Source organism: Paratissierella segnis (genome assembly GCF_014385195.1).
In the GTDB taxonomy this organism is placed as follows: Bacteria; Bacillota; Clostridia; order Tissierellales; family Tissierellaceae; genus Paratissierella; species Paratissierella segnis.
The window spans coordinates 1-57671 of record NZ_JACRTG010000018.1 but is presented as its reverse complement, the minus strand read 5'-3'; the positions used below and the strand labels follow the sequence as shown (position 1 = coordinate 57671).

Genomic DNA, 57671 nt, shown 5'->3' with positions numbered 1-57671 from the left:
TTGTTCTATTGGTCAAACCCTTATTGAAATGAGCTCCTTCGTCTTTGGCATTTATATAGGCTTCCGTCTCTACAATTATACCTCTATAAATTTTGTCATTTTCTTTATAGACTAGAACCTTGCCAAGTAAATCCCTAGTCACTAATATAGTGTTCCTTTCATAAAAATTTTCCTTTAGTCTCATCAAATCTCCCTATCAAATCCATGATATCTAGTACCTTGGAATATTAAATTTCCCCTATCTCCTTCTACAAGCATGCCATATTCTTTTGATGGTACTTTAAATTCCAATCTGTCTCCGCTTTGCACCTCAAATGTTACATAATAAGTGGTATCAGTAGAGCTGCTAACATGCCCATTATGATTGTGAGTATCTACAGAATTATGAGCTCTTTTGGATACTATTTTTGCATCAACATTTAAAATAGGTTGCTTATTATTAGAATTCCATTCCCTTGCGCCTTGTATAATCCTATATATTATTATTCCAAAGAATAATAGGAAAAACAAAGGAAATATAAAATCTACAAAATTTGTAACCGAAAACATGTCCATAATATCCCCCCTATTTAATCAATCCAACTCTACTAAATGGAAAAAATCTAAAAAAAGCTTTGCCTTTTATTTGATTATAATCTATAAATCCAATGGATCTGCTATCCAGACTATATTCCCTATTGTCGCCTAAAACAAAGACTTTGTTTTCCGGTACCTCCAAAGGAAACTTCAAGTTTGACTCTTCAAATGTTTCTCCTTTGAAAGTATAACCTTCTTCTAATTTTCCATTTATATATACTGCTCCATCCCTAATATCAAGCTCATCACCGGGGATTCCTATGACTCTTTTTATCAAATTATTTTTCTTAATGACACCTGTAAATCTGTAGCTTATATTATCCTTGATATCATTAAATTCATTTCTCATATTGACAAATAATCCTTTTTCAGTGTTTACTTTGCTTAGTATTACTACGTCACCCCTTTTTGGTTTGCCTAAGATATATCCTATCTTATTTATAATCACCCTATCATTTTCTAAAAAGGTCGGCTCCATTGATTGTTCTTTGACCTGAGTTAATGAACCAATATTGGAAACAATAAATAAAGCTATTATAAATGCAAATACCACAGCAAATAACCACTCAAAGATTTCTTTTAGAAAAGAGAATCTTTTTCTTCTTTTTGTTACTTTAAATAGCATATAAAAATGCCCTCCTCTTATGTAATAAACTTTAAGTAAATATTAATGAACTAATTATACCATAATTTTTCGTCTTATAATCTATAATTTATATTACATTTAATAGATATATCCTTACAATATTTAGGGTATATAGTATATAGTATATAATAAATAATATGATATACAAATATATTGGAGGTGCAATATGGAAAGCTTATTAGAGAAAAAATGTATCCCTTGCAGTATAGGAGACATACCTTTGAGCCCTGATGAAATAGATGAATATCTTGAGAATTTACAAAACGGCTGGAAAGTAATTGAAGACAAAAAAATTGAAAAAACCTATAAATTTAAGAATTTCAAGGAAGCACTGGACTTTACAAATAAGGTAGGAGAACTGGCAGAAGCCGAGGGCCATCACCCTGATATATATCTTGCTTGGGGTAAGGTAATTATCTATCTATGGACTCATAAGATTAATGGACTCCACGAAAATGACTTTATAATGGCTGCAAAAATAGATAAAATAATAAAATAAAGTATTTTAAGGAGGCCTGAGGCCTCCTTATCTTTAAATCCGATTGTTATCAATCCAATTCATGAATAAACAATCCACTTCTTAGTTTTGGTTCAAACCAAGTTGATTTGGGAGGCATTACCTCTCCTTTATCTGCTATATCAATTAAATCATTGATACTAGTTGGATACATAGAAAACGCCGCCCTCATTCCTTCATCCACTCTATTCTCGAGTTCACCTAAACCCCTGATTCCCCCTATAAAATCAATCCTATCACAAGTTCTTGGATCAGTTATACCCAGTATAGGATCTAATAAATAATCTTGCAGTATAGAAACATCTAATCCTTTCAGAGGGTTTTTTTCATCAATTAAGTTTTCCTTTGCAGTAAGTATATACCATTTAGTGTCAAGATACATACCAAATTCATGTTTCTCTCTTGGCTTAAAAGACCCATCTCCCATATATTCTTCAACAATAAAGTTTTCGCTTATCTTTTTCAAAAACTCCTCACTTTTATAGCCATTTAAATCTTTAACAACTCTATTATAATCCATTATTTCAAGTTGATTGCTTGGAAATAGCACTGCTAAGAAATAATTAAACTCCTCGTTGCCAGTATAATGCGGATTTGCATTCCTCCTATTTAATCCCACCTTTACAGCTGATGCTGCCCTATGGTGCCCATCTGCAATATAAAGAGAATCCACATTCTTGAAAAGATTTATTAATTTCTCAATAATTTCATCCTCTTCAATTTTCCATCCTATATGCGCAACCCCATCATCAGATATGAAATCAAATATAGTTGTATTGTTCTTTTTATAGTCCTCAATAACCTTGATGATTTCCATTTTATAAGGGTAAGTCAAAAAAATTGGTCCTGTATTGGCATTTGTAGTATCAACATGTTTTATCCGGTCTATTTCCTTATCCTCTCTTGTAAATTCATGTTTCTTAATTTTATTTTCAATATAATCATCTATTGAAGCACAAGCAACTAATCCGGTTTGCTTGTTTTCATTCATTTTTTGTTCATAAATATAAAGGGATTCTTTTTTGTCTTTATCCAGAATACTTTTTTCTATGAAAGTATCCAAATTTTCTTTTGCTTTTTTATATACCCTTTCATCATATATATCAATGTCCTCTTCTAGGTCTATTTCTGCTTTATCAATGTGTAAAAATGAATAGGGATTATCCTTTACAAGCTCCTTGGCTTCTTCTGAACTCAACACATCATATGGAAGGGCAGCTACTTTCTCTGTTAAATCATGTCTTGGTCTTACCGCCTTGAAAGTTCTAATATTTACCATCTATCCCACCTCTTTTAGAAAAATTTACATGGCAATGCTTTTATCATAACGTTTTCTTAATAATTTCTACAATTTCTTCACCTATTTTCTCTTGAGCTTCTTTTGTAGATCCTGCTATATGAGGAGTCAAAGATATTCTCTCATGTGTATAGAGTTTTTCATTTTTTACTGGCTCGGTTTCAAATACATCTAATCCTGCTGCAGCAACCTTCCCCGAATCCAAGGCTTCAAGCAAAGCCGCTTCATCTATAAGCTTTCCTCTGGCAGTATTGATTATATATACTCCGTCTTTCATCTTTGAAAATTCATCCTTACTTAACAGATATTTTCCATCGGATGTTGACGGTATATGAAGTGAAATAAAATCGGAATTTCCCAACAACTCATCGAAGCTAACATATTTATATGGAATTTGCATTTTAGGTCCACTCCTATTTGTATATATTACATTCATTCCAAAAGCACCGGCTCTTGCAGCAACTTCTTTGGCTATTCTCCCCATGCCAATTAATCCCAATGTCTTGCCGCTCAATTCTACTCCCTTATATTGTTTTTTATTCCACTCACCCAATCTCATTGTGTAATTGGAAATAAAAGAAAATCTCGCAATATTTATCATATGTCCCATGGTAAGCTCAGCAACAGATACACTGGAAGCATTTGGGGTATTTCTAACTTTTATTCCATTGGCTTCTGCATAATCTTTATCTATATTATCGATTCCAACTCCACCCCTAATTATAAGTTTGAGTCGGTTTGTTTTTAGGGCTTCATCAATTATATCCTTTCTAACTTTTGTAGCAGATCTAACAACTAAGCAATCAAATTCTTTTACTTTTTCCTTTAACTCATCTAATTCATAAAATTTTTCTACAACTTCATAGTCCAAATCCCTTAATTTTTGAACCGCACCCTTTTCCATACCATCAGTTACCAATATTCTAAACAATTCAATTCCCCCTTATATCAACTTGGATTATCTGTTTTTCATTTCAAATTCTTTCATAAATTCAACCAATGCTTCAACGCCCTCTGTAGGCATAGCATTATATATTGAAGCCCTCATTCCTCCAACAGCTCTGTGTCCCTTTACGTTTGCAAAACCTTTTGACTCCGCTTCTTTAGCGAATTTACTATCCAAATCTGCATCCCCTGTTATAAAGGTTACATTCATCATTGATCTGTCATCTTTAGATACTGTGGATTTAAACAATTTACTTTCTTCCAAGTAAGAATATAACAAATTTGCCTTGTTTTTATTTATTTCTTTCATTCCTTCTAATCCGCCCAAATCCTCAAGCCATTCCAATACCAATTTTAATATATAAATCCCATATGTCGGAGGAGTATTGTACATGGATTCATTTTTAATCTGAATGGAATAGTCAAGCATAACAGGGGTTCCCGGTAATGTCTTACCTGCTAAGTCCTCCCTGATTATAACAACTGTGAGTCCTGCCGGTCCCATGTTCTTCTGTGCGCCGGCATAAATCAGCCCATATTTAGAAACATCAACGGGCTCTGACAATATACAAGATGACATATCAGCAACTATAGGCACACTTCCTGTCTTCGGTATGTATTTCCACGTTGTCCCATAGATTGTGTTGTTTGTACATAAATGCAAATAGTCTGCATTTATATCTAAATTTAGTTCTTTTTGAGTTGGAATTCTGCTGAAGTTTTCATTCTTTGTTGAGCCGGCAATGTTTATTTTCCCATATTTAGTAGCTTCTTCATATGCCTTTTTTGAAAAATTCCCGGTAATTACATAATCAGCCATTCCGCTTTTCGTTAGAAGGTTCATTGGAACCATAGAAAATTGCAGAGTTGCTCCGCCTTGAAGAAATAAAATTTTATAATTATCCGGAATACCCATCATCTTTCTGAATCTACTTTCCGTCTCTTTTATAATTTCGCCATATACCTTGCTTCTGTGACTCATTTCCATAACTGACATTCCCGTATTGTTGTAATTTAACATCTCTTTACTTGCTTTTTTGAGCACTTCCACCGGAAGCATTGATGGTCCTGCTGAAAAGTTATAAATTCTATCCATTCATATCTCCCCCTATATAAGATTTTTTCACACTATATTATATATACCCAACATGAGTCGGAAATTAATAAATATTTTGATTTTTCATTGCTTTTGATATTCAAATGATTTTTGCATTATCTTCTAATTTTCACATATAAATTTAATAAAGTTCTTAATGGGGTGATTCCTTGACTAAAAACGGATTTGTATATGGGTCAACAGTTATGTTGATTTTAAATATAGTAAATAGAATAATTGATTTTGTATATGATGTATCATTATCAAATATTCTTGGAGCAGAGGCAATAGGATGGTTTCAAATAGGGCTTTCAACTTTAATGATTTTTAATACTATCACCACATCAGGCATACCAACATCTATAACTAAACTCGTTGCTGAAGAAAATTCTAAAGGCAATAAGCAAAATGTCGAAAATATATACAGATCAACCATTGTATTCAATTTTTTCGTATCCCTTATTCTCGCTACAATACTTTTAATTTTTTCCGACTCCATTGCAATTAAGGTATTTAAAAACGAATACTTGCTTTATGGAGTATATTCCTTAGCTCCTGCTATTATAATTCTTTCCTTAAGCAATGTCTTTAGAGCTTATTTCTACGGTATGAGAAATGTAATATTTCCTAGCATAGCACAGATAATTGAACATTTTGCAAGATTTATAATTATAATCGGAATTCTCATGTTGATTAAACCGGTAGAGCCTATACATGGTACAATGATAGCATTATTCGGAATAAGTATTGGAGAATTTTTTGACCTTCTATTTTCATACGTCTCTAAAAAGAAACATTATACATACAAAATAAATAGCCCCAATAAAGATAACAATAGTTTCATGCTATTATCAAAGATTTTGCTAGTATCATTTCCATTGACAGTTTCAGGTTTATTGGAAGTATTATTAAACTTTTCTAATACTCTTCTTATACCTTCCAGACTTAATGCGGCCGGATATACAATAAGTGAATCTATTGCTACCTTGGGAAGAATAAATGGCATGGCAATGCCCTTAATAGGTTTATCTTTTATGTTTACATCATCTTTGGTTACTAATCTCATACCCAGTCTATCGGAGCAAATGGTGCTAAAAAAATACAACGATATGAGAAATGATATTAGACTGGCTATCAAAGCTACTTTCCTTATGTCAGTTCCTTTGATGTTTGTTTACGTTTTCCTTTCAAAGCCTTTAGCTATATTCTTATACAACGATCCTATTGTGGCAGACTATATTCATATAATGGGATATGGTACTATCCTTCTAGCATTACAGCATATCTTATCGGGAATCTTATATGGGCTAAATAAACATGTTGCTGCGACCTTTAATAGGTTGTTTATGATGATACTGAATGTAATACTTATATATTTCTTGGTTGGAAATCCCAATTTGGGCATAAATGGGTACTTTATATCCTTTTTCATATCACATATTGTTGTAATATTATTGAATATAGCTACTTTAAAAAAGGTAATAAGATTAAAATTGGATTATTTCGATATAATCGGAAAGCCATTCATTGCATCTGTATTTATGATTGGATATATTAAAATGACTACCTATGATTTGAGCCATCTTCAAAATGGAAATTTATTTGCTTTTATTTTTTGTTTAATGATTGCCGGCTTATCCTATATATTTGTTTTAATCTTAACTAAAGCTATACCAAAAGATTTTTTAAAGAGGATTTTAAAATCAAGGTGAAAATACACCTTGTTATTTCATCACGCAAATGTATTATATCACTTGTAGATATTGTATCGTCAACAAATATTAAATATTTTCAGATAATCATTAAAATCAATTTACAATATCCTGTATTTTGTAGTATAATGAATTATGAGGATTAACACAGGATAGTATAAAATAGAAAGGATGAAAAATTTGTATAAAATTAATGATTATCATCTTCACCTAGGTACAAGCAGCTCAGGAGCAACTCATACAGTTGAGGACTTAATTGCCTATATGGATAAATTTAATATTGAACGCTGTGGTCTGTCTACTATTAACAATGTTCTGACAAAGCCATTAAATGATATAATTGCAAAATGTGTTGCTAAATATCCTGATAGAATTATTGGTTATGGTGTTATTAATCCACGTGAGGAAAATGCTATTTATGAGGTACATCGTTGCCTATCAGAATTAGGTTTGAAAGGCATAAAAATGCACTCTTGGAAACATGGCTATTATCCGGATAATTTAAAAAGTTTAGATGCTGTAATTGATGCGATCAAACCTTATAATGTACCAATCCTCACTCATACCGGTGGCACTCCGTTATCTATGCCTAGTCAGTGGGCTTTAGTTGCTGAAAAGCATCCCAAACAGATATTTGTGTTTGCACACATAGGAATGTTCAATGGAGGATACAGTTGTGTTGAATATGCAAAAAAACTCGATAATATATATGTTGATACTTCAGGACAATATGAATTACCGATTCTTAATAAGGCAATTAAAGAATTAGGTTCGGAAAGAATTTTATTTGGTACAGATTGGCCTTATAAATCAGCTGAAGCTGAAATGGTAAAATTTAATGACTTGAATTTATCTGAGAAAGACAAAGAGAAAATATTTAGAACAAATGCTTTAAAGGTATGGAATTTAAATAAATAGATAAAATTTATATAATCACAATAATTTATTAAATAAAATACTATCTGTGTTATTTTAATCCTCATGAATATAAATTATTCAATGGAATGTATGTTTTATACCCTTCTGCTTTATTTAATAATAATCACAAAATTAAACATAAATTTCATAAAATAGAATAAATTAAATTTGTTAAGATAATAAGTATTTTGTCTGCCATCAAACAATTATAAATTTAACTATGCAATTAGTCCCTAATAATAAATGTTCTTGATTGTAATGTTAATTTAAAATAGAAAAAGATGGCCTCACGACTTATGATATGATACCTCCAAAATAGACAGTCTAATTAATTAAAGATTAGATTATCTACTTGGAGGTATTTTTATAGGAAGAAAATCAAAGTTTAGTGGGAAAGCAAATATTAAAGCTTGTGAGGATTATGAAAAAGAAAATGGAAGTTTTGCCAGTATTGCTGAAGAGATTGGAACAACAAAAGGAACAATACGAATATGGTATCTTAAATACAAAGAATATGGCCCCGATGTATTCGAAACATCAAATAGAAATAGATCATATGCAAAAGAGTTTAAATTATCAGTAGTTGAAGAATATATCTCTGGTAAAGGTTCTACAACAGATTTAGCTGTCAAATATAATATAGCTGTAGGGATGCTCAGTGATTGGGTTAATAAATGGTATAATGGTATAGAGATGTAGCTGAGTTTTCACTTCCTGGAGATAATAGAAAACTCTATTTAAATCCAATTATGGATTTATACGACAATAGTATTATTGAATATAAAATATCCTTTAAAAATAATAACCAATTAGTATTTAAAATGTTTGATAGAACATTTAAAAAACATCCTGAAGCTAAATCAATATTTCATAATTACAGGGGTTTTCAGTATACTAGTAATATCTTTAAAAGTAGGATAGAAAAAGCAGGCATGACTCAAAGTATGTCTAGAGTAGGTAAATGTATTGATAATGGGCCTATGGGGGAGTTCTCTGGTGCTTTAAAAACTAAGATGTATTATGGTAAATCTTTCAAAACACTGGAAGCTTTAAGGGAACGGATAATTGAATATATTAAATTTTATAATGAAGAAAGATTTCAAAAAAGATTAGGGTGCATGGCTTCGTTAGAATATAGAAACCATGTACCCTAATGTACATAAATTTTTTAATTGAATTGATTGTCTACTTGACAAGGGTCAGTTCAACTTATGAAAACCATCTTTATAAATAATTTACGAAAATCTTATTAAATTCTTTCCCAATTCTATATTTCCGATTTCTTTTATATCCTTTTATAAAAAATTTACTTTATTAAAGATAATAAAAATTCTATTCAATACCTAATATTTTATTAATATGCACAATGCCATTTTTACCATATTCAACTAATTTCTCTACTTCCACCAAATCATTTAAACGCATGGAAAGTAATTCCAGAAAAATTGTTAAATTCATACCTGATATAACTTGGACATTATTACATGCAATATAAGCTGCCTGATTACTTGGAGTCCCACCATATAAATCTGCTAAAACAACAGCCCCATCCCCTATATCAACTTTTTTTATCGCATTGCTTAATTTTATTCGGAAATCTTCTGGACTATCATCTACATTTAATTCTACAGACACTACTTGAGCTAATTCCCCAAATAAAACTTTTGCTGAATCTAACATGCCTTGAGCCATTTTTCCATGACTAATTAACACAATTCCAACCATATTTTTACCTAAACAGTATTTATATCCTGCTATTTCCTTTCTATTAAATATATATGTCCTAATAATGATTCTATAATTTCCTATATTTGGCTAAAACTGTTTCATAATCTTTATCTTCCCTAAAGAGTGCAGAAGTTCCTAGCACAAAACCATCCACACCTTTTTGTGTCAAAGTTTGAATTATTTTATCTGAAATTGCACCATCCAACATTATTTTAAATCCATAATCCTTGCGTATTTTAATAATTCTATCAATCTTGTCATTTACATATTGTAAATAAACTTGTCCTGAAAATCCTGGGTTCACAGTCATTATCATAATATAATCGACCAAAGGTAATAACTCCTTAACAGTTTCAATTGAAACATCAGGACTGATTGCAATGCCAGGTGCTATTCCTGCTTCTTTAATCCGTAAAAGCGTTTTTGATATATGAAAACTACTTTCTGGATGAATGTAAATAATATCTATATTTAAATCAATATAAATATCACAAACAATCTCAACATTACTTACCATTAAATGTACATCTACGGGTTTTTTTGTATTTCTTTTAATACACTCAACATCGTAAGGGCTTAATGCCATGTTAGGTACAAAAACACCATCCATGATATCACAATGAAACATATCTGCTCCAGCTTCATCAAGAAGTTCAACTTCTTTTTTAAGATTGTCAAAATCAGCACACATCATAGAAGGGCAAAGTATCTTTTTCATAGTAATCTCCTCTATACTGTAAATTTAAAAATTATTTTCATTTGTTTATTTAATTATTAATCAAAATGTCTAAGGTTTTATTATCATGTTAATTTCAACCTAAATTAGTTTAGGAGAAAAGAGTATATTATTTCTAACGTTAGAAATAATATAAATCCCTTCTCCTTTAACTTAATTTCTTTTATAAGTAGTATATATTAAAATACTACCACCTAGAGGATACCAACATAATGGCCGACAACACCAATTGCCAATACCGTAAACATTAGTATTAATGGATTAATCTTTTTCTTTTTAATAAAGAAAAACATTAGCAATGTCAAGCATAATGGCAATAATCCAGGGATAAGAGCATTTAAATTGTCTTGTACAGATATAACCTCCCCACCTACTTCATATGTAAATGGTAATGAAAATGACACAACACCAGGAATAAATCCACCAATAATTGTATAGGCTGCAACTGAAGCTAAATCAGTTAAACGATAAATAATCCCTGATTCGTGGATATCACTAATAAATTCGGAACCTTTCTTGTAACCTATAAAAACACCTGTATAACGATTAATAACAGATATACTACCCATGATAATAACAAATAACCAAATACCAATTGTGCTTCCTTGAATTGCTAAAGAGCAGGCTATACCTGCTAATAATGGTCTTGCTGTTCCATTAATTAAGCTATCACCGAGTGCAGCAATCGGACCCATTAATGCAGTTTTAACACTTTGAATACTATCTTGATCAATATCACCATCAATTGCCAAACGTTCCTCCATTGAAGCAGCAATTCCTACTGTCCAAGCTTCTAATTGCGGATGTGTCAAGAATAATTCTGAATGTCGCATCATAGCTTTTGCTTTATCCTCTGTGTTTGGATAATACTTATCAAACACAGGAACTAAGGCATTTATAAATCCTCCAGCATGAAACTTTTCGAAATCATTATGGGCTCTTACTAAAAAGCAACGACGAAAAATAGCCCAAAGTTCCTTTTTTGTTAATCTTTCTTTTGTTGTTTTTTTAACTTTTGTTTCCATTTAACTTGCCCTCCTAAACTACATTTTTAGCGTTTGTAAAATAAGCATGCAAACCACAACATACTGCCGATATTAAACCAATCGCTAGCATATTTAATCCAAGAAAAGATGAAGAAATAAACCCTATAATAAAATATGGCCATAATCCTTTACCTTTAAGGGTTGTCAATAATAATGCAAACCCAACAGCACCAATCATGCCCCCACCAATTGCAAGTCCATCAATAAATGTTTCAGGTAACAAATTTATAAGTGATGTTATGTAATCAGAACCAAAATAAACAGCTAAAAATACAGGTATACCATATAAAACAATATTAGCTAATGGTGGTAATAACAAAGAAAATAATACTCCTCTACTATTACCTTTTGAAGCCTCACGATCTGTCCATTTATGGAAGGCTACATTTACAACTGTATATTTAATCGTGCTTATTACTTGACCTATCATTGCTATTGGAAGTGCAAGAGCAACTGCAGTTTCCACTCCAGTTTTTGTATAAACTGCAAATGCTGTTGCAACTGAAGCTGCAATGCACGCATCCGGCGGAACAGCAGTTCCAACAAATACAACTCCTATAAACATTAATTCTATAGCTGCACCAACTGCTAGTCCAGTTCCTAAATCTCCTAAAATCAATCCTACAATAGGTCCAGTCACTATTGGTCTCATTAATTGAAATTGTAATGTTTCTTCATCAATAAACGCTATTACAACCCATGTAGCTATAAGCAAAGCTTGTATTAACATCATATTCATCCCCCTTATATTTGTTGTAATTCTTATTTGCTCTAATAGAATATACTAAAATTTAAATATAATTAAAAATCCCCTATCTTAAATAATAAATCTAGTTACATAGTAAATGTTTTCATAATAAATTTTCTAATATGATTAATCATTAATTATATTGATAATATTAGTATTATTAAATCGAGATTAATACATATAAAAGCAAATTATTTAATTATCGAATTAATATTCTTTTTTCTTTCAGTCGATACATTCTGAACAAAAATTTCAATTCCCTTATTTAATAATCTTTTAATTATTACCAAATCTTCTTGACTTAAAAATAATGATTTATCATATTTCATTCTTCCTGGATGACTTCCTAGATATCCAAGATTCACAGAAGATAAATTCAAAGCATTAATTAGTAGTTCAGCAGCATGAATATTACCAGCAATTAAAAATACATCTTCAGATCCATTATCCTTTAAATATGTAATAGCATCATCAACAGTAGATAAAATAAACTTATAATCACGAGGAACAGCCATGCTATATACTGTCTTAGAAAACAGATCTTTAGTTGCCTTATCATCTGCCACAACAATTGTGTCACATTTTACAGAATTTAACCATGAAGTTACAATTTGACCATGAATTAGCCTTTCATCAATTCTAAAAAAAACAATTTTCTTCAAAATTCCTCCCCTCCTCTCTATATTGGTATTGTCAAAATAATTAATGAGTTTTGTTATAAACCCTCATTTTAAAATTTATATAGATTAGATTAATCTTCAAAATTAAAAATCACATTGTTTAAAATAAAACGTATTCTTATCTTACCATAATTATAATATAAATTAATATTCATTAGTCCTTTTTTATATTTATTACTAATTCTTTTTTCTATATTTCACTTGCAGCATCTTCATCTAATAGAAATATACAGTTAGGATGCATACGTAAAAATGTAACAGGATATTCTGAATAAATATGATCATTTTTAAACATTTTCCCAAGTATTGGAGCCTTTTTCTTCCCGCTTGCAATAACTAAAAATGTTTTACATTTCATAACTTCTTCTAAACCTAGTGTAAATGCTTGAATTGGTACTTCTGAAATATCATTAAAGAATCTTGAATTTGCCTTAATGGTCTCCTCATGTAAATTAGCAATATGATATTTAGCTAATAGATAAGAGCCCGGTTCATTAAAACAAATGTGTCCATTATCACCAACCCCTGTAACAGAAATATCAAGTCCACCAAATTCTTCAATTTTCTCACTATATCTTATTGCTTCTTCTTCTAAATTTTCTGCAAATACATTTGGCATAAAACGATTACTTTCCTTCACATTAACATGATTCAAAAAATGAATATTATTAAAATATGCATAGCTATTTTTATGATTAGGTCCTAAGGAAATATAAGCATCCATATCAAATGCAATCATATCTTTAAAATCAACCTCTCCTTTTTTATACATAGTTACAAGTTCTTTATACATGCCTATGGGAGAGCTTCCTCCTGGAAGACAAAAAACTGTATTAGGTTTCGCATGTACCTGTTCAGCAATAATCTTTGCTGCAAATCTACTTAAATTATCATAATCCTTAAATACTTTTATTACCATGTCTTGTTATCCCCCCAAAACTATAATTTTATTAGATTTCACAAAACCCTTTGTAAATACATTATACGGTATATTGTATATAAAGTCAACATTTTTATTTAAATAAAACTACATTTAAAATTGATTAAACTGTCATATTCATATTTTAAAAATATCTGGCAATTTAATAAATCCATAGTTATATCTATATACAAAAAACAACTCTTTTTCCAATTTAAAAAAATTATTTAATCTTATCAAGAATTAATTCTATTGAAAATTTAGTCCTTAACTTAAAAACCCCTGAATTACATTAATGTTGTATAATCAAAGTTCTTGATTACGTGACATTTGAGTCTACTTTTTGCAAGTTTCTTGAAAAGTTAACTAATTTGTTGTATTTGTCAAGTGAAAATTAGGCCATATTATAATCGAAAACTAGGCCACTTAAGGGAAAAAAACTAATTGGTTTCTTCCAACCATTCCTTAGTTTCTTTTATCCTATAAGAATCACCATTCATATTTATAACATAAGATTTATGGGTTAATCTATCTATTAATGCAGCTGTTAATGTCGCATCGTTAAATATCTCATTCCATCTATCAAATGATAGGTTTGTAGTAATTATTGTGGATTTTCTCTCTGCCCGGAGGGAGAGAAATGTGAACAATAATTCGCTCCCTTCCTTATCAAAAGAAATATATCCTAATTCATCCGCTACTATCAAATCATACTTCTCAAATCTTTTTTCAAATGTATATAATTTTTTCTCACTCCTAGATTCCTTTAACTCATTTATTAAGGATGCAACTGTTGTAAAATATACTTTATATCCTTTATTGCATGCTTCTATTCCAAGACCTATTGATAAATGAGTCTTACCTGTACCAGGATTTCCTGCTAGAATTATGTTTCTGCCTTCATCAATAAAGTTTAAGGTTTTAAGTTCTTTAAGCCTCTTTCTACAGTCTTCTGGAAGGTAATCAACCTTTAACTCATCAATATACTTTTTATATGGAAATTTGGCGTTTCTGATTCTGCTTATTCTACCATTTTCCTTTCTTGTATCGTAGGCTTCTATTAATATATCCCTTAAAAATTCTTCATAGGACTTATCAAATTTATATGCTTCTTCAATATTCATCTTTAAACCTTGATTTATTCCAGGTATCTTTAGTTCTGATACATGTTTTTTAATCTCCAATGTCATCTCATTCAATTTTCATACCCCCCTGCGGATTTTAAGTTAAACAGCTCATTTAGTGTTGCAATTTGCTTCAATGATGCATTTTGTATTGATATATCTTTAGTTCCTGGAGATTCATCATCTCTTGGGAGTTTGAAAATTATGTTTTTAATGTTATCAGTTGTTACTAGCTCTTTCTTTATTTTCTTTAATTCATCAATAGCTTTGAGTACACTTTCTAAATCTTTTTCTTTGATTAATTCTAAAAGCTCTATGAATTCCTTTGGATTATTGGTATAATATTCTTGATATGTTTCTTGAAGCTCTGGGCTAAGCTGGTGTCTACCAACACTAGAATGTAATGCTCCAGGCTTCTTTTTTAATGTGTTAACAAAATGATTTATATCTATGCTCCAGTTATGAACTAAGTAGGATCTGTCATGTTCAGCTATTTTACTGTCCTTGTAATATATTTCTATTGTGTCTGGATATATTTTCACATTTACAAATTTGCCTACTAGATAGTCTGGCACTGAGTATTTATTTTGATCTATGTTTATTACACTATATTTATTAACTCTGGCTTCGATTCTTCTAGAAGTATCATATGATGGTTTTAATGGTATTAGATAAGGCATTTCTTGCTTTAGTATATCTAGAGGACTTTGATTTTGTAGCCAATTTCTTTTCTTTGAATTAAGTTCTAATAATTTATCCTGCAGATGAGCATTTGCTTCTTCTACTGTATCAAAGTCAGTTTTACTAGAAAATGCCTTTCTTCTGACAAATTCAATCCCTCTTTCTACATGTCCTTTTTCATTGCCACTAGCTATGTTGCAAAACCTATATCTAAAGCCATAATACAATGACATTTTGATTAAATCTTCCGTTGCCTCCTTTTCATTTCTGCCTACAAATTTCCTTACTGCTTGTTTTAAGTTATCATAAACTAGTTCCCTGTGGATTCCACCAATGCTTTTGAAGGCTTGCACATGAATATCTAAAAAGTTTTCCATCTTTTGATTTTGATAGAGCCTTGCATAATGATGTGAACCTTGGGCTGTTGTTAAAAGACCCATTTGCAGTGTTGTAGGTTTTCCACCTATTGTTAATTTAGCTTCACCCCAATCAAACTCTAATGTTTCTCCTAGATTGTATTCCTGCCTGATAAAAGCCTCTTTCTTCTCATGATTTTCCCTAATGTAATTACAAACTGTAGGGTAGCTAATATCAAATCCTAGTTCTACTAATTTCTCATGTATATCAATTTTTTTCATTAATTGCTTGGATCTGCCTAGTAACCGATTCTTTTCATTTAAATCCAACAATTCATTTATTTTACTGATTACATCATCTGTTAATTTAGTCTTATTCCTACTACTGGTATCATATCTGGGTTTTGAAGACATTTCTTCGATAAGAAGCAATATCTCATTTCTATTCCTTTCTTCATCTTTTTCCAAATCTGTTAAACGTTCATTTTTAGATTCAAATTCTTTAATATATTTAGATATTGTATCTCTTGAAATTTTTAGCTCTCTACTAATTTCCCTTTGTGATTTGTTTTCTCTGAAATATCTCATTAATATTTCAGCTTTTTGATCCAAATGTATCACCCTCCAATTCCCCCTTTTGAAAACATCTTTAAGGGGTATTATATTTTAAGGTGGCCTAGTTTTCAATTATTATGGTGGCCTACTTTTAGATTAACATAAACATTTGTACTACCACAAGTTTATTTAAAGAATTATAATAAGATTTAATATACAGGTTTTCTATTTCCTAAGATTACTTCTTTTTGAATAGTTTGTATTTTATCTATATTTAAATACTTCTGTAAAATTGTTTTCATAACTTCATTATCCTTTTTTATAACTATAGTTGCTCTTGTATTATCTGATGTTTCTGATGGATTTGTTAAATTAATAGTTTTTAAATTAGGAAAATCAACATTAATGTTTCCTGAGCTACCAATAGCACCATCAATTTCTCCTTTGAGAATCGCTTCAACAACATTACTGCTTTTACAAGGTATTATTTGGACATTTTGATTTTCAAAATAATTCATGGTCATAAAAACTTGATCATCTGAAGATAAATCAACCCCGAGCTTCATCTCGTTTGTATTTCCATCAAACTTATCATTTACAATTAGAATATGGTTACTTATATAGGATTCTTCACCTAGAGTTGCAGCAATAGATATTGGATAATTCTCATTGATATATTTTATAGCTGTCTGTTTTGATGCCACCATAAGATCATAACGCCCATCAAGTAAAGCATTTAATCGATTAAAAGAACCTTGCATAAATGCTAAATTTATGCGAACATTCTCTAATTTCATTAATGTATAATAAATACCACTTGCCAAACCTTCGTAACGTTTCGAATATGGTAAAGGCATAACTCCTACTATACTATGTACCCCAGCCAAGGATAACAATTTATTAAAATTAATATAAGTAATAAAAGTACCTTGATATCCACGACTTACTGTCTTTATAACGTTATTATTCTTTAATCTCGTCATTGCCGTTTGTATGGTGCCTCTACCAACATTTAGTTTTTTTGAAATTTCCTCAACAGTTTCTAATTTATCACCAACTTCTAGCGAAAGCAATAATTTGGCGAGATAAGAAATTACCACCGCATTCTTTGATCCAAATATTTCATTATTATCTAAATTCATTTATAATAACCTCCAGTATTAAATTTTACGCTTTATAGTTTGTCTACCCGCATCACCTTATGGTGCTTGTAGCTACAAAAAATGACAGATTTATTATTTCTCAATCAGCCTAACAAAATTTTTAAAGTCTTTTGCTATAATTAAGCGCATTCTCTTTGAACTTCAGAAGATATATTAAAAGTGCTAGCCCTTTAATCCTATCGATTATTTTTTTACACCGCAATATAACTCCAAATATTGTAAAGTCTGCCTCACCGCTGTTAACTTTTCATAGTATATAAAAATTAAAATATCTTCAATTGCTTCATTGATTTTATTATAGTTATCACATTTCGCACCTGTTTACAAATTAAGCGGAATTCTCTTATTTTAATAACATATTTTCCTTATTTTTTAGCATAGCTACAAATTTATTTAAATATGGGTAAAGGATATTTTCACATTCAGAAATTGTTTTAAGTTCCTGTGAATTGGCATATGCATCTTTTGTCCCTTTATTATAAGGATACTTTATCCTATTCTCGTGTGTCCACTTTTATAGTTCTAATCCCATACAAATGAAGCTATAATACTCATCGTTAACAAAAAAACCTCTAGATATAACTCCTTCTTTTTTAAAGCCCAACTTTTCATATAATCCTATTGCTCTTTTATTATCTTCTCTAACTCTTAAATTTATTTTCTTTATTACGTCTCCCTCTTCTGCCCAGTCAATTAAGTAATTGATAAGTTCTCTCCCAATTCCTAATCCCCAATATTTCTTTTCAACACTTACTCCAAATTCTCCTGTATGTTTTGTTCTCTGTCTGGAACCTCCACTAAAGTTTAAACTTCCAACTATCTTCCCATCAATTTCTGCTATAATATATAATTTATTATCAGAAATTAAAAAGCTTTCAAGCAACTCTTCTTCTTTTTCTACCGTAATTTCAAATTCATTTTCTCCAAATGTAAGATAATCTGATTCCCCACCTATTTTCTTTACATAGTTTATTAGATTTGAGGCATCTTCATGTTTTGCTGTTCTTATAGTTAATCTCTGTCCATCTTTTAAACTAAACTGTTTCATTTTATCTCACCCCTGATATTTCATTAAACCCATTCTCTTTTCAACATGCCATAAATCACGCAATCCACATAATTACCATTTAATAATTCTCCATCCCTGATTACCCCTTCTTGAACAAATCCAAGTCTTTCAGGAATAGCTCTGCTCTTTAAATTATCAATAGCACATTGAATCTCTACTCGATTAAAATTCAATATATTAAAGGCATAATCTGTTAGTACACTGCATGCTCTTGTCATAATACCTTTGCCTACAAATCCTTCATTAAGCCAATATCCAATGCTTATAGATTTAATATTGCGATTTATACTGTGAAAACCTATAATACCTGCAAATTCTCCTTTATACCATATACCTGTATCAAACCCATTATTTGCAGCATATTGTTTTTTACTACCCTGTATAAACTCTCTAGTATCACTGATAGAAATTGTACTATCAACCCATGGTAAATATTCTCTTAAATGATCTCTGCTTGAATCTATGGACTTAAATATTTCATCTGCATGATACAAATCAAGTAATTGTAATTCTACATCATTATCTATTATATATTTAAACATTGGACATACCCCCTCTTTAATCAAGCTGTATCTTCCAATACTTCAGATTAATTTTTTCTTATTCAACCAGATTATTAGTAAAATTACAATGCCTAACTATATTTTTCGATACAACTCTTACATATACAAGCTTTACCTTTTTTATCTTCCGGAATTAAGTCTAATACATGTTTAGGTATCTTAATTGTAGTGCACCAGCATTCCTTTCCATGTTGACAGTTGTTATTTTCCCCGCATAAAGGGCATATTTTTTCTTGCTCTTTGTTGTTCATCTTTTCACCTTTATTTCCTCCATCAAATTCTACATCACATTTTCCTAATGCGTCATAGATATATTCCTTTCCTACATACTTAGATTATCTTACAACCTAATGTTCTTTCCAATTCCTTTAGTGCGAATATATGAGCACCTTCATCAAATGATGCTACCCCATCTTTGTAAATATTGACTCTATATGAAATATTCCTTGCGTCAGCAGCAGTATATAGAACGCAAATATTTGTACAAACGCCTACCAGATATAGTTCGTCTACATTGTTTTCTCTTAGAGTTAAGTCTAAATCCGTTCCATAAAACGCGCTATATCGCCTTTTAGTGATTATTTTATCTGTATCCTTTACCTCTAGATCATCTATTATCTTTGATCCTTCTGTATTTTTTATGCAGTGAGGAGGAAACATTTCAAACTCTTTATCATTTATTTCATGATTATCACAAATGAATATAATTGGATAATTTTGTTTTCTAAATTCATCAATCCGTTTTTTTATAAAATCTATAATCTCTCTTCCGGGTTCTCCTGTTGTCAACGCTCCATTTTCATCAATAAAATCCTTTAGCATATCTATTACCAATAAAGCCTTCATTTTACCCTCCCCTTTGTATTTATATTTATAATTATAATACATAATAACGATATGGGATATATCGCATTTTATAGAGTCAGAAGACCCTGTCTTCCTCAATATCTAATTAGTATCATATCATATATTCTTATACCTATAAATGGATATTTTATATTATATATAAAACCCCAAAGCTAAAAAGCATTTGGGGTAATTTATTATATTAACCTTTAATTAACAATTATGCTGCTACGACCAATGTTGCCTATTAAACCAATCTTATAATGCTCAAAGATGCCCCAACTCCGCCTTCAAGTATTACTAATCCTAATATCCCTGCTAATTGTAATGAAATAGTGTCTCCTGCTGTTAGATTCACAATAATTTCAGCACTATAGCTGGATAGAGATAATAGAGGACTTCTTGTAGACGCAGCATTAGCAGCTCCATTGATTAATATCATTGATTGTAATAGTGCACCGGCTGTTAGATTTATAGCGTAGCTAATATAATAAGTTCCTGTCTCCGGTACAGTAAACACCGTATCATCAGCATTTGCTGTAAATCCATCCAGTATCTGACTATCTGCTAGTGGTACCAAAGTTCCACCTAAAACTACTGATATAGTTCCTCCGGTTGTATTTGCCGCAAACATTGAATTATCAGTAACTGTGGTTCCTGGAGGCCCTTGTGGACCTTCTGGACCTTGGGGACCTATTGCTCCTGCCGGTCCTTGTAGACCTGCCGGACCTGCTGGACCTTGTGCGCCTGCTGGACCTGCTGCACCTTCTGGTCCTTGAGGACCTATTGCTCCTGCCGGGCCTTCCGGACCCGCCGGACCTGCTGGTCCCTGTGCTCCTGCCGGACCCGCTGCACCTTCCGGACCTTGTGGACCTATTGCTCCTGCCGGGCCTTCCGGACCCGCCGGACCTGCTGGACCTTGTGCTCCTGCCGGACCTGCTGGTCCCTGTGCGCCAGTCTCCCCTGGAATTCCTTGAGGACCTTGCGGACCTATCGGTCCTGTAAATCCTCGCGGACCTCGTGGGCCTTCCGGTCCTAGAAATCCTTGTGGTCCTTGCGGACCTATCGGTCCCTGAGGTCCTCTTGGTCCTTGGGGGCCAGGACATGCCCATGGGCAACACCATTGAGGATTACATTGGCTAGGTGGTCTCCATGGAGAGCAGCCACATGACCAAGGATAATAATTATTAGAAGCACAAGTTGGTGGTACTACTACTGAATTTGAATGTTTTTCACAATAACTCACAGTTCTTTTACTCCTTTCTCTTAATTAAGATATGGTTTCAAAATTTTACGTCGAATATAGGAATACTGAATAAAATTTAATTTATTCAAATCCCACTAATAGTCTATGTACAAGCAAGTAAAAGTGTTACATATCAAAAAAGAGCCTTTACTGCAAGTTTGATTTAGGGACAATGAAGTCCTTTACCTAGATACAAAAAAGGCAAGCAGCTTATGCCACCTACCTTTCTTTATATTAGAAGTATGAAAATATATTGTCTCAAATTATATTTTCTCTAGTTTTATTCCCGTCATTTGACCATTTAAATCTTGCCTTTCAAATGCCTCATCTCTTACCATTTCAATTTTCTTTGCCAATGTTTCAACTTTGATAAAATCCTCAAAACTATCTACAGCAGACTTTATTTCATCACTGCCATCATAGTAAATATTGATGTTGTCCAGTATCTCGTAGCCATTATTTTTTCTCATCTGCTGTATTTTTGATACAAATTCTCTGGCATATCCCTCGTTTATTAATTCTTTTGTTAAGGTTGTATCTAATATTACAAACAAATTGTTTTCCATAGTTACATTAAATCCTTCTTTAGAAGAAATAGTAACTAATACATAGTCTTTTTCAATTTCTGTATCTTCTCCATTTAAATTTAGTACTAGTTTTTCTCCTCTTTCCAATTTTTCGACAATTTCATGAGCATTAAGGTCATTTAAAGCTTTACCGAAGGATTTTATCTTTGCCCCCAAAATTGATCCTGCCACTTTAAAATTGGGTTTTAAAGAATACTCCATAAATTGGGATAAATCTTTCTCAAATACTACATTCTTTACATTCAGCTCTTCAATTATCAGCGGCACTAAATCCCTTATTTGTTCCTCATATTTTCCGTCTATTAGTACTTCATTTAATGGTTGTCGAACCTTTATCTTAGCATTTTCCCTAGAAGCCCTTCCAAGCCCAACTAAATTCCTTACTAAATCCATCTTTTTTTCAATCTCAGTATTGATTAATTCACCATCAACTTCCGGATAGAATTCAAGATGGACTGATTCGTTATCTGTCAGGTTTTGGAATATTTCCTCGGAAATAAAAGGAACAAATGGTGCGATCAGTTTACAAATTCCAACTAAGATTTCATAAGTTGTATTATATACTGCCTTTTTATCATCATCCAATTCAGTAGACCAAAATCTTCTTCTATTTCTACGAATATACCAATTGGACAAATCTTCGATTACAAACTCCTGAATCTCTCTGACTACTTTAGTTAATTCAAAGATTTCAAAATCCTCAGTACAATTTTTAACTAAAGTATTATATTTTGAAAGAATCCACTTATCTATTTCAGGTCTATCTTTATATGCTATAAAGAATTCTCTGGGGTCAACTCCATCAGTATTCGCATAAAGGGAGAAGAAATTATATACATTTCTTAAACTTCTAAAGAATTTGGATTCTACCTCTCTTAATCCATCTTCATCAAATTTTGTCGGAGTCCATGGGGGCGAAACATATATCAAATACCATCTTAAAACATCTGCACCATATCTATCGAATAAATCAAATGGATCAACTGTATTTCCTTTGGTTTTAGACATTTTCTTTCCTTCTTTGTCTAAAATCAAGTCATTTACAAGCACATTTTTATATGGTGATTTCCCTGTAACAAATGTTGAAATTGCTATCAATGAATAGAACCATCCTCTTGTTTGATCTATGCCCTCGTTGATAAAATCAGCCGGGAAAAGTTCATCAAAAAATCTTTCTTCATTATCAAATGGATAATGATACTGTGCAAATGGCATCGCTCCACTATCAAACCAAACATCTATTACATCCTTTTCTCTGGTCATATTTCCGCCGCATTTGTCACATTTTAGATGAACCCCATCTACATATGGCCTGTGCAGTTCAATTGACTCATCTATATCCTCAATAGCTCTTTCAACTAATTCTTTTCTTGACCCAACACTATCTGTATGTCCGCAAGATTCACATCTCCAAATTGGAAGTGGTGTTCCCCAATATCTACTTCTGGAAATCGCCCAATCATTAATGTTTTCCAGCCAATTCCCAAATCTCTTTTCACCAACAAATGCAGGATACCAGTTTACACCATTGTTGTTTTCTACGAGCTTATCTTTTAACTTACTTATTTCAATATACCATGATGGCTTAGCATAATATAATAATGGTGTATGACATCTCCAGCAATGTGGATAGTTGTGTGCAATCCTTTCCTTTTTGTACAGCTTACCATTTTCTCTTAACCATTGAATAATGTCTGGATCAGCATCCATTACAAATTTGCCTTCCCAAATTGTATCTAAGAACTTGCCTTCCTCAGAAACGGGATTGACAACCGGTAGCTTATACCTCATCCCTGTATTGTAGTCATCTTCACCAAAAGCTGGTGCTGTATGAACAATCCCAGTGCCGTCTTCAGTGGTTACATAATCTGCACAAGTTACAAAAAACGCCTTCTCATCCACACTTACAAATGGTATAAGCTGTTCGTATTCCACATATTCTAAATCTTTACCCAGCATTTCATCTAATACTTCATAATCTTCTCCTAATACTTTAGAAGCTAATATCTTGGATACATAATATATTTCATCATTTTGTTTTACTCTTAAATATGTTTCCTTCGGATTAACCGTTAATGCTACATTCGAAGGCAGCGTCCAAGGAGTTGTAGTCCATGCTAGGAAATACTCGTCTTTATCCTTTAATTTAAATTTTGCTACCACTGTGTCCGTTTTTATCTCTTCATATCCCAAAGCTACTTCATGGGATGCAAGCCCTGTTCCGCAACGAGAGCAATACGGCAATATCTTATGCCCTTCATAAATATATCCTTCTTTATAGAATTTGTTCAATATCCACCATACGGATTCTATATAGTTGTTGTCGAGCGTAATATATGGATTGTCAAGGTCAATCAAATAGGCCATTCTTTCTGTCATTTCACGCCAAAGCTTCTCGTATTTGAATACTGACTCTCTGCACTGTCTATTGAATTCTTCTACTCCATAGGCTTCAATATCCTTTTTATCTTTTAGATTTAGTTGCTTTTCTACTTCAATCTCAACCGGAAGTCCATGAGTATCCCAACCTGCCTTCCTTTTAACTTGATACCCTTTCATTGTCTTATAACGGCATGTTAAATCCTTCAATGTCCTTGCCATTACATGATGAATTCCTGGCCTCCCATTTGCTGTCGGAGGTCCTTCATAAAAAATATATGGATTGTTTGAATCTCTAGTTTCAACTGATCTGTGCAATAAATCAATCTCTTTCCAATACTCGGAAATTTTATGTTCTCTTGTCTTTACAGGTTCGTTTGATAATTCATTAAACCTTTTCAAATTAATCTCTCCTTCTATACAAAATAAAAAATCCCTAAGTCAAAAGACTCAGGGACGAAATTCCGCGGTACCACCCAATTTACAAGAATAAATCTTGTCACTTAATAAGTATAACGTCTCCACGTAATACCCTAATAAATGGCACATAGGTCATCTCCTGCATTTCAGGTATTATGCTCAAAGGTGATCTTCACAAAGCTTGATATAGCAATCTCTCATCAAATGATTGCTTCTCTGTAATATTCATTTCTTTGCTACTGTCCTTATCCACGCACATATTTTCACTCATTCACTAATATATACTAGAAAACAACACTTTGTCAAGAAAAATATTAAAATTATGCACGCGGTATATAAATTGATTTGCCTATGCAATCTAGACATGCTTCAACCAATGCCTCAGAATATGTTGGATGTCCATGAATTATCTGACCTACTTCGTAAACGGTTATTTCCATTTCCATTAAAACAGCTGCTTCATTTATCATTTCTACTGCGGACGGACCAAATATATGGACTCCTAAAATTTGACCATACCTACTATCGGCTATAACCTTAACAAAGCCTTTAGTTATTGCAGAAGTCAATGCCCTTCCATTGCCTACAAAGTTGAACCTTCCAACTACTATATCGTATTTTTTTCTAGCTTCATCTTCAGTTAATCCTATTGAGGCTACCTCCGGATTCGTATAAATACCCGTTGGTATATTATTTATATTGAATTTTACCCTTATCACCCATAGCATTTAATGCTGCAATTTCCCCCATCCTAGATGCTGCATGGGCTAACATTTTTAAACCATTAATATCCCCTGCAGCATAAATATTAGGAATGCTAGTTTCCATATATTCATTTACCTTTATTTTTCCGTATTCATTTTTTATATTTAAATTACCGAGCGCCTCTAAATCCGGTACTCTCCCGACGGATAATAAGGCCTTATCTACAATTATGTTTTCTCCGCTATCTAAATATAAATGTAATTTGTCTTTTTGCTCTATTATTTTTTTTAATGAATTTGAAGTATACACCTCTATACCTCTTTTAGTTAATTCATCTAAAAGACCGTTAGATAATTCTTGATCCATAGTTGGTATTATTCGATCCATTAGCTCTATTATGAAAACTTTGCTGCCGAAGGCGCTAAAGGCTACTGCCATTTCTACCCCGATAACACCCCCTCCTATAATAGCAAGTGTATTTGGAATATCATTTAGATTAAATATTTCATCGCTAGAAATAACCAAATTACTGTCAATTCCAGGTATATTGATTTTGCTAACTTTAGAACCTCCGGTTAAAATGATGCTTTTGCCTTCTATTATATCTTCATCATTTATAGAAACATGGGTATTACTTACTAATCTTCCGACACCCTTATATATATCAACCTTATTATTTTTTAAAAGCCCTACAACACTATTGATAAGAGTAGTAACAACTTCATCTTTAAAGCCTTTTAGTTTTGAGATATCAATCGTAATTGAAGAGGAATCCAATATAATTCCCCTTCGATTTCCATTTTTCAATTCATCTATTATTTCAACATTTTTTAAATAGGTCTTAGCAGGTATGCATCCTACATTTAAACAAGTTCCACCCATATTTCCTTTTTCAATTATTGCTGCTCTTCCTCCAAGTTGAGCTGCCTTTATAGCGGCAACATAACCAGCAGGACCACCGCCTATTACTACTACATCATATATGTCCCCATTAAGCATTACCTTTCACCCCATTCCTAGCCTAATAACATAATTGCAGGATTCTCTAGATAGCATTTTAATTCTTGTAAAAACTTAGATCCTATAACTCCATCAATAACCCTATGATCTAATGTTAAGCATAAAGTCATCATCGGCTTGATTTTTATTTCTCCATTTTCAGATACAACCCGTTCTTGAATTGCATTTACTCCCAAAATTGCTGAATTAGGCTGATTGATTATCGGATTAAATTTAGTAATACCATACATTCCAAGATTGCTCACAGTAAATGTACTTCCCTGCAATTCATCTGGAGATAGTCTCATACTCTTAGTTCTTTCCTGTATATCCTTTGCTGCCAGTACTAGTTCTTTAAAAGTCATCATATGTGCATTTCTAATCACCGGCGTTAATAACCCTTCATCTAAACCAATAGCTAAGGCCAAATTGACATAATCATGAATAATTATATTTTCTCCATCTAACCTGGCATTAACATATGGGTGTTTCATTAACGACTTTGTAGTTGCATATAAAACAATATCTGTAATAGTTACTTTTTTTCCGGTTTCTTTCATTATATAATCCATAATTTCATTTTTGAATGAAATGGATTTTGTCATATCAACATCTAAATCCAATGTAAATGTTGGTGCTGTAAAATAACTTTCCGTCATTCTTTTTGCAATAATCTTTCTCATATTAGACATTGGTATTGATTTACTTGCATCTAGCGGCAAATCTTCTTTAAAGATTTTCCCATCATACCCTGAACCTCCTATCGCAGATAAATCAATCCCTTTATCATTAGCAATCCTCTTTGCAAGAGGAGTAGATTTAATTTCTGGCATTTTATGATTTTCAACATCAATTTTTTGAATTCTTCCCTTTGGACCGCTTCCTCTTACATCACTTAAATCTATGCTACTATCTCTAGCAATCTTTCTTGCTGCTGGAGTTGCTCTTATTTTATCTGTCTTTATATAATTTTCTTTCTCATTTATAGCAGTATAGCTTTTGGATATTTCAACTTCCTTTTTATCATTTAAAATTTCTACCTCTGACTCAGGAACTTTATCATCCTTATCTCCTAAATAACCTATTGTTGTTATTACCGGTACTGTATCACCATCATGTTTTAATTTCTTTAATAAATATCCTGAAGCTTCTGCTTCTATTTCCATATTTACCTTATCAGTTGTTATTTCTAGCAATATCTCCCCTTGTTTTACATAATCACCTTCATTTTTCATCCATTTTACTATTTGACCTTCTTGCATATCCATACCTGCTTTAGGCATTATAACTTCTATAACCACAATTACACCCCCTATCTATTTAGAACATTAAGAATTCCTGTTCTGATCTGTTCCTCACTTGGAACAACTGCTTTTTCTAACTCAGGGTTATATGGTATGGGAACATCTAATCCAGCCAATCTTAATATGGGTGCATCCAAATAATCAAACGCTTCCGACTCCATTATTACTGACGCTATCTCTCCTAAATATCCTCCTGTTTTACATGCTTCGTTAACTAAAACTGCTCTTCCCGTTTTGACAACAGAATTAATGATAATTTCTTTATCCAAAGGTACCAATGTTCTTGGATCTACAACTTCAACACTTATTCCTTCACTTTCAAGCTCCTCTGCTACTTTTAATACTCTAGGAAGCATTCTACCATAAGTAATTACAGTTACATCAATGCCCTCCTTTTTAATTTCTCCTACTCCCAGTGGTATGATAAAATCATCATCAAAAGAAACTAGACCTTTTTCCTTATATAATGTCTTCTGCTCAACAAATACTACTGGATTGTCATCTCTTATTGCTGCTTTTAACAGCCCTTTAGCATCCTTAGGTGTACCGGGTACTATTACTTTTAACCCCGGAATATGGCAGAACCACGCTTCTAAACTTTGGGAATGTTGCGCTGCAGCGCCTGTCCCCGAACCTCCGGCGCATCTTAAAGTCATTGGAACCTTGGCTTTCCCCCCAAACATATATCTCATTTTAGCTGCTTGATTTACCAATGAATCCATGGCCAAGGTTGTGAAGTCCATAAACATTATTTCAACAATTGGACGCATTCCTGTAACCGCTGCTCCAGCTGCAGCTCCTGTAATTATCGCTTCAGATATCGGAGTATCTCTTACCCTCTCTTCTCCAAATTCCTCAATCATACCTACAGAAACCCCAAATGCTCCTCCATATATTCCAACATCTTCACCCATTAAAAATACATCTTCATCCCTTCTCATCTCTTCACACATTGCTAAATTAATTGCGTCTTTATACGTCATTTCCTTTATCACAATAAACCCCCCTTACGCATATACATCTTCTGTGACGGATTCTACTGGTGGGTTTGGACTATTATTTGCATATATCACTGCATCTTCAATTGCTTTTCTTGCATTATCTTCTATCTCATCCAGTTCTCCCTCACTCAGCATATTATTTTCAATAATATATGTTCTTAACTGCTTAATTGGACATTTTTTCTTCCATGATTCTACTTCTTCCTTAGTTCTATAAGCCTGAGCATCCGATTTTGAATGTCCTAACCACCTATATGTCTTGCTTTCAACTAGCACCGGACCCTTCTCTCCTCTGACATAATCTGCAATTTCCCTTATCTTAGTATATACTTCTACCGCATTATTGCCATCAAGTATATATCCTGGAATACCATATGATGATGCTCTATCAGCCACATTTACTATATTCATTGCTTTTCCTATAGGTACGCTCATACCATATTGGTTGTTTTCACAATAGAATATGATTGGTAACTTCCATATAGATGCTAAATTTAATGCTTCATGAAAACTACCTTCATTTGCTGCTCCATCGCCAAAAAAACATAAAACAATCTTTCCCGTATTTTTCATTTTTTGCGTCAGAGCAGCTCCTACTGCAATGCCATGTCCGCCTCCAACTACTCCGTTGGCCCCTAAATTTCCAACATCAACATCGGCTATATGCATTGAACCTCCTTTACCTTTACAGTATCCAGTATATTTACCTAATAGCTCAGCTACCATCATATTTAAATCAATACCTTTACCTATTACTTGACTATGCCCCCTATGAGTTGAAGTCATTAGGTCATCATCATTTAATGCCATACAAGCTGCAACTGCAGACGCCTCTTGACCTATAGATAAGTGTGTAGTTCCATGAACCATTCCCCTAGAGAAAAAATAGCTCACCTTTTCCTCAAATGCTCTAGCCTCATTCATTCTCTTATACATTTCTTTTAAAACTTCCTTACTGATAGTACTCATAATATACTCATTTCCCCCCTATATAAAAATATTAATAATTACTTAAAATTTCTCTTGCAGTTCCTTCATCTAATACAATTACATCCATTAGTTTCCCTTTTAAAGCTCCATGAATAGCTTCAATTTTGCCTTCACCACCTGCAACAGCTACAACCGTAGGTATGTTGTTTAGCTCATCCATTGTTAATGATATTGTTCTTTCATATAGTTTTGTTGGAACTATATTACCATCTTTATCGAAGAATGATGTATTCATATCTCCAATTGCACCTTTACTTAAAAGTTCTTTGACTTCTTTTTCTTCTAGAATGTCTATTTGTCTCATTACTGAAGATAAAATATTCCCGATGCTTACAATAGCTATATCTGCTTTTTTGCTTGTTTCCATTACCGTTCTTATTCCTTTATCTTGAAATATAATGTCTTTTATCTCCTTTGTAGATACAAATACCGGCGCATATAAACCGTAAGAATTTCCCCCAAGATTTTTTGCCATTAGTTCACATACTAAATTTGAATGATATTTTGTCATTTCATTGCCTATTCCACCTACCATTGGTGTTATTAATAAATCTTGTTTCCCAGTAGTCCTAATTCTATTTGCAATTGCCTGTAAAGTTCTTCCCCATGAAATAGCAATAGTCATATTGTCCTCAACAATTTGATATAAATAGTCAATACATCCATCGGCTAATTGGTAAATAAGATTGTCTTCATTACTAGATAATTTAGGAACTATAATTGCCTTTCTAATCCCAAATATCTCTTCTAATTTCTTTTGTAAGTCAAAACAATATAAATCTGCGTCCTCAATTATAAACTTAATTATGCCGCTCTCTCTTGCCTCGGTTAGGAGTGTTGAAACCATCGACCTTGATATGGAATATTCTTTAGCAATCTCATTTTGACTCATATTATCTATGTAGTACTTATACGATATTTCAGCTAATCTTCTTTTACGTCCATCTACTAACATGAATTCATTTACCCCTTCCATATTTTATATATGTTAGTTATATTATATAGATATCATTGACATATGTCAATGATATTGTATTATGTCATGCTATAGAGATAAATAAATAATCAGATGATCTGATTCCTTAAATGCACATTTTTAACTGCACATTTAGAGAAACCTGATGTCTTTTCATCAGGTTTCTTTACTATTGTATTAATTCCTCTTGTAATTGTCTTAATTTATAAATTATGGTATCCATATCCAGATCAACCATATCATAGGTTATAAATTCACCTTTCTTAATGTCTTGTTTCACTATTGTATTATTGTTTATTAAACCCATAGGTAATAAATTTTGAATTTTAGCTTTTTGATAGGTCTCAACGCTTCCTAAAACAGTGTAACCTCCTAACCCATCAAGCCTTTCCCCCTTCTTTAAATCACGCTTAGCAATGGCAATCGTCTCTGCACTTGGTAATCCATCCCTTGGTATTATGGTTGGTTCGTTATAAATTGCTGCTCTCGCTATTGTTAGTGGTGTTTCTAAACTAGTTAAATGGTATGGTCTATATAAAACATAATTTGGTCCAGAACCCATACTCAAATACTTCATTTCATTATGCACTTGTGGTAAAGAAGTTGTTACGATGATAAATACTCCCGGGGCAACTCCATTCACATATTCTACTATTTTATATTGATTTAATATTCCTCCATCCTTTTTCAACCTAAAAAGGTCGGGCAGATCATTTACCGTTGCTTTAGGCCCATGTCCTCCTCTTACATCTGGAATGAAACCCGTTGCATTTGACATAGCTGTTAGTTCTACCATAGTCTTAGTTCCATCCTTAAATGAGGTTAACATTTTAGGACTGACTCCGTCCTTTAAAGCTTGTTCTAGTACATTATCAGGGTTGGCTTCATAGTTTATTACATTGTTTTTACCCTTGCCTATAGCAACTATTTCAAAACCTAATGCATCTGCAAAATCAAACAGTTCTTTAACTGTTCCCGGTTCATCTCCGGCAGTTCCTGTGTAAACAACTCCTGCGTTCTTAGCTAATTTATTTAAAATAGGTCCTACAACTACATCAGCCTCAACATTTAACATTACTATATGCTTTTTATTAAATATGGAATCCATTGCAATTTTTGCACCTATATTAGGAACACCCGTTGCTTCCACCACTACGTCGATTAAATTAGCTAATGCTGCTAAATCTGAGTTATCGCAAACTACATATTTATTCTTTTCCATTGCAACATTAATATCTTCCAATGTTTTAGCAATAACTATATCATCTTTTGAAACACCTGCCAGAATATAAGAATCTAATGCATTTTGAATATCAATATCAATTACTAATGAAGGCGTCATTCCTTTCATTAGCATCATCTGGCTAACCATACCCTTACCCATTTGCCCTGCTCCAACTAAGGAAACTCTTATTTTTTTATTATTGGCATCAAGCTGAGCTAATTTTGTATTTAATCCTAACATTTACATTCCCCCTTATATGTTATAAAAATCACTTCCTATTATTCAAAGAAGAAAGCCCTCCCCTGATTGAGAAAAGGGCTTTCCTAATAAAATATTATTGAAAATTATATACTATATATGGATATAATATCTCCAACCTTTATATCTGGAGTACAACCATCTAAGTTAATAACACCGGGTAAATCAGGCTCACTTGACCCATTAAATTTAAAAGTACAATGTCCTAATTGTTTCAAAGTTTTGTTTACCTCTGTACCTACGGCTGTAACAATATATTCAATATTGCCTATTTTAATAGTGTCACCAGGTTCTACATTTTCTTTTAAATCATCCATCGTATGCAAAACAGATATTTCAGCTAACTCATCAGGGGCTTCCGATTTAAATATTATTAATATATTTTCTAAAAGTAATTCTTTAACTAAATCCCCTATTTTTATAATTTTAACCTCAAATTTCATTAGTAAATCATCCTAATATTTAATATAAACCAAAGCTAAATATAAATGCTATTATAACCGCTAACGGACCAGTTATTAATCTGGAAAATAATACTGCCGGAACACCTATTTCAACGGTTTCAGGTTCAGCTTCTCCTAAACTCAATCCAACAGGTATAAAGTCTCCTCCCACTTGAGGATTTATTGCAAATAATGCAGGTAATGCATATTGAACCGGTATATTCCCCTTCCCGATTTCAACGCCAATTAAAACCCCAACAACTTGAGCAATAACAGCTCCGGGACCTAATAATGGCGATAAAATAGGTAATGCGCATACAACCGATATTAGCAATAAACCAGGTATTGAACCGGAAAAAGGTGCTATAGCGTTAGCAATTATATCCCCGATACCAGATTTTAGAATTATACCTATTAACATGGATACAAATGCCATAAAGGGTAAAATATTTTTCAGCACCGAATCAATTGATTCTCTTCCCGCTGAAAAAAATATTCCTACAGCCTTACCAGCACCCTTTCCAATTCTTTCTATAATATTTCCTTTACTTTGTATTTCCTGAATTGCAACCTTTTTATCCTCATCATGCTTTACTTTTATTTCTTCCTCTTTTAATATAATATCTTCCTCTTCGACATACTCAATATTTTTTTCGGTGACACCCGATACATAAATATCTTCAGTTATATATTTTGCCAATGGACCCGATTGCCCTACCGGCGTTAAATTAACGGTATAAATTCTTTTCTTAGGATATACGCCGCATCTTGCCGTTCCTCCGCAATCAACGACTGCTATTATAACTTGATCATCTGGAACAGATGTTTTGAATCCGTCTACTATACTAGCACCTGTCATGTCAGCAAGTTTTTGAGCTATAGGTGCAATCCCTCCTCCGGTTACAGAAAGAATAATATCTTTGCCTTCTTCAGGTTTGACTACAAGAGGACCTCCAAATCCACCAGAACCCTTTGTTATCTTAACAGCTCTATACATTAGACTCCCTCCTTAAATACAGCTCTTTTTTCCATCATTTTAGAAGTTATAACCTCGGTACATATACCTCTTATGAATATAACAATTAATCCTACTATAAAGTATCTAACTGCAATCGGTCCAAGACTTAACCCTTGTTGTTTTAAACCTTCAGCAATACCATAATAAACAAATAGTTCTGATGCATTTGCATGAGGAAACAATCCAGTAATTGGATGGACAAAAGATACAGCTGCATCATAAAATGCTGGTTTGTATTTTTCATCTACAAACTTACCAAAGGTATAGCACATTGGATTTGTTAAGAAAAATACTGACAATGCTGGCAATATTACGTAGCGGCTAAAAACATTTTTTGTAGCTTTTTGAGCTACCTTCTGTACCTTTTCTTCTCCTATCAATTTTATGATAGAATTTACAAAAGTTATTAGGACGATCAAAGTCGGCAAAATTCCTGTCACTAATCCCATAAAATTTTCCCCACCTGCTTGGAATAAACCTATAAACCATTCTGCTGCTTTTGCAAGAAATTCCATTAGCCTTCCTCCTTTATTTAATTATTAAATTTAAATACTACCCTCCTTTAATATCTTATTTTAAGATATAGAAAAATCCTTTAAGGATTTTTTCATAGCCTTTGTAGTCACAGTATCTTTATCTAATTTTGATAAGTCAGAAAATAGCTCATCTAATGTTTTACCTATGTATAGATCTTTTGATTTAAATCTATTAAAAACAGTGAATCCTTTCATTTCTTGCACATCAATGATCATATTGTTCTCATCCACTGCTATCAAAACAATACTTCCAGCCTTTAATTTACCTTTTTCTTCCCCTATGTATACCTTTCCTTTTGTTTTTAATCGGGATAAGGTTTTCCTATAATTTATAATTTGCCAATATGTCATAAACCCCTGTAAAATCCATAAACTGAATATAAAAATAACGACTCCATGAATCATTTAATCACCTGCTTTTAATTTATACTTACTTAATCCCTTAATAAGGATTTGGAAGTTTCATAATCCACTATTAAAACTTTGATATAATTGCCTCTTAACGTAGCTAAAATAGCATCTCTTTTTTCAATAGGTCCTCCAATCCCTATTGAAAGCGGAATCCTTTTTATTTCCTCTAAAGTGATTCCAATTACCCTCTTATTGAAATCAAATTTATCACCATTACCATCTTTATCAATAAATAATAAAGATATATCTGCCACTGCTCCTTCTTTTTCTAAAAGCTTAATATCATTTATTGTATAATAACCACTTTCTAATAAAGTAGATGTATTGAGCAATGGATCCCCAATACCCATTACTCCAATATCAATTTTTTTAAATAATTCATAAAAGTTTTGTATGTTTCTATCCTGAATAAATATTTCCTTTCTCTCCAAATCATCTATTATTGAAGGTGCATGAAGTAATTTAAAATCCGCATTAAATTTTCTAGCCATTTTTAAGGCAATTTGATTAGAATGAATATCTATTTCCGTCTCTCCGATTCCCCCAAGCATGGGTATAAAGGTTACCTTATTTCTTTTATCATTCCTAATAAATTTAGGTACCTCACTTAGAGTTGTTCCCATAGTAACACCAATTATCTGTCCATCTTTAATTACTCTTTTTAAATAATCAGCTGTTGCCTTACCAAGATTATGTTTTACTTCTGCTACATCATTGCTGCTGTTCACTATAATAACTTCTATAAGTCCAAATTTGCGCTCTAAATCTTTTTCCAATCCTATATATTCATCTTTTAGCGGATTTTCAATACTTATCCTAACGATGCCTTCGTCTTTTGCAGCAGATAGTATTCTGGATATAGAAGATTTAGATATTTGTAAAATTTCAGATATTTGTGCTTGACTTAAATTTTCTTCATAATATAATTTAGCACATTTAACCATGAGCCTTATACTATAACCATGTTTATTATCCATCTATATACTCCCTTGAAATTAATTTCATACTATTAAATTATTTTCACTATGCTTAATTATAACATTACTGAGATACTAATTCAAGCATAATCAAATATTTAACAATAATATTTTTACACTGAATTTTACGAACACAGAAGTCATACAAAAAACGAGCTTAAAAAAGCTCGTTTAAAGATATTTATTCATTTTTATCTAATTTTCTTCCAATGCTCCTTTTATGGACTTTTCAAATTTTTCTAAGAATGTTGCACATTGTTCAGCATTTATAATAAGTGGTGGCTTTATTTTAATTACTTGTGGAGAAGAACCTGCCAATCCCATAATTAAACCATTTTTTAGTCCTTGATTATATATTCTTTGAGCCATTTCCGGATCCGGCTCTTTTGTAACAGGATCTTTTACAATTTCTACTCCAATATGAAGTCCTGGTCCACGTACGTCACCCATTATTGGATATAGTTTTTGTATTTCTTTAAGCCCCTTTGTTAATATCTCCCCCATTTTCTTTGCATTATTAGGCAGATCATCTCGTATAAGAATTTCAATGGTCTTTATGGCTGCAGCCTGTGACATTGGATTATTACAGAAAGTGAAATTATCATCATTTCCATCTTTAAAGCCTTCAAGTTTTCCTTGAATAACTGTACCAGATATCGGGAATCCATTGCCCAAAGCTTTCCCTATTGTAAATATATCAGGTACAACATCATAATAATCTATAGCAAACATAGTTCCGCATCTTCCAAAGCCGGTTTGCATTTCGTCAAATATTAAAAGTGCACCAAATTCATCACAAATTTGACGAACTCTTTCTAAATAGCCTTTTGGACATGGTATTTGACCACCGCTTCCCTGAACAGGTTCTAAAATAACCGCTGCTACCGGACCGGAAACGCCATATTGCAACGTATTTCTTAACTGTTCTGCACATAGGAATTCACAAGATCCATATTCTTTGTTATATGGGCAGCGATAGCAATACGGATTTGGAACTCTTACAAAATTGTTCATGAAACCCATATATTTTGTCCCACCGCCATATTTGTCGCCTTGTGCCTTTGTAGCATGCCATCCACCTGCTGCAGTAGCTAAAGTATTACCATGAAATGCATGATATAAGCTTATAAAATAGCGAGCATCCGGATTATTTATCATGGCAATTTTCATTGCTGCTTCATTCGCTATTGAACCGCTTGGTTCAAATGACACCCTATTGAACACATCAGGCACTAGGTTTAGAATTTTTTCCACCAACTTAAGTCTCGGAAATGTATTTAAACCACCCTTTATATGATAAAGATATTTGGCTTGTTCAAACGCGGCATCTATTACTTCTTGATTCCCGAACCCCAAATTAAGCGACCAAGCTTGAGATTCAAAATCAAGATATTCATTATCTTCCCTATCATAACAATAAATTCCTTTTCCTTTTACAATCAAAGGTCCTCTCCATGGTCCACCAAACATTAAATGTTCACGTAGATTCACTTCTGTTTTCTCATCAAAAGTATTTGGATAATCTTTCATGTCTTTTCCTCCTCTTTAAAATCATGTAGTATTTTTCAATACTTCTGGTTATTTTTATCTTAATAGATCATTATCAGTAAAATAAATTTATTTCACATTAAATGTCTATTTAAGCCTTGCTTACTTAATAAATAATCTAATCCTTGACATATAATTAAACTTCTTATCTATCATTGTTTAGTTAAATAGAGACACTAATTTGTATATTATGAAGCTAATCGGATTGGAACCATCAAGGAATGCTGTAACCATATTAGCTTGTGAAAATCCTTCGGGTAGATCAAACATATTTGCCTCTTGTACTATCCTAGTAATATCCGGTGCCACCAATGTTGATAAAGGCAACATGACAAGTGCAATTATTAATGTTCCAATTATAAATAATTTAACTATATTCCCATTTACATATGGGGTTATTAGACAAATTGCAAATGTTATACTAGAAAGATCTGCAAAAGGGATAACCCTATTATAGGGTAAAATCGCTGCAAGGACTAATGCAACCGGCACAAGCATTATACTTGCTGTCAATGTTGTTGGATTCCCAATTACTATAGCTGTATCAAGCCCTATGTTGATATTTCGTCCTGGCATCCATTTTTGGAATTTCTCACGTATAGTTTCATTAAGCGGTACTAGACCTTCAACTAATACAGAAACCATTCTTGGGAGTAAAACCATAACAGCCGCCATTGTAACTCCAAGGCTTAATGCATCTGCAAATGATTGGCCGGCTAATAGTCCAATTATAAGACCAATTGCAAAGCCCATGAATATGGGTTCTCCAAATATACCAAACTTTTTATGAAGTGTTTCTTCATCCCAATCTAAATCCCTGATAAACGGAATTTTGTCAAGTAACTTAGACAATACATATCCAATCGGTAAAAAGGATAATGAGACTACATGAGGAAAAGAAATGCCCGGTAGCCCAAAAAATTCCTGCATTTTAGGTGCTGTTAAATCTGCTAATTTAAGTGTAATAAAGACAGAAATTGCAAATGCAATAAGAGTAAGTACAATATTGTGACCAGTACTAACATAAGTTAGCATACCAGCATAAAAACACAAAGCGTAATTCCATAAATCAATATCTAATGTATCCGTCTGTTTTATAACAAGCAAAACAATATTTATAACAATAAATAAAGGCAACATCAAAAGTGATATAGGAGATGCCCAAATTGAACCCATATAAGGTCCCCAACCTACATCAATAACGTTTAATGATAAATTCCAACGCTGAACCATAGCTTCAGCGGCCGGAGCAAGTTCCGAGAAAAATAAATTGGTTAATGTAAAAATACCAACGAATCCAACACCAACCGTTAATGCTGACCTTAATGCTTTTTTGAATTTAGCGCCCAATGCTAATGCTAAAATAAATAAAAAAATCGGAACTAAAACTGCTGAGTCTAAACTTAACAGAAATTGCATTATATTGTTGGCAATTTTAATTATACTTTGCATAACTTCATCCCCTTTAATTATTTGGTAGATTTTTTTCAACTATTTCTATAACCTGCTCAATAATTTTATCTTTACCGATACCTGTTAAAAACGGTGTTGCTACAATAACAGGAATATCGTCATACTTTCTTACAGCTCCAGTCACCAAAATAAGTATTGGACGAACTGTTTCAAGCTTAGATTCAATTTCAGAAAAAGAGCATTGTACAACGTTTACAGCATAATTCCTTTCTTCCAATATTTCTCTAATATTACTTGCTACAACAGTAGATGTGGCAATTGAACTAGCACAACTAACCAGTATAGTCGGTTTCATAAAATCACCTCCTTCATAAATATATTTTATAATTACTATTCCTTTTTGGACTTGTCCATATTTTGGGGATCGTTATCTTCATCTTTCGCTTTTATAACTAATACCCCCTTATCTTTAATAGGTGCTAACTTTTCATCATCAACCTTTGAATCTACATATATTTCGTCAACTTCTTCAATGGGAACTACTGTAATAAGCGCAGCCAAATCAAATTTTGTATGATCGGCAATTACGATTACCTTTTCCGCACATTCCATAGCCTGACGCTTAATCACAACATCCTCCTCTAAATACTCTGTTAATCCAAATTCTGCAGATACTCCCGCAGATGAAAGAATAGTCTTATTAACATGAAAATCCTTTAATGTGCTTAAGGTAACATCCCCTTTTGTTGATGGTTCTGTAGGTCTTAACCAGCCTCCCAATAAAAATACACTAATGGTAGCACTCTCAGACAAAAGCAATGCGACTTTTACTGAAGGTGTTATGACAGTTAATCCCGGTATACCTATTATGCTTTTAGCAAACTCGTAACATGTCGAACCATTGTCTACTATAATAGTTTCACCAGGCAAAATATCCTTAGCAACTTCTGAGGCTATTGTTTGCTTAGCATCAATTTGTTCCACACTTCGCTTAGAATATATTGGTTCCATACTTTTAAAATAGGTTAATGCAACTGCACCTCCATGAACACGCTTTAGTAAGTTCTTATCTTCCATCTCAGTCAAATCTTTTCTGATTGTTTCCGGAGTGACCTTCAATGCTTCAGCAAGTTCATTTACTTTTACTCTTTTTTTTTCATAAATTTTTTGCAGAATAAAACTTTCTCTTTCAATTACCATATTGATTTTATCACCTCCTATTATTGTTTTATTTGTTTCATGTACATTATCAAATATTTTCAAAAATACCATTGCTTTTAATTATTTAAAAATCAAAACTATCAATGACGATACAATTAAGTATATTAGCCATTTTATAAGAATCTAATAATAATTTCTAGAAAAATAAAAGTTTTTTGCATCAATTATAATTATTTTATCTTTATTTGGTATTGTTTTTATTTGTTTTACTATATATTATCAAACATTTCAAATATGTCAATACTTTTTAACTTCCAAGATAAAGTATTTTTAGTAATAAATTACACGGCTATACCATGAAGCATGTATTCTTCATATAATATCACATTCTTTGAATAAAAAAAATAATAAATTTTAGTAACCGTTTTCTTCTTTTACCTTTACATTTTTATTTTTTAGTGCTATCCTTTAACATAGACAAATTATGAAAAGCGATTAAAGGAGGATTTTTATGCAAAATGAAGGTACCAAAATACTTGATAATCTGTTTTTTGATAAAAGCCTGATAATCAAAGGGATTAATCCAACTACTGACGAAGAAGCTCTTCATATTATCAGCAAAAGATTATTTGATAAAAAGATTGTTAAAGAAAGCTATACAGATTCTATAATAAAGCGTGAACGTGAATTCCCAACTGCATTAGAATTAGCAGACATAAACATTGCAATACCTCACACAACGCCGGACCATGTTTATACACCTGCTATTGCCATAGGATTTCTTGAAAATCCTGTTTCCTTTGCAGTAATGGGAGAACCTGACAGAAGAATTCCTGTAGAAATGATTTTTATGCTAAGTATTACTCAGCCTAAAGTACATCTTTCTGTTTTAAAAAAACTAGTTGAAATCTTCCAAGAGGAAGGTAAAGTGAAAAAGTTAAGGGATACTGAAGATGTAACAGATGTTTATAATTTATTTATAGATTATATGAAAGATTAATTTCATATGCTTTTAATTCATAAATAAAATTTCTAATTCAAGACTTAAATATTAAATGTCAAGGATAAAGCACCTCTACTTGTTACTTCATCCTTGACATTTGAATTAAAAAATATAGAAATATAATAATTGATTATTTAATAATAAAATTTTTGATTATTTCACTTACTCCATCCTCGTTATTAGACAATGTAACTATATCTGAACTTTTCTTTACAATATCAGGAGCATTGCCCATAGACACACCTAAGCCCGCAAATTTTATCATATCAATATCATTTTCCCCGTCACCTATAGCTATAATTTGATCTCTTCTGATCCCATAAAATTTAGATATATACTCTAATGCTCTCCCCTTTGATACAGCCCCACTATAAATTTCTAAGAAATGTGGTAAAGAAAATTGCATAGTTAATTCCATAAAATCCGATGATAACAATGATTCCTTATAGCTATTTAATTTCTTATTATCGTCAATTAATAATATTTTACTAATTTTATTCCAAAAACTTTCATTTCCCAAAAATATTGATAATTTACCGACTTCCCCAATGTCCATTACCGCGTAATTTTCAAAAATTCTAAATCTCAGATCGCTTTTATCTTTTGTAAATATCTTGCCTCCAATAAAAACCACACAACATAAATTTTCATATTCCACGGAATAAACAACTTTCTTCGCTAAATTTTCATCTATAAATTCGTTGAAAAAAATCTTTTCTGCTTTACTATCTGTAATCATTCCTCCATTTAAACCTGCAATTAATTCATTTAATTTCAGCTCATTACCAAAATATTTAACCGCCTTAGGTTCTCTTCCCGATATTAATATAATTTTTACTCCTCTTTTTTTAGCTTCATAAAGCATATGCTTGTTTGTTTCGGAAATTTCATGATTTTCATTAAGTAGAGTACCATCTAAATCAAGAGCTAATAAATTATACATTCTGTCCTCCTGTAGTATATTATTGAACTTATAAAGTCACTTGCTGTTAATTATATCGAATAGATATATGTTGTATAAATATGTTAATATATATAATCTAATGCATAAACTAAGTTTTTATTAGTTCTTGCCTATTATCTTTTCATCTTACATTTCTTCCTGCAATTGTCTCAATTTATATATAGTTGTAGTCTTATCCAGTTCAACCATATCATAAGTTATAAACTCACCTTTTTTAATATCCTGTTTTACTATTGTATTTTTATTTACCAATCCTATCGGTAAAAGATTATCTTCTTTTGCTTTTTCATAGGTTTCGATACTTCCTAATACTGTATATTCCCCTATTCCATCCAGCCTTTCTCCCTTTTTCAAATCTCGTTTAGCTATGGTAATAGCCTCCGCCACAGGTTTATCAAAAATAGGCGCTATAGTTGGTTCATTGTCAAAATACGCCTTGGCGATTGAAATAGGCGTCTCTAAACTTGTGAGATGATATGGTCTATATAGTACATAATTAGGACCAGGACCCATCTTCAAATATTGCATTTCATGGTGCGCTTGCGGCATTGGTGTAGTTACAATTACAAATACACCCGGTGCTATTCCCAACGCATAGTCAACAATCTTATATTTATTTAAAATTCCGCCTTCTTCTTTAAGGCTATAGACTTTCGGCAGGCTTTTAACATCTGTAGTCGGACAATGTCCTCCTCGTATATCCGGTAGAAATCCGGTAGCATTTGCCATAGCAGCCATTTCAATCATGGTATTGGTTCCATCTATAAACGAAGCTAGTCTCAATGGTTTTAATTTATACTTTAAAGCTTGCTCCCTTACGCTGTCAGGTGTAGCTTCATAATCCAATGGATTGTTTTTGCCTTTTCCTATGGCAAGAACTTCAAACCCGGTGGCTTCTGCAAAATCAAAGATCTCTTTTACAGCTCCGGGTTCGTCTCCTGCTGTTCCGGAATATACTACTCCGGCGCTTTTGGCAATTTTGTTTAAAATAGGACCCACTACCACATCTGCCTCTACATTAAGGAGGATTATATGTTTTTTATTAAATATAGCATCCATGGCCAGCTTAGCACCGACATCAGGTACACCTGTTGCATCCACAACCACATCAATCAAATTAGGTTCCGATGCATATTCTGTAATATCTGAAGCTACATATTTATTTTGTTCCATTGCCCTATTTATTTCGCCAAGATTTTTAGCTACAACTACATCATCTTTCTTTATCCCTGCAAGAGTATAAGCTTCGACTGCATCCGAAATCTTATGGCTAATCACCAAAGAAGGTATCATGCCTTTAACCAGCATAATCTGGCTTACCATACCTTTCCCCATAAGTCCTGCTCCGACAATCGCCACTCTAATGTGTTTATTATCTTCATCTAATTTTCTCAATTTTGTATTTAAACCAGACATTTTATCCCTCCGTTTCCATACTTATAATGTTGCATTTAACCCTGCAATATAGCCTGTTGACCAAGCCCATTGAAGATTGAACCCTCCACAGTCTCCATCTACATCCAGAAGTTCTCCTACTATATACAATCCTTTTACAAGTTTTGATTCCAAAGTCTTATCATTTATTTCCTTAGTGCTTACTCCCCCTGCTGTAACCTGCGCCTGTCCCCAACCTTTATTTCCTATTATCTTAAACCGCCAATCCATTAATATATTCGCCAAATCTTTTATTTCACGTTTGTTAAGTCTATCAACATATGTCTTTTTATCTATATCTGCTGCTTTTAATATAGGAATTATAAGCCTTTTATTTATTAATCCAATTAATCCTTCTTCCACTGTCTTCCAAGGCATCATTTCAAATCTCTTAATCAAATAAAAGTATAGCTCATCAAATGACTTTGTATAGATTATAGACAGCCTTAATTCGACTTCCAAATTGTTGTTAATATGTTCTATCGCTTCTCTGCTTATCTGCAGTATAGGAGGTCCGGAGACTCCGTAATCGGTGAACAATATGTCCCCTATATCTTCTCTAATTAGCTTCTCATTATGATATACCGAAGCTTTACCTATAATTTTAACGCCATTAACCTGCTTGAAAATATCTCCTTCTAGCTTCAATTGTACTAATGCAGGAAAAGTCTCTGCAATTTTATGCCCCAATGACTTTGCCAACGAATGGCCATTCCCGTCAGAGCCGCTTACAGGCATTGCCATGCCGCCTGTTGCCAATATAACCCTATCCGCTTCATATATCCTGCCATCTTTTAATTTTAATATAAAATTTTTTCCCTTAACTATATCAACTACATAGGCATCAGTAATCAACTGAACATCTAAATGTTCCATTTCAAAGCGAAGTACATCCAACATGCTGGAACTTTGAAATGAAAGAGGATATACCTTGCCATTGTCTTCCACAGCAGGAGTTATCCCCAATCCTTCAAAAAAATCAATCACACTATCTGTATTAAATTGAGATAGTGGTCCTTTTATAAAATTTAAATCCTTACCATGATAATTGTTTGAACTTATATTCAGATTTGTATAGTTACATCTCCCATTTCCTGTAGCTAATAGCTTTTTCCCAACTCTATCGTTTCTTTCCAATAGAGTAACATCTCCGCCGTTTCTTTTAGCTATTATTGCTGCAATCATACCGGCAGCCCCTCCACCTACGATTATAATCCTGTTAGCCATTTTAAACTCCTTTTAAAAAGTCTCTATTATATTTTAACCTTATTTTATAATATTGTCCATTGAATAGAAAAAAACTGTGAATCCCCCCGGTTACTCACAGTTTTTCCCCTTTAGCATAAATTTCTGCCAAGGTCTTATATGATCTAATAAATAGATTTCTTCATCCACAATTCTTCCAGCCACCGATGTTCTACCACTATTTAACATGGGTTTTAAAACTATATGCATCTCACCTGCATAATGTGCATAGAGGCTGGATTCTATTATAATATCACCCTTTTCTAAATTCTTCGGATTAATTAATTCAAAATTATGGTCCTTATATTTTACTCTGCTTTGAGTTGACCTAATCATATATTCCGATACATCCCCCCTATTAAAATGCAGTTCATCAAACAATATACTTCTTTCTGTTTCAGGAAGATTATCGATTATATTCACATTTAGGGTTAGTATATCCCTATTCAAATTGCCTAATGTCTTAAATTCCTCTTCACTTGCATAACAATTTGATATGATGACATCATCTATTAAATTGGTATTTAAAAAGTCCTTTGCTTGTACTTCAATGGGTAAATTTCTGTGTTCCTCCAAAGTTGGAAGTCCTTCATTTATTGCCCAAGGACCAAAAGTACCAACATTTGACGATATGAATGCGGCTGTGCGAAGTCCATATTCCTTAAACTTTTTAGTGGACTCAGTAAAATGTTTTCTGGAAATCCCTGTATATTTATGAGGATAAAAATTGTGACAACCTATTATATTATCTTTATTAGGTATATAACTCATTATATTGTCTATATATTTAGTTCCGCTGCTTATATTCAACTCTATCTTTAACCCATATGGGTTAAACGACATGATACTCTCCTCATTGCCACTAAACCCCAAGTCCAACCTTATGCCTGTTAACCCTAAATCATTAAAAACTCTCAAATCCTTATAGTCAACATTCAAATCCTTAAATACGTCCGGTGCAACATCTGCCACAACTTCCATATCAAGCTTCCTTGCTAGTTTTACAATATCTTTAAATTTATTTAAGCTATTTTCATCTTGAACACTTAACAAGCTTAGAAAAATTCTCTGAAAACCATATTTACTTGCCAAATAAAGATACTCAATATCATCTTCTAATTTAGATCTATTAGGATAAACAGATATCCCCAATTTACTCACTTATGCTTACCCCCTTAGCATCATACAAAATTTTATAGAGGTCTACAAATTCGTTTGCCATGTCCTTAATAGTTATGGCATTCATTAGATGATCCTGTGCATGAACCAACAACAGAGATATGGGTTTGTTGACCCCGTTAGCTTCCTCTGATATAAGCTTAGTTTGACTTCTATGCGCCTCAGATAGCTTCGAATTGGCATCCTCCAAATATTTCAGAGCCTTATTTATATCTCCATTTTTTGCAAAAGATATTGCCTCCATTGAAAGACTTCTCGCATCGCCGCTAAAATTTATAATGTTCATAATTGTAAGTTCTAAATCCATTGTGTTCTCTCCTTTTTTGATTAACTGGTAGATTATTTATTAAAAAATCTTGGAAGGTATTCTTTATTGACTTCTAGCATTTCATCCAACAATTTATGACCCAATATATCATTTGCTACGAGCGGGTTTAGGATCATTGCCAATAATGCCTTTTCATAGTCTCCATCTACCGCTGCTTGTGCCCCTAATATCTCAAAAGTTTTTATCTGATTAATTAATCCTTTAATAGTTAAAGGAAATTCGTCTATGAATTTATGAGGAATTGGACCATCCTTGGTAATTTTACATGTAATTTCAATTGCATAATCAGTCGGAAAATCTCTTATTGTATCCTTATTTACTGTGTTTACAACCTGCAAATCCCCTTTATCATTATAAATAGAAGATATTAAATTACATGCTACATCAGAATAATAAGCTCCTCCCCGTTTTTCCAATTCAACAGGTTTCACATCCAAACTGGGGTCTTTATATAGATTAAATAGTTCTGATTCGGTTTTTATAACCTCTTCAGCCCTAGTAGTTCCGTTTTTAAAGTGTTCTAACTCAATTTCCAACATATCCTTCGTCTTATAATAATACTTATGATATGGACAAGGAATTAATTTTAATGCCTTTAAAAACTCCTTATCAAATTCCAAAAGTTCAATATTTTTCATATTAACTAAATTTGAATCTTCGATAAACCTATTGAAAACCTCTTTTGTTTTCCGAATTCCATCTATAAATACATCAAATCCGTATACCATATGATTTAATCCCGCAAAATCAATTCTTACTCTATTATAATCTATGTCCAATATCTTTGCTATACCTCTTTCTACCCCTATGGGCACATTACATAGTCCAATGAACTTCCTATGCTTGGAATATCTAATCAATGCCTCCATAACCATTCCAACAGGATTGGTAAAATTTATTAGCCATGCATTTGGACAGAGCTCATTCATTTCATCAGCTATTTCTAAGATTACCGGTATTGTTCTAAGCCCTTTGAAAAGTCCACCTGCTCCATTTGTTTCCTGCCCTATAAATCCATAGGATAGTGGTATCCTTTCATCTTTGGCTCTCGCTTTCATCTGACCTACCCTTATTTGTGTGGTAACAAAATCCGCACCTTCAAGTGCTTTCCTTCTATCGGTAGTTGTATATATTTTCATTGGGACATTTGCCTTATCTATCATTCGTTTCGCCAAATCTCCAATGATTTGAAGCTTTTCTAACCCTGCTTCTATGTCTACAAGCCACAATTCTCGAACCGGTAATTCATCATATCTTTTTATCAATCCTTCAAGAAACTCAGGAGTATAGGAAGAACCCCCACCAATAGTTGCAATTTTCAATCCTTCATTCATTTAAAATCATTCCCCTTTTTTATTGATGTTGGGCTAGATAGGGGCACTTAAGCCCCTATCTATTAATCTTTATTTTGCTTTTTCCCTATCTATGGCTTGTTTTTCAGCCATCTTTACAAATGGTAAATAAATCAATGTAGCCACCGCAAAGTTCACTAATGCCAGTATTGCTGCCATTATGCTTCCTATACCTTTAGCTCCTGTACCTAAAAACGCACCAATTCCAACAGGCGAGATCCAAGGTATAACCACATACGTTGGAGGCACAAGTCCTATTGCTGTAGCTAAATATGCAATCAATGAAATTACACCCGGCACCAATAAAAACGGAATAAATAAAATTGGATTTAGCACTATTGGCAGTCCATACATTATTGATTCATTGATCTGAAATATGCCCGGTGCAAGGGACAATTTTGCAACCTCTTTATATTCTTTTCTCTCCTTTACAACTAAGAATATTGCTAAAATCAATGCTAAAGTAGCACCTGATCCTCCTAAGTGTACATATGAGTCAAAGAATGTCTTAGTTACTAGATGAGGCGCTTTTAAACCGGCTTCTACAGCTGCTGCATTTTCTACTAATGCCGGCATATAGATACTTTGCATGATTGGTTCAAAAATATTTGCTCCATGAAGTCCGAAGAACCAAAATAGATTTATCAGTATAGGAATCAATACTACTGAAACTACACCTTGGCCTAAGCCCATTAGAGGTTTTTGAATTATATTGAAGATAACATCATACAGACTGTTTAATCCTGCTTTTGTAATAAGAAATGTTATTAAACCAAATACATAAACAGATATGAATCCGGGTATTAATGCAGCAAATGCCTTTCCTACTGCAGGAGGAACATTTTCAGGCATTTTTATGACTAAACCGCGCTTTGTCAGTTTCACGAATATTTCTGTCGCAATCAAAGCTACTATCAATCCGGTAAATAAGCCCTTTGCATCCAAATAGCCATTCCATAAAAAACCCCATCCCGATTCATCAGTTCCTTGCGGTAGAGTTATCAAGAATGCTGCAACTGAAATTAATCCTGCTGATAATCCATCTTCCTCATAGCTTTTAGCCAGATTATATCCTACCGAGAATGTAACAAGCAAAGCTAACATTGCAAACGTTCCCCACCATACGTTGCTATTGATTGGTCCAAGTATGTTCCCCAACCCCGGAATCCAAGCTCCTAAAGTATTGTTTAAAAGTACTGCAATCGAACCTGCTAAAACAAGAGGCATAATACCGACAAAACCATCTCTAATAGCCGCTAGATGTCTTTGTGAACCTATCCTCCCAGCCACCGGAACAAATTTCTCTTCCATCCACTTCATAAACTTATCCATAGATATCCCCCTTTTTAAAATTAATAAAATTATTACTTCCCACTAATCAAAGAAATCGCTTGGTCTAAAACCTTTGTGCCATTCATAGTGCCATAGTCCACACTGTTTATTACATCCACAGGAACACCCTTAGGCTCCATTAATGTCCTTACTTTTGAAAGCATATATCTGACCTGTGGTCCTAATAGTAATACATCAACGCCTTCAGTGCTATTTTTCAAATCTGATTCTGCTATTGCATTGATATTTGCCTCTATTCCTTTATCTTTTGCCGCATTTTGCATTTTAGTTACTAATAGACTAGTAGACATTCCTGCAGAGCATACTAATAAAATATTGTACAAATAAATCCCTCCTTTGCTTAGGCATTTAATAATCAGTGCAATAATATATATTGCAAGATAGATGCCAACGCAATATATTGCTGCTATGCGCCATAATACATTGATATATCTAAAGAAAAAAGGGTGCTTTCATATATTCAATTTAAAAAGTGTGCAAATTAGCTGCACACTATTACACACAAATGTTGTTTTCTATGAATAATTTTACGATATAGGCTATTTCATTATCGCTAATCTCAACCTCATAATTATCCTTTAAAATCATAAATTCTTTTCTCACTATATTTACCTCATTTGAGTATATGCTTTTGAAATTCTCTAAGTTCTCAAATTCTCTTGTTTTTTCTCCCGATAACAGATTATCAATCATAAAACAGATATGCAATGCTATCCCCATCTTAACATCTTTACCTATTCTAAAATTCAATTTTTTTTCGATTCCATTTAATAGATATTTTAAATCTTTAATTATCAAATCGCTGTTTAAATATTTTAAATGATCTTTAAGAGAATCCCAAATTTTATCATACATTTCAGATTCGGCTATTATATCATCTAATATCTCTTCCCCTCCTTTCGAGAAAATGTCAATAGCTGATATAAAAGGTATCAGTCCTACATGAATATCTACTGCACTAATAATTGCCAAGATATTGTATCTATTTTCCATTTGTAAGATCCTATCTTCAGGCTTTATCTCATCTACTATATTCATGGTGATAATTCTGATGTTTTTACTATTTATCCTATTGACAACCAGATCTTCAATTCCCTTAGCCAATCCGTCTCCTGTAAAGCAAGCGGCGAGAATAACATTTTCTTTTCTTGGATTCTTTACATAGGAACCATGACTCATGATTATTGGGTCAAATATCTCATCTATTGCATACCCCATAAATGCTTTTCTTGCAATATCCAATACCATAAGGGTGCTTACCATGTCCACTGTCCTTACTTCTATGCCTGTCTCTTCGGTAATCATATGCCCAAAGTTGGTTAGAGAGCCCATATCTACCATCAATATGATTCCTCTACCTCTATGAATTTCCTGAACACAATTTTTGGTGATTTCATACATAATCTGCGGTTTCATAGATAAGGGCATATCAAGGGCAACAACGAATTCAGTTCCAATCAGGGTATTTACCACTTCTACCATAGAGCTTGCTGTAGTTCTTCCATGCATGGCAACTATGATTTTTATTTTGGGCTTTTCTTCTTTTCTATCTCTAAAATATTCAGATGAAAAAAACATGGCTAAATATCCAATTTCATCCACAGGTGTCTCTATGCCAAATTTTCTGTCTATGAGCTTTGCAATTTTCATAGCAAAAATGAACTCATCCTCATAATTGATTCTTATAAAATTCAATTTTGGATTATAAATTTTTTCTCCGTTTTTAATCCTTTCAATGCTTCTTTCCAGATGAAAAGACAATCCAAAATATATACGCTCATCGTAATCAATATTTAGATTTTTCTGTGCCAATATAAGAATCTCTTCAACTAAATTCAATACCGATGTGCTTACTACTTTGTTTATCTCCTCTTTTTTATACCTTTCACTTATTTCACCTATATATTTTTGAAAATGTGATTCTATGTCGATATTTAATATTTCATTTATATCCGATTCATCCATACCTGAAATCTTCAGAGAATCAATTTTATTTTCAATAATATTATAAAAATCTTCGCTAATATTTTCCTCCTCGTGGATTAACCGCAATGGAGGCTCTTCTATCTCACTATATTTTAAAACATCATAGGTTGAGCTCAACAATTCATTTACTTCATTTCTATATTCATTTAAATATAACAAACCCTTCCTTACATGGTTTGGTATATCTCCTTGGTTGATTATAAGGTAATTATTGATATTTGCCTTGTAATTTAAAAATGCCTTAGCACAGGATAATTGAATATCGCTTTTCAATTGACCTATATTGTTTGGACAATCATACAATAAAAACGAAATAATTGAATTTCTATTTATGTAAATACTCTTTCCGATTCTACGGGACTCCTCTCTAATAAAAGACTCGATTAAAAAATATCTTTCTTCTAAAGACCTTTCGCTTAAACTTGGCAATCTTATAACCATAGGGATTCTTCTAGAAAACGTTTGCAACAAATATGAATCCGGATCTTCCGTCGTTGCTGCTATTATCCTGACATTAACATATATGTTTTTAGCCGTTTCACCTAATGGTCTAAAAAACCCTTTGTCAATATAGGTAAAAAGCATTTCTTGTCCTTCAGGTGTTAATCTATGAATTTCATCTAAAAACAGTACCCCATTGTCTGCTTGTTTTAAAAGTCCTTCTTTATCACTGTCCGCTCCGGTAAATGCCCCCCTCTTTACACCAAATATTTGTGCAGTTAAAAGACTGGGGTTATTTGCATAATCCGCACAATTAAATCTTATAAAAGGAGCATTGTCATCCAGTACATCCACATCTTTTGCATATTCATACATTTGTTCAGCAAAGAGGGACTTTCCTACACCAGTTTCCCCCAGTAACAAAGTATGTAAGCCTTTTGGAGGATAGATAATTGCAGCCTTGGCCTTCTCAATGGGAATACTCAGACTTTGCTTTGCTCCGGCCAATTTATCTAAGCTATTTGATATGTTTGAAGTTTTTGTAGTAAAAGGTATTACGGTATTATTTTTAATTGACTTATACAAAACAGGTCTTCCATCCATTTTATTTATCTTTTTGTCTTTATATAATAAATTAAGATATCTGCTTATAGTAGATCGATCCAAGTCCAATTTTTTGGATATCTCTATAGCGGATACTCCACTTTTATTTTTTATCTCCAGGTCCAATAAAATATTGTATACTTTGTCAATCATCCTCATTTAATCACCCCCATCTTAGCCTATTATACCATAAAAACAAAAGCCTACCAAAATTTTGATAGGCTTTATAAAGTAATATCCATTCTATCTTTTCTTAAAACTATGACTCTGATAATATTCTACATTTAAAAAATCTTCATATAATTGTTGATTTTCACGACTTAAGACGGAGGTATACTTGCCGTTTTCTTTGAAATTCACTTTATTAACTACATCAAAATGTTCCCTTACGTTCATTAGATATTGCATATACTCATTGCCTTCCCAGCCTAAATACTGAAACAATTCGGACATTAAGAAGTTCGGACTTATATCTTCGCCTACTCCTGCAAAATCCCTATTTAAAGCTTGTTTTGCGGCTTCATTTCCCCAAATAATATATGGAGTTTCAAAATAATTTTCAAATCCATCTTCTGTGGATAAGTCAAGATCGATGTCCATCATCTCATAACATGCTGCATCTTTGCCAAGCCAGGGATTATGGTCTCCAAACACAACAACAACCGTTGGCTCTTCTACATTTCTCAAATTATCTACAAGCTTTTTCAGTGCTTCATCAGTTTTTTTAATTCCAGCCAAATAATTGTTGACAATATTGTATAATTTATCATCATAATGAGACTTCTTTAGCAAAAATTGATTCTCAGAATATTTTTCATCAGAATAAGGTCCATGATTTTGATAGGTTACACTAAAATTAAAATATGGTGTATTATTCTCCCTAGCATCTTTATAGCCTTCCAATATAAAATCAAAGAAATCATAATCTTCAAAGAATTCCTCTCTAATATCCTTATATTTATTTTCATAAAAATCGAAGGAATCAAATCCTAAATAAGGATTAATATTTCTTCTATTATAAAACCAGCCGTATATTGGGTGCATTGCTTCCGTATGATAACCCTGTTCTTTAAAATACCATACAAAAGAGTTTGTTTCTTTAAAGTATTTTGGATGATTATGATAACCTGTAATAAAGGATCTTTCTGTTTGGATGGTATCTCCTGCAAATATATTTGTAACTAAGTTCCCATGAATTGATTCTTTTTGTATATCGTGAAAATTTTTATATACATCAATTCCTAAATCCACCGTATCAAATTTTGAAAAATCATTATATGCTTCCAACATGATAGCAATGACATTGACTTTTCTGTCCTCAGGAATATCATAATAACTCATGTTGTTTAATTCTTCTACAGCTTTTTTCTCATCATAGCCCTCTAGTTTTGTATCCTGTGCATCCTTTATGCTATATATAAATGGATACACAAATCCTTTTGATTGAAATTGCTGGGTTTGTGACCAGATGTTAATAAGTGATTTATCCCCGATTTCATTATATACTTCAGTATTAAAATATGGCTTATATATTGCAATTGAAGCTATAATAAGCACAGCTAACAATGATAACCTTATTTTATTGGAATCTATCTTATAATTGAATAAAATTTTTAAAAGGATTGTAATGACGACAAGTGAAATCACTAATATTATCATATTTAGACTCAATCTAATTTTATATCTTTCTGCCATCTCCAAAGATTCCCTTATCAATTTTATATCAATAAAGGAGAACGGATCATCCCTAAAAGTAAGTTTAGATTTATTGACAAAGGACATTATGACAAATAGCAAAGACGATATAAAAAAGCTTAACCATAGTCTATTAAAAGCCAAATAAAGAACAATCATCAGCAAAAATACGGGTATAAAATTCATAAGTAATAATAGTGGACTCTTAAAATAGCTTCTAAACAATGGCATACTTAAATCCCAAGTTGCAGTTGAAAACATTAAGGTAATACAAGTAATCAAAAAACTTAACAGTATCAATATTATAAAGGTAAATATCCCTTCAATTTTTTTATTCTTAAATCTGAATAGTTCTCGTTGTGAATGTCTCATTTCTTTGCTCCAATCTAAAATTTAATACGTAAAGTATTATACAACATTTAATAAAATTTAACAAATCACAACAATTTTCAATTCACAATACATAATAGACTAACATTACTTAACTTTTTCGATTCTTTCAATCAATTTTGTAGGATTGACTATCCTTCCAAGTTTCTCAACATTGTTTTCATCAATTGATATTGTTTCACTCGTAATGATAGCTTCTTCCCAAAAATACCCTAATGAGATTTCAGGATTTACCTGGCATGCAAGTGCATATAATCCAGCAAAATAAGGAACTGTCCAACTCAAGCCACCTTGTCTCCCAAAAGTATAATCATCATCACCTGTAGGACTGGCATACGTTCTTGAATCCATTGGAGCTAAAAGCTTATCATTCATATATATGCTATCTGCCCAAAAATCTCCTCTTCTATAAGAAGCAATATCGTCCGGATCTTTTAGAGGATCACGGCCAAGCCCCATAAAACCCCTGCTGCCTACATACAAAGTATATATTCCATCTTCTTCCGCATTTTTTATTGCCTTAATAGCCTCTCTGTATCCATTCATATAATCCGATAACCCTAAAGAAATGGATATGATTTTTATCTTTTTATCTTCCGGCAATGCTCTATTGATTTCAACAATACGGTCTATAGCTTCTGCACACACGGAGAGGTCATAAACGAATCCATCATCGCTATATGTTCCAAAGTCTGACGCAATATAATAAAGATCAGCATCTGGTGCTACTCCGACTGTCTTACCTACAGCTATTGAAGCTACAGCAGGCCCATGCATTTGTGCCGTATCGCTGGAAGATTGAATTTCTTCATATGATTTAAGCTGTTCCTTATACTCCCTATGATCCACTAATAATTCTTGATCTATTATCGCTATACCTACCCCTTTTCCGGTTATTCCTTTTTCATGTAGCTTTCTTATACCTAATCCAGGATTTTTCCCTAATTCCATTATAATGTCCGGATTAAAACCCTCAGGCGACTTGTCAGGCCATTCTGTTTTATTATCAAAGTCAGCATAAAGCAAATCATCAAGATTTTTTGATAAATCAAGATGTTCTAAATCTGCACTTCTTAGATCTACCTGCCAAGATTCTTTTATATCTGGATTATACTTTGGCAATTCTTTAATCTTTTCTTGATACATTTCAGAATAATCTGCTGCATAAGGCTTTCTAACAATACCAAGTGTATTATCACTTAATATTTCCGAAGGCTCTTCTGATTCTTCCGGCAATTCCGGTGATTTTGATTCTGTCTCTTTAGTTGAGCCACATCCAACGAATAAAATTGCTAATGCCATAAATAAACATAAAAATCTCTTCATACCCACTTCTCCTCTCAAATTATTAATTAGCGTTTTTAAAACTAATTATTACCTTGAACATATCTCCATCTATATCAACTTTAAAATCTCCCCCGCATACCTTGGTAAAACTCTCTGCAATGGATAATCCCAATCCACTTCCATCAGTATTCCTTGACTTATCGCCTCTATTGAACCTCTGTAAAATCTCTTCGGCAGTAAAATTCATCTCATAGCCTGCAATGTTTTTTAAAATCACAAATATATCTTCTCTCTTTTTCCCTGCTTCTATAAATATTCTTGTCCCTTGCAGAGAATATTTTAATGCATTATCAATTATATTTTGAAAAACTCTATAAAGTCTTTTGCCATCAGAAACAATATATATTGGATCTTTCGGAAGCTTAGTTATGATTTGAAACCCTGATTTCTCAATGTCATCTTGCATATCTCCTAAAGTTTGCTCAATAAGTTTTTTTAAATCAAGCATCTCCATTTCTAAATTCACATCTCCGCTTGTACTCTTTGCCAGTTCAAAAATATCTCCAAGAATATTTTTCAGTCTATTAGATTTTTCAGTTAAAATTCTAACATAATCCCTTGCAGCCTCAGATAAATCCTCTTCTTTGGATAATAAATCAACATAGCTTATGATTGAAGTCAATGGAGTTTTTAAATCATGAGATACATTTGTGATAAGATTTATCTTCATTCTTTCAGCCTTCATCTGTTCTTTAATACTCTCATTGAATCCCTCATTAATCTCATCAAAGGTTTCATTATTATATTTTACATACCAGTAAATAATAATGGCCTCAATAATAATAGGCAATATCATAAGATAAGGTACCAATGTGCATAAAAGCATGAAAAGAACCAATATAGCGCTTAAAATTATAAATGTAACTTGCCTTTTGTGCAAACGCTTTGTTAATGGATAGTTTTTAAATTTATTTCCGTCAAATAAGTTTTTTATATATGCAGTGATAATTGGTACAATCTTGGACATTATACTATGCATATAAAAATTTCGTCCTTTAACTTTTCTTACAATTGATAAAAATGCCAGAATAGATATGATAGTGATAACTACTGTTACAATCCCTATTAAGCACATATTGAAAATTTGTCTGTCGCTTAATCCGTATCCCACAGAAGTATCGTAATATAAAACCTTAGATAAGGTCAAAATCCATATAATCATGGGAATGAATCCACAAAGTATTATCTCAGTATAGAGATTATCCATCCATGAAGTATATAACTCGGCTTCTCCTATCTTCCTGCCTGAAACCAAGCCCAAATATATAAGAAGCAATAAAGATAGCACTAGGCATAAAATCACAGATAAAATTATTGGAATAGAGATATTCCTTGCTTGATTCCATAATCTTTGATGTTCTTCCATAAACGTATCTGGAAACGCAATATACATTGTATAATCATTTTCCCCATGGGGATTTTCTATTAAATCAGAATTAATTCTTTTCCCAATAGTAGACATTCCATTTTCATATGAAAAGAATGTATCCTTATATCTCTCAAAAAAATTCCTATAGTAAATAGGGGCATTGCTAAAAATTCTTTCATCATCTTTTATAAGATAAAAATAATTAATTTCCCCCGGTTCCACAATGGTATTGGATTCTAAAATCTTATATGTAGTCGAAATTGCTTTATTTACTTCATATGCAAAAGATTTACTTTCTCTATACTCTCTCACAATTATTGATTCTAAGTCCACATTAATATACTTAATATAGACCAATTGCATAAATGCAAGAGTTATAAATACTGTTGCTAATGCAAATGCAATGCATTTTACCCACTTTTTTCTACTAATACTTTTCAATTTTGTATCCAATACCCCACACCACCTTTAAATATTTAGGTTCTTTAGGATTGATTTCTATTTTCTCTCTAATTCGTCTAATATGAACCATTACAGTGTTTTCAACTGAATAGGCCGGTTCTTCCCATACCTTCTCGTATATTTTCTCGGCAGAAAAAACTACTCCGGCATTTGTCATTAAAAAATCCATTATCTTATATTCAGTTGGAGTAAGTCTTACTTCTTCTCCATCTACAAACAATTGTTTTGAATCCTTATCTAATGTTAGTCCTCCTACAATCAATTGTGATGAGTTCTTGATGTTTCCCATATCACCAAGAAACATATACCTCCTTAATTGACTTTTTATTCTTGCCAGTAACTCTTGAGGGTTAAAAGGTTTTGTAACATAGTCATCTGCACCCATTGAAAGTCCCAAAATCTTATCACTATCTTCCGACTTAGCTGATATAATGATTATAGGAATATTTTTCTTTTCCCTTATCCTTAAGATAGTTGAAAGTCCATCCAGCTTGGGCATCATAATATCCAACAATATTAGCTGAATGTTATTAGATATTAACACATCAAGTGCCTCTAAACCGTTATATGCTTTTATGATGTCATAACCTTCCATTCTAAGCAGTTTATCAATAGCATTTGCTATTTCTCTGTCATCATCCACCACCAATATTCTCGTATGCTCCACAACAATACCTCCCAGTGAACCTATGTATTTATAATAATTCCTTAATCTTACAATAATGTTGATATAAATATTAAGAATTTCTTACGATTTTAACTATATCATATCGTTTTTGTGCAAATTTTGTAAGCTACTATGACAGATTGAATTAAGACATAAAAAAAGCCCTACTACGATAAATCAATATATCGTAATAGAGCCTTTAATATATGTATGCCTGGCAACTTCCTACTCTCCCAGAGCGTTACCACTCAAGTACCATCGGCGTTAAGAGGCTTAACTTCTGTGTTCGGTATGGGTACAGGTGTTTCCCTCTTGCTATCGTCACCAGACGAAAA

General features: G+C 32.5%; 56 protein-coding genes, 1 rRNA gene, 1 pseudogene and 1 other annotated feature (1 of these 59 running past the window's edge). Of the genes and pseudogenes, 7 read left to right on the top strand and 51 right to left on the bottom strand.

Annotated features, from left to right (window positions below; genetic code table 11):
* The 3 genes in view from H8707_RS07270 to lepB are tightly spaced (at most 10 nt apart) and all read right to left on the bottom strand, a layout consistent with a single transcriptional unit that may run on beyond the window.
* Positions 1-184, bottom strand: the start of a protein-coding gene (locus H8707_RS07270; protein WP_262429476.1) for a DNA-3-methyladenine glycosylase. It extends 431 nt beyond the left edge of the window; only the first 184 of its 615 coding nucleotides appear in the window; the start codon lies at positions 182-184; the stop codon falls past the left edge of the window.
* Positions 184-555 (bottom strand): DUF2500 domain-containing protein, encoded by a 372-nt coding sequence (locus H8707_RS07265; RefSeq protein WP_262429475.1) that lies wholly within the window; start codon positions 553-555, stop codon positions 184-186. Before H8707_RS07265 ends, H8707_RS07270 begins: the two co-directional genes overlap by 1 nt.
* Before the next feature lie 10 nt (positions 556-565).
* Positions 566-1201: a signal peptidase I gene (gene lepB, locus H8707_RS07260; RefSeq protein ID WP_262429474.1), complete on the bottom strand. Its 636-nt coding sequence runs from the start codon at positions 1199-1201 to the stop codon at positions 566-568.
* Positions 1202-1388: 187 nt separating this feature from the next.
* Here lepB and H8707_RS07255 point away from each other — a divergent pair, with 187 nt between their 5' ends.
* Positions 1389-1721, top strand: coding sequence for a 4a-hydroxytetrahydrobiopterin dehydratase (locus H8707_RS07255; RefSeq protein WP_262429473.1), 333 nt, complete (start codon positions 1389-1391; stop codon positions 1719-1721).
* Positions 1722-1770: 49 nt separating this feature from the next.
* Here H8707_RS07255 and H8707_RS07250 read toward each other — a convergent pair whose 3' ends face one another.
* The 3 genes from H8707_RS07250 to serC are packed head-to-tail and all read right to left on the bottom strand — an operon-like array spanning position 1771 to position 5077.
* On the bottom strand, positions 1771-3018 hold the full coding sequence (locus tag H8707_RS07250; protein WP_262429472.1) for a DUF1015 domain-containing protein: 1248 nt from the start codon (positions 3016-3018) through the stop codon (positions 1771-1773).
* Between the two features lie 43 nt (positions 3019-3061).
* Positions 3062-3967, bottom strand: coding sequence for a D-2-hydroxyacid dehydrogenase (locus H8707_RS07245; protein ID WP_262429471.1), 906 nt, complete (start codon positions 3965-3967; stop codon positions 3062-3064).
* Between the two features lie 27 nt (positions 3968-3994).
* A complete protein-coding gene (serC, locus tag H8707_RS07240; RefSeq protein WP_262429470.1) occupies positions 3995-5077 on the bottom strand; it encodes a 3-phosphoserine/phosphohydroxythreonine transaminase in 1083 nt (360 codons plus the stop codon).
* A gap of 170 nt (positions 5078-5247) precedes the next feature.
* On the opposite strand from serC, the gene H8707_RS07235 reads away from it, so the two are divergent.
* From H8707_RS07235 to H8707_RS07220, 5 genes and pseudogenes are all read left to right on the top strand, one after another.
* Positions 5248-6789 carry a putative polysaccharide biosynthesis protein gene (locus H8707_RS07235; protein ID WP_262429469.1) on the top strand — a complete coding sequence of 514 codons (1542 nt, stop codon included), beginning with the start codon at positions 5248-5250 and terminating at the stop codon, positions 6787-6789.
* Between the two features lie 180 nt (positions 6790-6969).
* Positions 6970-7707 (top strand): amidohydrolase family protein, encoded by a 738-nt coding sequence (locus H8707_RS07230; protein ID WP_262429468.1) that lies wholly within the window; start codon positions 6970-6972, stop codon positions 7705-7707.
* A 421-nt stretch (positions 7708-8128) separates the two neighbouring features.
* Positions 8129-8290, top strand: coding sequence for a hypothetical protein (locus H8707_RS07225; protein ID WP_262429467.1), 162 nt, complete (start codon positions 8129-8131; stop codon positions 8288-8290).
* 11 nt (positions 8291-8301) lie between these two features.
* On the top strand, positions 8302-8406 hold the full coding sequence (locus H8707_RS15260) for a hypothetical protein (RefSeq protein WP_394354652.1): 105 nt from the start codon (positions 8302-8304) through the stop codon (positions 8404-8406).
* Positions 8403-8861: pseudogene (locus tag H8707_RS07220) on the top strand (transposase); the annotation flags it as partial. The gene H8707_RS15260 and the pseudogene H8707_RS07220, both read left to right, overlap by 4 nt.
* Positions 8862-9039: 178 nt before the next feature.
* Here the strand turns inward: H8707_RS07220 and H8707_RS07215 are convergent.
* The 31 genes from H8707_RS07215 to H8707_RS07065 all read right to left on the bottom strand — a co-directional run bounded on the left by H8707_RS07215 (position 9040) and on the right by H8707_RS07065 (position 39629).
* On the bottom strand, positions 9040-9432 hold the full coding sequence (locus H8707_RS07215) for a PTS sugar transporter subunit IIA (RefSeq protein ID WP_262429466.1): 393 nt from the start codon (positions 9430-9432) through the stop codon (positions 9040-9042).
* Positions 9433-9502: 70 nt separating this feature from the next.
* Positions 9503-10153 (bottom strand): ribulose-phosphate 3-epimerase, encoded by a 651-nt coding sequence (locus tag H8707_RS07210; RefSeq protein ID WP_262429465.1) that lies wholly within the window; start codon positions 10151-10153, stop codon positions 9503-9505.
* 212 nt (positions 10154-10365) lie between these two features.
* Positions 10366-11196 carry a PTS system mannose/fructose/sorbose family transporter subunit IID gene (locus H8707_RS07205; RefSeq protein WP_262429464.1) on the bottom strand — a complete coding sequence of 277 codons (831 nt, stop codon included), beginning with the start codon at positions 11194-11196 and terminating at the stop codon, positions 10366-10368.
* 13 nt (positions 11197-11209) lie between these two features.
* Positions 11210-11950: a PTS mannose/fructose/sorbose/N-acetylgalactosamine transporter subunit IIC gene (locus tag H8707_RS07200; RefSeq protein WP_262429463.1), complete on the bottom strand. Its 741-nt coding sequence runs from the start codon at positions 11948-11950 to the stop codon at positions 11210-11212.
* A gap of 206 nt (positions 11951-12156) precedes the next feature.
* The gene (locus tag H8707_RS07195; RefSeq protein WP_262429462.1) at positions 12157-12627 is read right to left on the bottom strand and encodes a PTS sugar transporter subunit IIB; all 471 of its coding nucleotides are present in this window, start codon (positions 12625-12627) and stop codon (positions 12157-12159) included.
* A 208-nt stretch (positions 12628-12835) separates the two neighbouring features.
* The gene (locus tag H8707_RS07190) at positions 12836-13564 is read right to left on the bottom strand and encodes a glucosamine-6-phosphate deaminase (RefSeq protein WP_262429461.1); all 729 of its coding nucleotides are present in this window, start codon (positions 13562-13564) and stop codon (positions 12836-12838) included.
* Between the two features lie 440 nt (positions 13565-14004).
* Positions 14005-14754 (bottom strand): IS21-like element helper ATPase IstB, encoded by a 750-nt coding sequence (gene istB, locus H8707_RS07185; protein WP_262429806.1) that lies wholly within the window; start codon positions 14752-14754, stop codon positions 14005-14007.
* Between the two features lie 5 nt (positions 14755-14759).
* Positions 14760-16346 (bottom strand): IS21 family transposase, encoded by a 1587-nt coding sequence (gene istA, locus H8707_RS07180; RefSeq protein WP_449406486.1) that lies wholly within the window; start codon positions 16344-16346, stop codon positions 14760-14762.
* 143 nt (positions 16347-16489) lie between these two features.
* On the bottom strand, positions 16490-17422 hold the full coding sequence (gene yhfZ / locus H8707_RS07175) for a GntR family transcriptional regulator YhfZ (protein WP_262429459.1): 933 nt from the start codon (positions 17420-17422) through the stop codon (positions 16490-16492).
* 535 nt (positions 17423-17957) lie between these two features.
* Positions 17958-18491 carry a GNAT family N-acetyltransferase gene (locus tag H8707_RS07170; protein ID WP_262429458.1) on the bottom strand — a complete coding sequence of 178 codons (534 nt, stop codon included), beginning with the start codon at positions 18489-18491 and terminating at the stop codon, positions 17958-17960.
* Positions 18492-18514: 23 nt separating this feature from the next.
* Entirely contained in the window at positions 18515-19054 is a 540-nt protein-coding gene (locus H8707_RS07165) for a GNAT family N-acetyltransferase (RefSeq protein ID WP_262429457.1), read from the bottom strand.
* Between the two features lie 92 nt (positions 19055-19146).
* On the bottom strand, positions 19147-19326 hold the full coding sequence (locus H8707_RS07160) for a cysteine-rich CWC family protein (protein WP_262429456.1): 180 nt from the start codon (positions 19324-19326) through the stop codon (positions 19147-19149).
* A 79-nt stretch (positions 19327-19405) separates the two neighbouring features.
* Entirely contained in the window at positions 19406-19921 is a 516-nt protein-coding gene (locus H8707_RS07155; RefSeq protein WP_262429455.1) for a cysteine hydrolase family protein, read from the bottom strand.
* A gap of 247 nt (positions 19922-20168) precedes the next feature.
* Positions 20169-21167 (bottom strand): BclA C-terminal domain-containing protein, encoded by a 999-nt coding sequence (locus tag H8707_RS07150; RefSeq protein ID WP_262429454.1) that lies wholly within the window; start codon positions 21165-21167, stop codon positions 20169-20171.
* Between the two features lie 263 nt (positions 21168-21430).
* Entirely contained in the window at positions 21431-24535 is a 3105-nt protein-coding gene (gene ileS, locus H8707_RS07145) for an isoleucine--tRNA ligase (RefSeq protein WP_262429453.1), read from the bottom strand.
* Between the two features lie 47 nt (positions 24536-24582).
* Positions 24583-24814: a binding site (T-box leader), on the bottom strand.
* 59 nt (positions 24815-24873) lie between these two features.
* Positions 24874-25272: a hypothetical protein gene (locus H8707_RS07140; RefSeq protein WP_262429452.1), complete on the bottom strand. Its 399-nt coding sequence runs from the start codon at positions 25270-25272 to the stop codon at positions 24874-24876.
* On the bottom strand, positions 25244-26257 hold the full coding sequence (locus tag H8707_RS07135; RefSeq protein ID WP_262429451.1) for a dihydrolipoyl dehydrogenase family protein: 1014 nt from the start codon (positions 26255-26257) through the stop codon (positions 25244-25246). The genes H8707_RS07140 and H8707_RS07135 overlap by 29 nt, the downstream gene beginning before the upstream one ends.
* Before the next feature lie 17 nt (positions 26258-26274).
* Positions 26275-27558, bottom strand: a complete 1284-nt coding sequence (locus tag H8707_RS07130; protein WP_262429450.1) for a dihydrolipoamide acetyltransferase family protein — start codon at positions 27556-27558, stop codon at positions 26275-26277.
* 11 nt (positions 27559-27569) lie between these two features.
* A complete protein-coding gene (locus H8707_RS07125; protein WP_449406485.1) occupies positions 27570-28556 on the bottom strand; it encodes an alpha-ketoacid dehydrogenase subunit beta in 987 nt (328 codons plus the stop codon).
* A gap of 12 nt (positions 28557-28568) precedes the next feature.
* Positions 28569-29531 carry a thiamine pyrophosphate-dependent dehydrogenase E1 component subunit alpha gene (locus tag H8707_RS07120; protein WP_262429449.1) on the bottom strand — a complete coding sequence of 321 codons (963 nt, stop codon included), beginning with the start codon at positions 29529-29531 and terminating at the stop codon, positions 28569-28571.
* A 31-nt stretch (positions 29532-29562) separates the two neighbouring features.
* On the bottom strand, positions 29563-30507 hold the full coding sequence (locus H8707_RS07115) for a sugar-binding transcriptional regulator (protein WP_262429448.1): 945 nt from the start codon (positions 30505-30507) through the stop codon (positions 29563-29565).
* A 190-nt stretch (positions 30508-30697) separates the two neighbouring features.
* A complete protein-coding gene (locus tag H8707_RS07110) occupies positions 30698-31993 on the bottom strand; it encodes an NAD(P)H-dependent oxidoreductase (protein ID WP_262429447.1) in 1296 nt (431 codons plus the stop codon).
* Between the two features lie 104 nt (positions 31994-32097).
* Entirely contained in the window at positions 32098-32454 is a 357-nt protein-coding gene (locus tag H8707_RS07105) for a PTS glucitol/sorbitol transporter subunit IIA (protein WP_262429446.1), read from the bottom strand.
* A gap of 19 nt (positions 32455-32473) precedes the next feature.
* On the bottom strand, positions 32474-33451 hold the full coding sequence (gene srlE / locus H8707_RS07100) for a PTS glucitol/sorbitol transporter subunit IIB (protein ID WP_262429445.1): 978 nt from the start codon (positions 33449-33451) through the stop codon (positions 32474-32476).
* Positions 33451-33987, bottom strand: coding sequence for a PTS glucitol/sorbitol transporter subunit IIC (gene srlA / locus H8707_RS07095; RefSeq protein WP_262429444.1), 537 nt, complete (start codon positions 33985-33987; stop codon positions 33451-33453). Before srlA ends, srlE begins: the two co-directional genes overlap by 1 nt.
* 60 nt (positions 33988-34047) lie before the next feature.
* The gene (locus H8707_RS07090; RefSeq protein WP_262429443.1) at positions 34048-34413 is read right to left on the bottom strand and encodes a transcriptional regulator GutM; all 366 of its coding nucleotides are present in this window, start codon (positions 34411-34413) and stop codon (positions 34048-34050) included.
* 29 nt (positions 34414-34442) lie between these two features.
* Positions 34443-35396 (bottom strand): sugar-binding transcriptional regulator, encoded by a 954-nt coding sequence (locus tag H8707_RS07085; RefSeq protein WP_262429442.1) that lies wholly within the window; start codon positions 35394-35396, stop codon positions 34443-34445.
* A 195-nt stretch (positions 35397-35591) separates the two neighbouring features.
* Positions 35592-36926: an aspartate aminotransferase family protein gene (locus H8707_RS07080; RefSeq protein WP_262429441.1), complete on the bottom strand. Its 1335-nt coding sequence runs from the start codon at positions 36924-36926 to the stop codon at positions 35592-35594.
* 177 nt (positions 36927-37103) lie between these two features.
* Entirely contained in the window at positions 37104-38396 is a 1293-nt protein-coding gene (locus tag H8707_RS07075; protein WP_262429440.1) for a PTS galactitol transporter subunit IIC, read from the bottom strand.
* Positions 38397-38409: 13 nt separating this feature from the next.
* Positions 38410-38712: a PTS sugar transporter subunit IIB gene (locus H8707_RS07070; protein ID WP_262429439.1), complete on the bottom strand. Its 303-nt coding sequence runs from the start codon at positions 38710-38712 to the stop codon at positions 38410-38412.
* Positions 38713-38747: 35 nt separating this feature from the next.
* Positions 38748-39629, bottom strand: coding sequence for a DeoR/GlpR family DNA-binding transcription regulator (locus H8707_RS07065; protein ID WP_262429438.1), 882 nt, complete (start codon positions 39627-39629; stop codon positions 38748-38750).
* A 400-nt stretch (positions 39630-40029) separates the two neighbouring features.
* On the opposite strand from H8707_RS07065, the gene H8707_RS07060 reads away from it, so the two are divergent.
* Complete coding sequence (locus H8707_RS07060) at positions 40030-40518, top strand: PTS sugar transporter subunit IIA (RefSeq protein ID WP_262429437.1); 489 nt, start codon at positions 40030-40032, stop codon at positions 40516-40518.
* Between the two features lie 133 nt (positions 40519-40651).
* Here H8707_RS07060 and H8707_RS07055 read toward each other — a convergent pair whose 3' ends face one another.
* From H8707_RS07055 to rrf, 14 genes are all read right to left on the bottom strand, one after another.
* The gene (locus H8707_RS07055) at positions 40652-41464 is read right to left on the bottom strand and encodes a Cof-type HAD-IIB family hydrolase (protein WP_262429436.1); all 813 of its coding nucleotides are present in this window, start codon (positions 41462-41464) and stop codon (positions 40652-40654) included.
* 147 nt (positions 41465-41611) lie between these two features.
* Positions 41612-42901, bottom strand: a complete 1290-nt coding sequence (locus tag H8707_RS07050) for an NAD(P)H-dependent oxidoreductase (protein ID WP_262429435.1) — start codon at positions 42899-42901, stop codon at positions 41612-41614.
* Between the two features lie 21 nt (positions 42902-42922).
* Positions 42923-44146 carry a BaiN/RdsA family NAD(P)/FAD-dependent oxidoreductase gene (locus H8707_RS07045; RefSeq protein WP_262429434.1) on the bottom strand — a complete coding sequence of 408 codons (1224 nt, stop codon included), beginning with the start codon at positions 44144-44146 and terminating at the stop codon, positions 42923-42925.
* A 90-nt stretch (positions 44147-44236) separates the two neighbouring features.
* Positions 44237-45325, bottom strand: coding sequence for a DUF871 domain-containing protein (locus H8707_RS07040; protein WP_262429433.1), 1089 nt, complete (start codon positions 45323-45325; stop codon positions 44237-44239).
* Entirely contained in the window at positions 45318-45650 is a 333-nt protein-coding gene (locus H8707_RS07035) for a PTS lactose/cellobiose transporter subunit IIA (protein ID WP_262429432.1), read from the bottom strand. Before H8707_RS07035 ends, H8707_RS07040 begins: the two co-directional genes overlap by 8 nt.
* Positions 45651-45682: 32 nt before the next feature.
* Entirely contained in the window at positions 45683-47005 is a 1323-nt protein-coding gene (locus tag H8707_RS07030; RefSeq protein WP_262429431.1) for a 6-phospho-beta-glucosidase, read from the bottom strand.
* A 69-nt stretch (positions 47006-47074) separates the two neighbouring features.
* Positions 47075-48355 (bottom strand): PTS sugar transporter subunit IIC, encoded by a 1281-nt coding sequence (locus H8707_RS07025; RefSeq protein WP_262429430.1) that lies wholly within the window; start codon positions 48353-48355, stop codon positions 47075-47077.
* Between the two features lie 32 nt (positions 48356-48387).
* The gene (locus H8707_RS07020) at positions 48388-48699 is read right to left on the bottom strand and encodes a PTS sugar transporter subunit IIB (RefSeq protein WP_262429429.1); all 312 of its coding nucleotides are present in this window, start codon (positions 48697-48699) and stop codon (positions 48388-48390) included.
* 172 nt (positions 48700-48871) lie between these two features.
* Positions 48872-51565, bottom strand: coding sequence for a sigma 54-interacting transcriptional regulator (locus H8707_RS07015; protein ID WP_262429428.1), 2694 nt, complete (start codon positions 51563-51565; stop codon positions 48872-48874).
* Positions 51566-51649: 84 nt separating this feature from the next.
* Complete coding sequence (locus tag H8707_RS07010) at positions 51650-53383, bottom strand: LTA synthase family protein (protein ID WP_262429427.1); 1734 nt, start codon at positions 53381-53383, stop codon at positions 51650-51652.
* Positions 53384-53578: 195 nt separating this feature from the next.
* Positions 53579-54817 (bottom strand): S8/S53 family peptidase, encoded by a 1239-nt coding sequence (locus H8707_RS07005; RefSeq protein ID WP_262429426.1) that lies wholly within the window; start codon positions 54815-54817, stop codon positions 53579-53581.
* Positions 54818-54839: 22 nt separating this feature from the next.
* On the bottom strand, positions 54840-56660 hold the full coding sequence (locus H8707_RS07000; RefSeq protein ID WP_262429425.1) for a sensor histidine kinase: 1821 nt from the start codon (positions 56658-56660) through the stop codon (positions 54840-54842).
* The gene (locus H8707_RS06995; RefSeq protein WP_262429424.1) at positions 56635-57336 is read right to left on the bottom strand and encodes a response regulator transcription factor; all 702 of its coding nucleotides are present in this window, start codon (positions 57334-57336) and stop codon (positions 56635-56637) included. Before H8707_RS06995 ends, H8707_RS07000 begins: the two co-directional genes overlap by 26 nt.
* Positions 57337-57548: 212 nt before the next feature.
* Positions 57549-57665, bottom strand: a 5S ribosomal RNA gene (gene rrf / locus H8707_RS06990).
* Positions 57666-57671: the final 6 nt, after the last annotated feature.

Excerpts from the sequence above, each read along its gene's own strand:
- H8707_RS07030 (WP_262429431.1), bottom strand. The coding sequence starts at position 47,005 with ATGAATGAAGGATTGAAAATTGCAACTATTGGTGGGGGTTCTTCCTAT.
- lepB (WP_262429474.1), bottom strand. The coding sequence starts at position 1,201 with ATGCTATTTAAAGTAACAAAAAGAAGAAAAAGATTCTCTTTTCTAAAA.
- H8707_RS07160 (WP_262429456.1), bottom strand. The coding sequence starts at position 19,326 with ATGAACAACAAAGAGCAAGAAAAAATATGCCCTTTATGCGGGGAAAAT.
- H8707_RS07155 (WP_262429455.1), bottom strand. The coding sequence starts at position 19,921 with ATGAAGGCTTTATTGGTAATAGATATGCTAAAGGATTTTATTGATGAA.
- H8707_RS07205 (WP_262429464.1), bottom strand. The coding sequence starts at position 11,196 with ATGGAAACAAAAGTTAAAAAAACAACAAAAGAAAGATTAACAAAAAAG.
- H8707_RS07080 (WP_262429441.1), bottom strand. The coding sequence starts at position 36,926 with ATGAAAGATTATCCAAATACTTTTGATGAGAAAACAGAAGTGAATCTA.
- H8707_RS07170 (WP_262429458.1), bottom strand. The coding sequence starts at position 18,491 with ATGAAACAGTTTAGTTTAAAAGATGGACAGAGATTAACTATAAGAACA.
- H8707_RS07210 (WP_262429465.1), bottom strand. The coding sequence starts at position 10,153 with ATGAAAAAGATACTTTGCCCTTCTATGATGTGTGCTGATTTTGACAAT.
- H8707_RS07060 (WP_262429437.1), top strand. The coding sequence starts at position 40,030 with ATGCAAAATGAAGGTACCAAAATACTTGATAATCTGTTTTTTGATAAA.
- H8707_RS07255 (WP_262429473.1), top strand. The coding sequence starts at position 1,389 with ATGGAAAGCTTATTAGAGAAAAAATGTATCCCTTGCAGTATAGGAGAC.
- H8707_RS07070 (WP_262429439.1), bottom strand. The coding sequence starts at position 38,712 with ATGAAACCGACTATACTGGTTAGTTGTGCTAGTTCAATTGCCACATCT.
- yhfZ (WP_262429459.1), bottom strand. The coding sequence starts at position 17,422 with ATGAATTTAGATAATAATGAAATATTTGGATCAAAGAATGCGGTGGTA.
- H8707_RS07215 (WP_262429466.1), bottom strand. The coding sequence starts at position 9,432 with ATGGTTGGAATTGTGTTAATTAGTCATGGAAAAATGGCTCAAGGCATG.
- H8707_RS07250 (WP_262429472.1), bottom strand. The coding sequence starts at position 3,018 with ATGGTAAATATTAGAACTTTCAAGGCGGTAAGACCAAGACATGATTTA.
- srlE (WP_262429445.1), bottom strand. The coding sequence starts at position 33,451 with ATGTATAGAGCTGTTAAGATAACAAAGGGTTCTGGTGGATTTGGAGGT.
- H8707_RS07200 (WP_262429463.1), bottom strand. The coding sequence starts at position 11,950 with ATGATGTTAATACAAGCTTTGCTTATAGCTACATGGGTTGTAATAGCG.
- H8707_RS07105 (WP_262429446.1), bottom strand. The coding sequence starts at position 32,454 with ATGAAATTTGAGGTTAAAATTATAAAAATAGGGGATTTAGTTAAAGAA.
- istB (WP_262429806.1), bottom strand. The coding sequence starts at position 14,754 with ATGACATTGGAGATTAAAAAACATGTATCAGAACTAAAGATACCTGGA.
- H8707_RS07165 (WP_262429457.1), bottom strand. The coding sequence starts at position 19,054 with ATGTTTAAATATATAATAGATAATGATGTAGAATTACAATTACTTGAT.
- H8707_RS07085 (WP_262429442.1), bottom strand. The coding sequence starts at position 35,396 with ATGGATAATAAACATGGTTATAGTATAAGGCTCATGGTTAAATGTGCT.
- H8707_RS07135 (WP_262429451.1), bottom strand. The coding sequence starts at position 26,257 with ATGCTTAATGGGGACATATATGATGTAGTAGTAATAGGCGGTGGTCCT.
- H8707_RS07045 (WP_262429434.1), bottom strand. The coding sequence starts at position 44,146 with ATGGCTAACAGGATTATAATCGTAGGTGGAGGGGCTGCCGGTATGATT.
- H8707_RS07050 (WP_262429435.1), bottom strand. The coding sequence starts at position 42,901 with ATGTCTGGTTTAAATACAAAATTGAGAAAATTAGATGAAGATAATAAA.
- srlA (WP_262429444.1), bottom strand. The coding sequence starts at position 33,987 with ATGGAATTTCTTGCAAAAGCAGCAGAATGGTTTATAGGTTTATTCCAA.
- H8707_RS07120 (WP_262429449.1), bottom strand. The coding sequence starts at position 29,531 with ATGAGTACTATCAGTAAGGAAGTTTTAAAAGAAATGTATAAGAGAATG.
- serC (WP_262429470.1), bottom strand. The coding sequence starts at position 5,077 with ATGGATAGAATTTATAACTTTTCAGCAGGACCATCAATGCTTCCGGTG.
- H8707_RS07035 (WP_262429432.1), bottom strand. The coding sequence starts at position 45,650 with ATGGATTTAGAACTTACAATTATGAACATTATAAATTTTAGCGGCGAT.
- H8707_RS07025 (WP_262429430.1), bottom strand. The coding sequence starts at position 48,355 with ATGGATAAGTTTATGAAGTGGATGGAAGAGAAATTTGTTCCGGTGGCT.
- H8707_RS07110 (WP_262429447.1), bottom strand. The coding sequence starts at position 31,993 with ATGTTAGGATTAAATACAAAATTAGCTCAGCTTGATGCCAATAATAAA.
- H8707_RS07015 (WP_262429428.1), bottom strand. The coding sequence starts at position 51,565 with ATGAGGATGATTGACAAAGTATACAATATTTTATTGGACCTGGAGATA.
- H8707_RS07225 (WP_262429467.1), top strand. The coding sequence starts at position 8,129 with ATGAAAAAGAAAATGGAAGTTTTGCCAGTATTGCTGAAGAGATTGGAA.
- H8707_RS07075 (WP_262429440.1), bottom strand. The coding sequence starts at position 38,396 with ATGCAAAGTATAATTAAAATTGCCAACAATATAATGCAATTTCTGTTA.
- H8707_RS07090 (WP_262429443.1), bottom strand. The coding sequence starts at position 34,413 with ATGATTCATGGAGTCGTTATTTTTATATTCAGTTTATGGATTTTACAG.
- H8707_RS07115 (WP_262429448.1), bottom strand. The coding sequence starts at position 30,507 with ATGTTAGTAGATGGACGTAAAAGAAGATTAGCTGAAATATCGTATAAG.
- H8707_RS07265 (WP_262429475.1), bottom strand. The coding sequence starts at position 555 with ATGGACATGTTTTCGGTTACAAATTTTGTAGATTTTATATTTCCTTTG.
- H8707_RS07190 (WP_262429461.1), bottom strand. The coding sequence starts at position 13,564 with ATGGTAATAAAAGTATTTAAGGATTATGATAATTTAAGTAGATTTGCA.
- H8707_RS07005 (WP_262429426.1), bottom strand. The coding sequence starts at position 54,817 with ATGAAGAGATTTTTATGTTTATTTATGGCATTAGCAATTTTATTCGTT.
- H8707_RS07055 (WP_262429436.1), bottom strand. The coding sequence starts at position 41,464 with ATGTATAATTTATTAGCTCTTGATTTAGATGGTACTCTACTTAATGAA.
- H8707_RS07065 (WP_262429438.1), bottom strand. The coding sequence starts at position 39,629 with ATGGTATTTTTGAAAATATTTGATAATGTACATGAAACAAATAAAACA.